The 40,700-nt window shown below is 67.7% G+C and carries 37 protein-coding genes and 1 pseudogene; 13 read left to right on the plus strand and 25 right to left on the minus strand.

Annotated features, from left to right (window positions below; genetic code table 11):
• Nucleotides 1-612, minus strand: a pseudogene (locus AC6LJ5_RS18630) (hypothetical protein); the annotation flags it as partial.
• 261 nt (nt 613-873) lie between these two features.
• Between AC6LJ5_RS18630 and AC6LJ5_RS18635 the strand changes: the two are divergent.
• The 4 genes from AC6LJ5_RS18635 (at nt 874) to AC6LJ5_RS18650 (ending at nt 6,154) form a co-directional block, all read left to right on the plus strand.
• On the plus strand, nt 874-2,928 hold the full coding sequence (locus tag AC6LJ5_RS18635) for a tail fiber domain-containing protein (RefSeq protein ID WP_498141256.1): 2,055 nt from the start codon (nt 874-876) through the stop codon (nt 2,926-2,928).
• Between the two features lie 182 nt (nt 2,929-3,110).
• Nucleotides 3,111-4,703, plus strand: a complete 1,593-nt coding sequence (locus AC6LJ5_RS18640) for a phage tail protein (RefSeq protein WP_498141257.1) — start codon at nt 3,111-3,113, stop codon at nt 4,701-4,703.
• Between the two features lie 69 nt (nt 4,704-4,772).
• The gene (locus tag AC6LJ5_RS18645; RefSeq protein WP_498141258.1) at nt 4,773-5,960 is read left to right on the plus strand and encodes a hypothetical protein; all 1,188 of its coding nucleotides are present in this window, start codon (nt 4,773-4,775) and stop codon (nt 5,958-5,960) included.
• Nucleotides 5,960-6,154, plus strand: coding sequence for a hypothetical protein (locus AC6LJ5_RS18650; RefSeq protein ID WP_103276055.1), 195 nt, complete (start codon nt 5,960-5,962; stop codon nt 6,152-6,154). The genes AC6LJ5_RS18645 and AC6LJ5_RS18650 overlap by 1 nt, the downstream gene beginning before the upstream one ends.
• Nucleotides 6,155-6,170: 16 nt before the next feature.
• On the opposite strand, the gene AC6LJ5_RS18655 is transcribed toward AC6LJ5_RS18650, so the two are convergent.
• The 3 genes from AC6LJ5_RS18655 to AC6LJ5_RS18665 are packed head-to-tail and all read right to left on the minus strand — an operon-like array spanning nt 6,171 to nt 8,917.
• Nucleotides 6,171-6,998 carry a metallophosphoesterase gene (locus AC6LJ5_RS18655; RefSeq protein WP_498141259.1) on the minus strand — a complete coding sequence of 276 codons (828 nt, stop codon included), beginning with the start codon at nt 6,996-6,998 and terminating at the stop codon, nt 6,171-6,173.
• Nucleotides 6,999-7,028: 30 nt separating this feature from the next.
• Nucleotides 7,029-7,967 (minus strand): alpha/beta hydrolase family protein, encoded by a 939-nt coding sequence (locus AC6LJ5_RS18660; protein ID WP_498141260.1) that lies wholly within the window; start codon nt 7,965-7,967, stop codon nt 7,029-7,031.
• Nucleotides 7,964-8,917, minus strand: coding sequence for a LysR family transcriptional regulator (locus tag AC6LJ5_RS18665; RefSeq protein WP_498141261.1), 954 nt, complete (start codon nt 8,915-8,917; stop codon nt 7,964-7,966). The genes AC6LJ5_RS18660 and AC6LJ5_RS18665 overlap by 4 nt, the downstream gene beginning before the upstream one ends.
• 162 nt (nt 8,918-9,079) lie before the next feature.
• Here AC6LJ5_RS18665 and AC6LJ5_RS18670 point away from each other — a divergent pair, with 162 nt between their 5' ends.
• A complete protein-coding gene (locus AC6LJ5_RS18670) occupies nt 9,080-9,667 on the plus strand; it encodes a chorismate--pyruvate lyase family protein (protein ID WP_103276051.1) in 588 nt (195 codons plus the stop codon).
• Here AC6LJ5_RS18670 and AC6LJ5_RS18675 read toward each other — a convergent pair.
• The 4 genes from AC6LJ5_RS18675 to AC6LJ5_RS18690 form a co-directional block, all read right to left on the minus strand.
• Nucleotides 9,661-10,311, minus strand: a complete 651-nt coding sequence (locus tag AC6LJ5_RS18675) for a response regulator (protein ID WP_103276050.1) — start codon at nt 10,309-10,311, stop codon at nt 9,661-9,663. The two genes, AC6LJ5_RS18670 and AC6LJ5_RS18675, sit on opposite strands and share 7 nt — an antisense overlap.
• A gap of 61 nt (nt 10,312-10,372) precedes the next feature.
• Nucleotides 10,373-13,696 carry a hybrid sensor histidine kinase/response regulator gene (locus tag AC6LJ5_RS18680; protein WP_498141262.1) on the minus strand — a complete coding sequence of 1,108 codons (3,324 nt, stop codon included), beginning with the start codon at nt 13,694-13,696 and terminating at the stop codon, nt 10,373-10,375.
• Nucleotides 13,697-13,712: 16 nt separating this feature from the next.
• Nucleotides 13,713-14,927 (minus strand): EAL domain-containing response regulator, encoded by a 1,215-nt coding sequence (locus AC6LJ5_RS18685; protein WP_392410997.1) that lies wholly within the window; start codon nt 14,925-14,927, stop codon nt 13,713-13,715.
• 1 nt (nt 14,928) lies between these two features.
• Nucleotides 14,929-17,670, minus strand: coding sequence for an ATP-binding protein (locus AC6LJ5_RS18690; RefSeq protein WP_498141263.1), 2,742 nt, complete (start codon nt 17,668-17,670; stop codon nt 14,929-14,931).
• A gap of 535 nt (nt 17,671-18,205) precedes the next feature.
• Here AC6LJ5_RS18690 and AC6LJ5_RS18695 point away from each other — a divergent pair.
• Nucleotides 18,206-19,021, plus strand: a complete 816-nt coding sequence (locus AC6LJ5_RS18695) for a hypothetical protein (protein WP_103276047.1) — start codon at nt 18,206-18,208, stop codon at nt 19,019-19,021.
• A 55-nt stretch (nt 19,022-19,076) separates the two neighbouring features.
• On the opposite strand, the gene gvpU is transcribed toward AC6LJ5_RS18695, so the two are convergent.
• Nucleotides 19,077-19,529: a gas vesicle accessory protein GvpU gene (gene gvpU / locus AC6LJ5_RS18700; protein WP_392410993.1), complete on the minus strand. Its 453-nt coding sequence runs from the start codon at nt 19,527-19,529 to the stop codon at nt 19,077-19,079.
• 82 nt (nt 19,530-19,611) lie between these two features.
• On the opposite strand from gvpU, the gene AC6LJ5_RS18705 reads away from it, so the two are divergent.
• Nucleotides 19,612-20,154 (plus strand): hypothetical protein, encoded by a 543-nt coding sequence (locus tag AC6LJ5_RS18705; protein ID WP_498141264.1) that lies wholly within the window; start codon nt 19,612-19,614, stop codon nt 20,152-20,154.
• Between the two features lie 5 nt (nt 20,155-20,159).
• Here the strand turns inward: AC6LJ5_RS18705 and AC6LJ5_RS18710 are convergent, their stop codons facing one another.
• A complete protein-coding gene (locus AC6LJ5_RS18710) occupies nt 20,160-21,125 on the minus strand; it encodes a helix-turn-helix transcriptional regulator (RefSeq protein ID WP_498141265.1) in 966 nt (321 codons plus the stop codon).
• Nucleotides 21,126-21,275: 150 nt separating this feature from the next.
• On the opposite strand from AC6LJ5_RS18710, the gene AC6LJ5_RS18715 reads away from it, so the two are divergent.
• Nucleotides 21,276-21,890: a glutathione S-transferase family protein gene (locus AC6LJ5_RS18715; protein ID WP_498141266.1), complete on the plus strand. Its 615-nt coding sequence runs from the start codon at nt 21,276-21,278 to the stop codon at nt 21,888-21,890.
• An 87-nt stretch (nt 21,891-21,977) separates the two neighbouring features.
• Here the strand turns inward: AC6LJ5_RS18715 and AC6LJ5_RS18720 are convergent, their stop codons facing one another.
• The 3 genes from AC6LJ5_RS18720 to AC6LJ5_RS18730 form a co-directional block, all read right to left on the minus strand.
• The gene (locus AC6LJ5_RS18720; protein WP_103276643.1) at nt 21,978-22,991 is read right to left on the minus strand and encodes a cyclase family protein; all 1,014 of its coding nucleotides are present in this window, start codon (nt 22,989-22,991) and stop codon (nt 21,978-21,980) included.
• 87 nt (nt 22,992-23,078) lie between these two features.
• Nucleotides 23,079-23,732 carry a DsbA family oxidoreductase gene (locus AC6LJ5_RS18725; protein ID WP_498141267.1) on the minus strand — a complete coding sequence of 218 codons (654 nt, stop codon included), beginning with the start codon at nt 23,730-23,732 and terminating at the stop codon, nt 23,079-23,081.
• Between the two features lie 92 nt (nt 23,733-23,824).
• Nucleotides 23,825-24,727, minus strand: a complete 903-nt coding sequence (locus AC6LJ5_RS18730) for a LysR family transcriptional regulator (protein WP_103276042.1) — start codon at nt 24,725-24,727, stop codon at nt 23,825-23,827.
• 145 nt (nt 24,728-24,872) lie between these two features.
• Here AC6LJ5_RS18730 and AC6LJ5_RS18735 point away from each other — a divergent pair, with 145 nt between their 5' ends.
• Nucleotides 24,873-25,547 (plus strand): ankyrin repeat domain-containing protein, encoded by a 675-nt coding sequence (locus AC6LJ5_RS18735; RefSeq protein ID WP_103276642.1) that lies wholly within the window; start codon nt 24,873-24,875, stop codon nt 25,545-25,547.
• Nucleotides 25,548-25,618: 71 nt separating this feature from the next.
• On the opposite strand, the gene AC6LJ5_RS18740 is transcribed toward AC6LJ5_RS18735, so the two are convergent.
• Complete coding sequence (locus tag AC6LJ5_RS18740) at nt 25,619-26,794, minus strand: MFS transporter (RefSeq protein ID WP_498141268.1); 1,176 nt, start codon at nt 26,792-26,794, stop codon at nt 25,619-25,621.
• Nucleotides 26,795-26,881: 87 nt separating this feature from the next.
• On the opposite strand from AC6LJ5_RS18740, the gene AC6LJ5_RS18745 reads away from it, so the two are divergent.
• A complete protein-coding gene (locus tag AC6LJ5_RS18745) occupies nt 26,882-27,727 on the plus strand; it encodes an AraC family transcriptional regulator (protein ID WP_392410982.1) in 846 nt (281 codons plus the stop codon).
• Between the two features lie 24 nt (nt 27,728-27,751).
• Here the strand turns inward: AC6LJ5_RS18745 and AC6LJ5_RS18750 are convergent, their stop codons facing one another.
• The 5 genes from AC6LJ5_RS18750 to cyoA all read right to left on the minus strand — a co-directional run bounded on the left by AC6LJ5_RS18750 (nt 27,752) and on the right by cyoA (nt 32,661).
• Nucleotides 27,752-28,528, minus strand: coding sequence for an SURF1 family protein (locus AC6LJ5_RS18750; RefSeq protein ID WP_103276039.1), 777 nt, complete (start codon nt 28,526-28,528; stop codon nt 27,752-27,754).
• A gap of 16 nt (nt 28,529-28,544) precedes the next feature.
• A complete protein-coding gene (gene cyoD / locus AC6LJ5_RS18755) occupies nt 28,545-28,940 on the minus strand; it encodes a cytochrome o ubiquinol oxidase subunit IV (protein ID WP_103276038.1) in 396 nt (131 codons plus the stop codon).
• Nucleotides 28,937-29,587 (minus strand): cytochrome o ubiquinol oxidase subunit III, encoded by a 651-nt coding sequence (gene cyoC, locus AC6LJ5_RS18760; protein WP_103276037.1) that lies wholly within the window; start codon nt 29,585-29,587, stop codon nt 28,937-28,939. The genes cyoD and cyoC overlap by 4 nt, the downstream gene beginning before the upstream one ends.
• Nucleotides 29,580-31,583 carry a cytochrome o ubiquinol oxidase subunit I gene (cyoB, locus tag AC6LJ5_RS18765; protein ID WP_498141269.1) on the minus strand — a complete coding sequence of 668 codons (2,004 nt, stop codon included), beginning with the start codon at nt 31,581-31,583 and terminating at the stop codon, nt 29,580-29,582. The genes cyoC and cyoB overlap by 8 nt, the downstream gene beginning before the upstream one ends.
• 67 nt (nt 31,584-31,650) lie before the next feature.
• Nucleotides 31,651-32,661, minus strand: coding sequence for a ubiquinol oxidase subunit II (cyoA, locus tag AC6LJ5_RS18770; protein ID WP_369869718.1), 1,011 nt, complete (start codon nt 32,659-32,661; stop codon nt 31,651-31,653).
• Between the two features lie 253 nt (nt 32,662-32,914).
• Between cyoA and AC6LJ5_RS18775 the strand changes: the two genes are divergently transcribed.
• A complete protein-coding gene (locus AC6LJ5_RS18775) occupies nt 32,915-34,249 on the plus strand; it encodes an MFS transporter (RefSeq protein WP_498141270.1) in 1,335 nt (444 codons plus the stop codon).
• A gap of 41 nt (nt 34,250-34,290) precedes the next feature.
• Here AC6LJ5_RS18775 and AC6LJ5_RS18780 read toward each other — a convergent pair whose 3' ends face one another.
• The 3 genes from AC6LJ5_RS18780 to AC6LJ5_RS18790 are packed head-to-tail and all read right to left on the minus strand — an operon-like array spanning nt 34,291 to nt 36,818.
• On the minus strand, nt 34,291-35,334 hold the full coding sequence (locus AC6LJ5_RS18780; protein ID WP_498141271.1) for a histone deacetylase family protein: 1,044 nt from the start codon (nt 35,332-35,334) through the stop codon (nt 34,291-34,293).
• Between the two features lie 31 nt (nt 35,335-35,365).
• Nucleotides 35,366-35,941 carry a YdcF family protein gene (locus AC6LJ5_RS18785; protein ID WP_498141272.1) on the minus strand — a complete coding sequence of 192 codons (576 nt, stop codon included), beginning with the start codon at nt 35,939-35,941 and terminating at the stop codon, nt 35,366-35,368.
• A gap of 1 nt (nt 35,942) precedes the next feature.
• On the minus strand, nt 35,943-36,818 hold the full coding sequence (locus tag AC6LJ5_RS18790; protein ID WP_498141273.1) for a hypothetical protein: 876 nt from the start codon (nt 36,816-36,818) through the stop codon (nt 35,943-35,945).
• Between the two features lie 145 nt (nt 36,819-36,963).
• Here AC6LJ5_RS18790 and AC6LJ5_RS18795 point away from each other — a divergent pair, with 145 nt between their 5' ends.
• Nucleotides 36,964-37,365 carry a hypothetical protein gene (locus AC6LJ5_RS18795; protein ID WP_498141274.1) on the plus strand — a complete coding sequence of 134 codons (402 nt, stop codon included), beginning with the start codon at nt 36,964-36,966 and terminating at the stop codon, nt 37,363-37,365.
• Between the two features lie 10 nt (nt 37,366-37,375).
• Here the strand turns inward: AC6LJ5_RS18795 and AC6LJ5_RS18800 are convergent, their stop codons facing one another.
• From AC6LJ5_RS18800 to AC6LJ5_RS18810, 3 genes are all read right to left on the minus strand, one after another.
• The gene (locus AC6LJ5_RS18800; RefSeq protein WP_498141275.1) at nt 37,376-37,981 is read right to left on the minus strand and encodes a hypothetical protein; all 606 of its coding nucleotides are present in this window, start codon (nt 37,979-37,981) and stop codon (nt 37,376-37,378) included.
• Between the two features lie 183 nt (nt 37,982-38,164).
• Entirely contained in the window at nt 38,165-38,569 is a 405-nt protein-coding gene (locus tag AC6LJ5_RS18805; protein WP_103276030.1) for a hypothetical protein, read from the minus strand.
• An 83-nt stretch (nt 38,570-38,652) separates the two neighbouring features.
• Complete coding sequence (locus tag AC6LJ5_RS18810; protein WP_103276029.1) at nt 38,653-39,546, minus strand: LysR substrate-binding domain-containing protein; 894 nt, start codon at nt 39,544-39,546, stop codon at nt 38,653-38,655.
• A gap of 135 nt (nt 39,547-39,681) precedes the next feature.
• Between AC6LJ5_RS18810 and AC6LJ5_RS18815 the strand changes: the two genes are divergently transcribed.
• Entirely contained in the window at nt 39,682-40,668 is a 987-nt protein-coding gene (locus AC6LJ5_RS18815) for a TerC family protein (RefSeq protein ID WP_498141276.1), read from the plus strand.
• The last annotated feature ends 32 nt before the right edge of the window (nt 40,669-40,700 follow it).

Below are 40,700 nucleotides of genomic sequence, written 5' to 3' on the forward strand. Positions count from 1 at the left end.
GCCGGGCGGCGTCATCAGGAAGGCGGTGTCGCCGTCGATGTCGAGCAGCATGCCCGCGCCCAGGCGCACGACCCGCAGGGACTCATGGTGAATCAGCGCGGTCTCGGTCCAGTCGGTCTGCACCCGGCTCCAGCCCGGCATGCGCGCATCCAGCAGCTTGCGGGTCTCGACCGTGTCGCGCGCCTCGTCCTCGGACAGCCGCAGGCGCTCGACGCGCAGGCGGCCTCCACGCGCCGTCAGGCCGGCGAGAAAGGTCTCGTTCGAATCGCGGAAGAACATCAGCACGCTGTCCGGGCCGACGGGCAGGACGGGGCTCAGGCAGTAATAGGGGCGCGTGGCGAGCCTGGCGTTATCCGGATGCAGGTAGCGTCCGAGCGTCCCGCCGGGGCCGCACAGCGCTTCGCCCTGGAACGAGGCGGCGGTGATGCGGAATGTCTGGCTCTGGCCGGTGTTCACGTCGCGCTGGCTCTGCTGCGCGGCGTCGATGCGCAGGCCGCCCGCGTCGAACACGGCGGCGGCCTGGGCCGTGGCGGCGAGCATCAATGGCGCGGCGGCCAGGCTGGCACTGCGCAGGAAACGGGACAGGCGGGCATGGCGGAGCAGGGTGCGCAATGGCGTTCCTTCCTGTTGGGTCGGGCGTTCAAACATAGCACGCGGGGATGCTGCGCCGCATGGCGGTCGGGCTGGCGGCGCACTTGCGCTGGCGTGTCGCACAAGCCTTGTATGGGCGCGGGAGCGCGCCTATAGTCGATCCGTCGAGGGGAAGTCGCGTCCCGCGCATTCATCCTCACCGAAAGCCCGCCTGCCCATGCAGCGGGCTTTTTTCGTTTCCGAACCCCATCCCAGCGATTCCTTTCCTGAATACGGATCCCTATGCAACGACTCATACCCATCAACGTGGGCCAGCAGGCCAATGACCGCAGCGGTGATCCGCTGCGCGACGGCATGGCCAAGGTGAACGAGAACTTCGCCAAGGTGCAGACCGGCGTGGAGGCGGTGGAGGCCGCTGCCGGCCGGGCGCAACAGCGGGCGGACGCCGCGCATGACGTGGGGTTGGCGGCCGGTCGCGCGGCAACGCAGGCACAGGCGTCGGCGGATGCCGCCGCGCAGGCGGCCACGGACGCCAACGCTTCCGCGCTCGCCGGCGGCGCCGCCGCCGCAAATGCGCAGTCCACCGCCGACCGCGCCCGGATCGAGGCCTCGGCGGCACAGACCGGCGCGGACGGCGCGCAGCGCGCGGCGAACGAGGCGAACGCCGGGGTCAAGGACGTCAGCCTGGCCGTGGCCGGTCTGGATGCACGGGTGCGCGGCGACTATGTCGAAAAGGCATCCGTCGGCAAACCCTCGGGCGTGGCGCCTCTGGGAGCGGACGGCCTGGTGCCGAACGCGTTCCTGCCAAGCTTCGATTCGGTGCCCGTGGGCTTTCTGGCCTGGTGCCCCAGTCGCAGCAAGATCTGGGACGGTTGGCTGCCCGCCGACGGCGATGCGCACCTGCAGCAGACCTTTCCCGCGATGGCGAAGATGATCAAGGATGGGAACGTTCCGCTGATCGACAACGCGGAGTGGTGGAACAAGCCGCACATGCGTGGCAAGTGGTCGTTGTTCACGCAGGACGGGAAGGATTATTTCCGGATCCCGGATCTGAACGGCAAGCAGCCCGGCGGGCTGGGGCGCGTGTTTCTCTCGGGAGACGGCGCCCATTCGGCGGAGGAAGCGGGGGCGATACAGATGGATGCCATGCAGCCCATCATCGGCATGCAACCCATGGCCTATGGCACAACGACTGGAAGGGGCTCCGGCCCGTTCTACGGGTCCGCGATGGACGATGGTGGCACTCGATCGTCGCCGACCTATCCGGTGACGGCGGCAGGAGCAAACATCCGCTTCGACAGCTCGCTGGTAACGCAGACGTCGGATGAAACCCGGCCCAGGAACGTCACGGGTTGCTGGGTGGTCAAGGCCTACGGCGTGACGATCAATGCGGACGGCGTGGATCTTGGCGGGCTGGTCAATCAGGTCACGGCTACCCAGGCTCGGATAGAACAGGTGAACACGGCGCTGCTCAGGCAGGTGAATCCGGCCCTGGCGGAGCCGGGCAAGCTCAATCTGGCACAGAACGGTCTCATCACCGGGAAGCTGACTGGCGCGCTGGCGCCCGACAGCCTGCGCTTCAAGTCGGACGGGACCGGCGCCGACAAGTCCACCTTTGTTTCCGCGGTCCCGTCTGCGGCAGGGACAGTCGCCGGCTTCATCGCCCGTTCGCGCGACCAGGCGGACTCGCAATATCTGTCCATGCAGTTCAACAGCGCGAACAACTGGGGCGCGCTGGTATTTGATCGGCTGGGAAGCAGTGGCGCGCCCATGGGCCTGCAGTTCGTCGGACCTTACGGGATCTGCGGCCAGATCGAGAGCGGGATCAGGTGGACGTTCGGCCCGTTTCCTGTCAAGACCGCTGCGAACACGAGGACGATCGTTTCCTACGTAGGCGCTGGCAATCAGTGGGGCACCCTGTATGCGCCGCAGAACAACGGTGGCGCGGCCTGCGTCTTCCAGAACCAGGACGGGGTGATTGTCGGCGACATCAGCCTGTCCGCCACCAGCACGGCCTACAACTCAGCCTCCGATTACCGGCTCAAGAGCGATCGCCGTGACATGCCGCCGGATGGAGCCCTTGCCAGCATCCTGGCGCTGAGGCCGGTCACATTCACATGGAAGTCCACCGGCCAGGCCGACGAGGGATTCATCGCCCACGAGTTGCAGGCCGAGGTGCCCGGCGCGGTGACGGGCAGCAAGGACGATCCCGACACTTTCCAGCGGGTGAACATGCCCTATCTGATGCCGCGCGTGGTCGCCGCGCTGCAAGGGGCGGTGCGGCGCATCGAGCAGCTGGAGGCGAAAGTCGCCGAGCTGCTTGTGCGTGCGGGGTAGACGCCGCGGACGTTACAGCCGTCGCAGGCGTTCGCTCGCCCCTTGCCGTGCGACACGGCACACGCATATTTTTTTGTTCTCCTGGCCCGTTCGCACTTGCAGCGGGCCTTTTCCATTTCCGAACCTTGTTTCGGACAGATCCCTCGAATCAGGATTCCATGCAACGACTCATACCCATCAACGTGGGCCAGCAGGCCAATGACCGCAGCGGCGATCCGCTGCGCGACGGCATGGCCAAGGTGAACGAGAACTTCGCCAAGGTGACGACGGCCATGGATGCCGTGGAGACCGCCGTGGCGCAGACCAGCGCGCTCGCGGGCTCCGCGCGCGATATCGCCGCCGCGGCGCTGCCCGCCGTGCAGAAGAACCGGCCCGGCGGCGTGGCGCCGCTGGATGCGGACGGCAAGGTGCCCGCCGGCAACCTGCCCGATTCCGTGCCCATGTCGCAAAAGGGCGCGGCCGGTGGCGTGGCGCCGCTGGACGCGGCGGGCAAGGTGCCGGCCGGTCATCTGCCGGATTCCATACCCCTGTCGCAGAAGGGCGCGGCGGACGGCGTGACGCCGTTGGACGCCGCCGGCAAGGTGCCGGTCGCCCACCTGCCGAAGTTGGACTATCTGCCGGTGATCCAGCGTGGCGCGCCCGACGGCGTGGCGCCGCTGGATGCGCAGGGCAAGGTGCCGGCGGCCAACCTGCCGGCGGTGGAGGATGCCATTCCGCTGGCGCAGAAGGGCCAGCCCAATGGCGTCGCGGCGCTGGCCGCCGACGGCAAGGTGCCGGCAGCGCAGTTGCCGTTGATCGAGTCGATTCCCACGGGCTTCGTGGCCTGGGCGCCGAAGCGGGGCGCGATCTGGGCGGGTTGGATTCCCGGCGATGGACAGCTCGTGTCGCGGGCGACGTTTCCGGATCTGGCGGCGGCCGTCGCCGACGGCGCTGTTCCGGTCGTGTCCGAGGCCGAGTGGCTGGCGGATCCGCTTAAGCGGGGGGCTTACACGCTTGGCGATGGGACTACCAGCATTCGCGTGCCGGACTACAACGGCAAGTCCGCAGGCGCGATTGGCGCGGCTTTTCTCCGGGGGGATGGCACGTTGTCCGTGGCGAATGGCGTGATCAAGGCCAGCCAGAACAAGGCTCATGGTCACACGTTTCAATCTCCCCAGTATCTGTATGTGGAAACGGATGGCTCCGGCTCCTTCCTGGGTGCTCCCTCGACGAGTACGCCTGTGTTTCTCCGATATACGTCCGTCGAAGGGGGGCCGGAAGCGCATCCGAGCTTCATTTCCGGTTGCTTCGTCATCAAGGCTTTCGGCGCCGTGTCGCGCCCCGGCAGCGTCGACGCCGCGCAACTGGCCAGCAGGCTCGCCGTTCTTGAGGCGGCGCTTCAGACCGACATCGACTTCAAACTGCTCTACCCCGGCGGTTCGGCGACGACTCCCGGGATCATCTATCAGAACACCGCACAGACGATAGATAACCCGTTCCCCGGATCTCCGGTCCAGGTCGTGGTCGAGCACGAGTTGAACGGACAGTGGTTCGAACCCGGCTGGTTCTGCTCGACGGACCGCACGGGGGCCCCCAATGATCCCTACTCCGGGTGGGGCATCAAGGCCGCGCACAGCCTGGTGACCGACAAGATCATCGTGCGGGCAGGCAAGAACGGCACCGCCACGGATCCCGCCATTGCGGGTGGCTCCTGGGTCGGCGCCTGGTCGCAGAACCAGGTCAACGCGCGCTTTCGCGTCAAGGTGTGGAAGCTCAAGGGCAGGATCGCGGGGTAGCGAGCGCGCGCTGCCCTTGCGGCAGCCCGCTACCTCATCTCCCATGCAACCTCTTCAAATCAAATCATCATGCAAAGACTCCAACCCATCAATGTGGGCCAGCAGGCCAATGACCGCAGCGGCGATCCGCTGCGCGACGGCATGGTCAAGGTGAACGAGAACTTCACCCAGGTCGAGACCGCGGTCGACAAGGTCGAAGCGGCAGCCGCGGGCGCGCAACAGCGGGCCGATGCGGCGCACGACAAGGCCGTCGGCGCTGGCGCGGCCGCCGCGACGGTGGACGGAAAGGCGGTGGCAGCGGCGCAGTCGGCGGCCGCTGGCCTGGCCGCTGCGGCGGCGGCCGACGGCAAGGCCGTCGCGGCCCAGGCCGTGGCCGACGAAGCCAACAGGAAGGCGGTCGCCGCCAATGCGGCGGCGGCAACGGCGGCGCAGTCCGCCGCTTCCGGTCTGGCGGCGGCCAGCGAGGCCGACAGGAAGGCGCTGGCCGCCAATGCGGCCGCCGTGGTCGCGGACGGCAAGGCTGTCGCGGCCGCGCAAGCCGCCGCCGTGGCCCAGGCCGCCGCCGATGAGGCCGATAAAAAGGCGCAAACGAAGATTCCGCTTTCCTACGCGGGCATACAGTCGGGTGTGGCCACGCTGGAAGGCCGCCTGGCGACGCTGGCCGACGCGCAGATTCCGCATGTCACGACGGCTACCGTGTGGGACGACGCCAACTGGAACGAACTGCCCAAGCATGCCCGCAATGACGGACTCGTCATGCGCTTGATACGCAGTGGCGGCAGTTCGCAGAACGGGCCTCCGGCCGGGCAGTACTACTACGTCCGGCATCACTGGTTCAGCGATCGGGATACGCTGACGCAGATTGCGATCCCGTATTACAACTCGGAAGAAATCACGCCGGGGTTCCAATATCGAATGAAGTACGAGGGCGTCTGGACACGCTGGTACAGCGCGGATCCGCAGACCAAGGCCAAGGCATTTGGGGTCGATCAGACACTGGTCAATCTGGCCGGGCAGCGACTGCCGGGAATTACTTACGTGAACTCGACGCGCAAGCCGATATCGGTCTATCTGTACGGTGGCTCAACAGCCGCCGGCGGCTACATCAATATCTTGATGGCGAGCATTCCAGTTGCCGTATTTCAGGCCCAGGCTCCGGAGAACGGCATCGCGGTGAATGCCATCATTCCGCCGGGAACAACCTATTTCGCCAGTGCGGTCAATGCAAAGATCGAATACTGGTTGGAGTATCGCTGATGCAAACCTTCAAAGACACCCAGACCAACCAGGTATGGCAATTCGAGGACGAGGTGCTGATCAAGGAGGTCGGCAACCATCGGCTGTTCTACGCGCCACACCAGCTTGAAAAACCGCTGGACGTTCCCGCGACGCTCGAACCGTTCGACATCGACGAATTCCGCCCGGCGCAGGTCGATCCTCTGGCGCGATAGGCGCCCGCCCGGAACATCAGCCGTCCGCCACTTCCCCCGTCCTCACATCCCAGGTCCGCGCCGGCGCGAAGTTCTCGCGCTCGCCCTTCTTTTCGTATCCCAGCGGATTGGCGATAACACGGCAGCCGTCTTTCATATAGTCCAGCGCGCAATGCAGGTGGCCGTGCAGCCAGTAGTCGGCGCGCGGCAGCAGCGCGTCCAGCGCATTGCAGAAGCCGGCGGTGCCGGGCGTGACGCCGTAGCGCGGATCGGCGCTGGCCAGCGTGGGGGCGAAGTGCGTGATGACGAGGGTGACGCCGTCGAAGGGCTGGCGCAGCGCTTCGTCCAGCCATTGCTGGCAGGCGATGCCCTGTTCGCGCATCTGTTCCGCCATGAAGGGTTCGCCATGCCGGCGCATGCCGGCCTTGGCCAGGTAGAAGTCGGCGGCGCGGAACGCCTTGGCGCGCTTCTTCAGCACCGAGCCCAGTTCTTCGTCTGGTTGCGCCAGCGCGTCGAAGTCGGTCCACAGCGTGGTGCCGACCAGCCGCACGCCCTGCATCACCCGCGTTTCGCGTTCCAGCCAGTGGATGTCCAGTGCGTGGCACAGCTCGCGCAGGCGATCGTGCGTCTCGTCGAAGTCCAGGTTGTCGTACTCGTGGTTGCCGGGCACGTAGACCACCGGCGCGGGCCAGCCCCGGGCGGGAGAGAAGCGCCCCAGGCCGAAGTCCGTTTCCATCAGGCGCGAGCGGTCCTGGTACGAGCCGATGTCGCCCGCGAGCACCAGCAGGTCCGCGCCGGGGGCGGGGCGGGCCTGGAAATCCGGATCGGACTCGAGATGCAGGTCGGAGAGCAGCTGAATTTTCATGGCTGAAGTATAGGCGCGGGCGAGCGCGGCTCAGGGCGCGAGCGTTCGGCGCAGCCAGGCGGCCATGTCGTCGACCACCTCGGGCATGCGGCTGATGCCGTCGGGACCGGTCATGGCGTGATCCAGGCCGGGATACGCGCGGTAGTCGATGTTTCGGCTGCCCGCCAGCCGCAGGCGCGCCACCATGGACAGCGTTTCCTGCGGCGACACGGAGGCATCGGCGCCGCCCTGCAGGATGAGCACGGGCCCGGCGACCTGTCGCAGCGTCGCGAGTTGGTCCAGTTCCAGCACGCTGCGCCACCAGCTGTGGCCATGGCCGCTCATGTTCATCGCCTGCGGCGGCGAGGCAAGCACATGTCGCGCGAAGCTGCGCAGTCCCTGTTCGGCGGCGCGGCGCTGCGCCGCGGGCACGGGCTCGCTGGCGAGGCTGTGCAGCATGTCGTTCAGGAACCATTGTCCGCCGCCATTGAAGGCGATGGTGGCGTCCACATTGCGCGAGCGCGACGCCAGCAGGTTCGCGACCACCGCGCCTTCGCTGCCGCCCAGCGCCACGACCTGACGGTAGCCCAGGGTGCGCCGCAGCTCCGTCAGCACGGCGTCCAGGTCGCTGGCGCGCTGCTGCAAGTTGTCGCGCTCCAGATAGGCGGCGGGACAATCGGGACGCTCGGGATCCCCGTCGTAGGGCAGGGTATCGTCGATGCCGTACTTTTCCACGGTCAGCAGGTCGGCTTGCGGCCAGGCGCGGACCAGGTCGCTCTGGATGATTCGGACCCGGGTCACGCTGTTGCAGTCAGAGCCCTGGATGACCAGCAGCAGCCGGTCCGACCTGCGCGCGGGATCGCGCGGCTCCAGGTAGTAGCGGATGCGCGAGCCGTCGTCGCGGGCTAGCTCGCGGGCGGCCGGCTGGGCATGGGCGCAGGCGGCGAAGAGGACGCCGGCCAGGCCGAAAATGAGGTGGATTCGCTTCATGTTTTCGCGGTCCCCGCGCGGCGGCGCGTCTCGCGTGGCGGCTCCAGCAACGCGCCGCAGTCGCGCACGCTGGCCACGACCTGTCCGCGCAGCCAGTCTATGCCTTCGTCGCGCCAGTTGCCGGCCGACCAATGCATGCGGATGGACATGCCGGGCAGCTTGAAGGGCAGTTCCTCGATGCGCAGTCCATCGCGCCGGCTGGCCCACAGCCGCGCCAGATGGCCGGGCACCACGGCGGTCAGCGAGGTGCCAGCCAGTAGCTCGGACAGCATGAAGAAATTGGACGAGGTCACGACGGGCTCCAGCGCCCGCAGCCGGAAGCGCTCGGCGACGATCTGGTGGGCCGAGCGCGGCACGTCTGCCACCGCATAGCGAGCCGGGCCTGCCGCCGGCCGGCCGCGCGGCGGCGCTTCGCGCACGCCGACATAGCGGTCCTTGAACAGCAGCGTGCTGGTCTTGCGCGCCTTGAGCTGCGGGATCCAGCCCACCGCCAGGTCCAGCGCGCCATCGTCGAGCCGCTCGGCCAGCGCGCCTTCCCAGGCCGTCACCATCCGCAGGCGCACTCCAGGCGCTGCGGCGGCGATGCGGGAGACCAGGCGGTTCAGGATCAGCGTCTGGCCCACGTCGGTCATGTACACGATGAAGCTGCGTCGGGACGCGGCGGGATCGAAGCCCGAGGGCGGATTCAACGCCTGCTCCAGCGCGGCCAGCGCGCCGGCCACGGGCGTGGCCCATTCGCGCGCCAGCGGCGTGGGCTGCATGCCTTGCGCGTTGCGCACGAACAGCGGATCGCCGGCGATGCCGCGCAGCCTGGCCAGCTGCGTGGACACGGCGGGTTGGGACATGCCCAGCGCGTCGGCCGCGCGGCCGACGTGCCGCTCGCGCAGCATGGCGATGAAGACCTTCAGCAGCCGGAAGTCCAGCTGCTCCAGCTTGATGTTCCTACCCACGTTTCCTGTTCCGTCGTAAGGTCGCCAGACCCGCCGGATGCCGGGTCGACGCGGGGATTATAGGAAGTTGCGAATAATGGAAATCGCCCGATCGCGATTGCCGCGCTGTTGCCGCCTCGACTAAGTTTGCAGCCGTGTTCAACAGATGCGGTGTGGTTCAGGATGCAATGGAACCCTTATGGACCTGAAGCGATTCAGGCGGTCTTGTCCCCCGGGCAATGGCAGGGCTTGGGATTGCCCGGTTCGCTGACCGATCGGTTGCGGCGGCTGGGCGAGTTTCGATTGTGCGTGCGGGAGGAACGCACGGATGCCGCCAGCGATGACGAGGCGCGCGCCATGGGCCTGGCGCCGGGCGCGCCCTGCTGGCTGCGTGAAGTGGAAATGTCGGTCGATGGCTTGAAATGCGTGGCGGCGCGCAGCCTGACGCCGCTGGCGGCTTCGTGGGATGCATGGCGCGGCATGCGCGGCCTGAGCGAGCGACCGCTGGGCAGCATGCTGTATGACGATCCCGACGTGTGGAGATCGCCCTTCGAGGTGACGCGGTTGACGGCCGGCTCGGCGCTGTTTCTGATGGCCGACGCGGTGGCGCGGGATGCCGGCGCAACGTCGCCCGGGCTGTGGGCGCGCCGTTCCCTGTTCTGGCGGCGGGATCAGCCGCTGCTGGTGGCGGAATGTTTCCTGCCGGGTTTCTGGGTCCTGTCCGCCCGCGCGTCGCGCAGCGACGGCGCGGGAGACGGACCGGGCTACTGAAACAGTTCGCTCTCGACGCAAAATGCGACCAATTCCTGGTCGGTCTGCACGTCCAGCTTGCGCATGGCCGATATCTTCTGGCCGCTGACGGTCTTGACGCTGCGCTTCAAGGTCTCCGCCACCTGCATCATCGATTCTCCCCGGATGAAGTGGCGCAGCACTTCGAATTCCTTGGGCGACAGGCTGTTGATGCGTTCGCCGATGAATTTGCTGCGCGCGTCCACGGCGCCATCGCGCAGGAAACCGGGCGGGTAGTACCTGCGGCCGCTTTGCAGTGTGCGCAGCGCGGTCACGATCTCGGCGAGGTTGTCGCGCTTGAGCACCACGGCGGCGACGCCGGCGTCATAGAGCGCCGAGATGATCATGGGGTTGGACACCATGGTCAGCACCAGGACCTGGACCTTGGGGTAGTGCCTCACCAGGTACTTGACCAGGCGCATGCCGTCGCCGTAGGTATCGTCGCCCGGCATCGAATAGTCGGTGACGACGACGTGCGGCGGGTCTTGCGTCAGGTGCCGGACCAGGTCGGTCGGGCTGGACAGGGCGCCGACGACGTCGAAACTCAGGTCCTTTTCCAGGAGGTCGCGCATGCCCATCAGAACGAGCGGGTGGTCGTCCGCCAGGACAATTCGAAGTCTATCCATGTGGAAAAAAGGGGTCAGATAGTGCGGGGCTGAGTTATTACCGCGCATTCTGCATCAACCGTCAAACTTGGACCAGGAACTTTCGAAGCTCCTGCATCAGCCTGGCCGCTTCCTGGAGGGCTTTCCGGTTCGCGCTGTCTCGCTTGAGCTGGGCCTCGACGGCCTCGAAGCCCGCCGACAGGCTGTTCATCTTGACCATCACCAGCGCGCCGCGCATCCGGTGCATGGTCTGCAGCACCGCCAGCACGTCCTGCCGCCCGAGCGCGGCGTCGATCTTGGCCAGGTCGGCGTTCATGGTGTCGAGGAACAACTCACGGTACTTGGCGGGAACCTGTGGCGCCTCGGTGGCAGGAGCACTGGCCTGGACCTGTCTGGAAGCGGAAGCGGGAGCGGGGGGCGAGGCAAGCAGGAGCGTCGTCATGGCGGGCTTGGGTTCGGGACTGGCGGGGGGCGTGCGGCCCTTGGCCACGCCGCGCAGGAGTTGGCGCAGCGTGCGCAACTCGATGGGCTTGACCATCCACGAGCTCATGCCGGCCGCCATGCAGCGTTCCTCTTCGTCGCGCATGGCATTGGCGGTCACGCCGATGATCGGTATGACGGCGCCCTGGGCGCGCAGCGCGCTGGCCAGTTCGTAGCCGTTGAGCTTGGGCATGTTCACGTCGGTGAGCAGGGCGTCATACTGCGTCAGGGGCCAGAGCGACAAGGCATCCGCGCCATCGGATGCGACGGTGACGGTGCAGCCCAGCTGTTCCAGCTGGTTGCGCAGGGTGGCCTGGTTGATCGGATTGTCCTCGGCCACCAGCACGCGCAGGCCCAGGGCCTGGAACTCCGGTTCCGCCGGCTCGGCGGATGGCGTGGCCCTATCGCCGCGTAGCAGCGCCTGGATGCCGAAGCCGATGCTGTCCAGGCGATGTCCGTCCAGCGCGTCCGGGCCGTACTCGCCCCGGACGCCGGGCTCGCGCGCGCTCAGGTAGCGGCCGCCCCAATCGGATGGCGGGCCGTCTTCGGCGCGCAGCACATCCAGCAGCACCTCGTCGGACTCGGTCGCCGGCGGCGGCACATGCGGCGCTGGCGTGGCGTGGGCGCCCCACATCGTCAGCCACAGGCAGACCTGTTCACTCAGTTCGCGGTGCGGGCTGCGCACGTGCACGCGCGCGCCGGCCAGGTCGGGCGTGGTCGGAGCGGGACCCGCCGCGGGCTTGAGCGAGAGCGCCATGGAAAAGCTGCTACCCAGGCCCAGCTCGCTGGTGACGCGTATCCAGCTGTTCATCAGCTTGGCCAGCCGGGCGCAGATGGACAGGCCCAGACCCGTGCCGCGCACCGTATGGCTGGCGCTGTCGATCTGGTAGAACGGCAGGAACAGCTGCGATTGCTCTTGCGCGCCGATGCCGATGCCTGTGTCCACCACCTGCAGGGTCAGCAGTTGGTTGCCGTTGGGCTGGTCCACCGCGCGCAGGCGCACGATGACGTGGCCCGCCTCGGTGAATTTGATGGCGTTGCTGACCAGGTTGGCGAGGATCTGGCGGATGCGACCGGCGTCGCCCGTCACCCAGGGCGCCACGCCGGTATCGACGCAGGAGAACAGCAGCAGGCCCTTTTGGTGCGCCAGGGCGGCATAAGAGCTGGTACAGCTTTCGATCAGTTCGCGCGGATCGAAGACGGTGGATTCCAGCGCCAGCTGGCCGGATTCGATCTTGGTGATGTCCAGGATGTCGCTGATCAGCTGCAGCAGGATGGAGGACGAATTCTGGATGCGTTCGAGATGCTGGCGCTGTTCTGCGTCAAGGTCGGTCATGCCCAGCAGTTCCAGCGTGCCCAGCACGCCGTACAGCGGCGTGCGGATCTCGTGGCTCATTGTCGCCAGGAAGGTCGACTTGGCTTCGCTGGCCTTGTCCGCGTCGCGCTTGGCCTGGGCCAGTGTGCGTTCGATTTCCGCGCGCGCGCTGATGTCGGCAAAGGCGCACAGGATGACATCCTGCTTCTTGTAGCGCGTCGGTGCATAGGCGACGAACAGTGGCCTGCCGTCCTGGGCCAGGAAGGTTTCAAAGGTGCCGGGCTCGACCGCGGCCAGCGCCTTGTCCAGCAGCGTGCGCACCGAGGCGGACGGGGCCAGCGGCTGGCCTGACTGCGCGCCCAGCCATTGCTGGGCGAGGGCGTTGCTGAACAGCACCTCGCCCTTGAAGCGGGTCAGCAGGCACAGCGCGATCGGCGCGGTCTCGATCAGGGTGCGGCTGAAGGTTTCGCTTTCGAGGATGTCGCGCTGCGCGCTCTGCGCGGGCAGCAGCACGCGGCGGTTGTACCAGCGGCCATAGCCGAGGCCGCCGACGATGCTCAGCAGCAGCAGCAGCGCGACGCTGACCGGCAGCCACAGATTGTCCTGGAAGAAGCCGCGGTAGCCGACGCGGTAGTAGGCGGTCCATGCGCCCGAGTCGTCGATGACCTTGAACACCAGGCCGTCCGCCGTGTAGTGCAGCCCGGGCTCCTGCGCGTCGGGTAGCGGACCTTCGCCCAGCAAGAGGCCGGCATCGTTGCGGGTCAGCCAGAATTCGTCGTACAGGCCGGAGGGCAGGATGCGGTCGAAGATGTTGATGCGGTCCCGGTGGAGCAAGGTGGCGATGTAGACATCGGGCGGGGAGCCGGCTTCGGCCCGCCAGACGCCGGACGGCAGGCCGGCCGGCAGCAGGCCGATGATGCGGTTCGGGCTGGCCGGCGCGGTGAACCACTGGACCTGCGTGCGTTCGTGCAGGTCGGCGGGCGCATGCAGGTCGATCAGGCGCTGTTCGACGATGTGGTTCAGTTCGATCTGCTCGCGGATGGCGTCGACCGAGGTCAGGTAGGTGCTCTGGCTGAGCGGGCGGAAGCTGGATGGCATGTCGAGCGCCGGCACGCTGATGCTGACGCTGTCGCTGGCATTGACCAGGAAGGCCGCCGCCGCGGGATAGTAGGTGGTCGGCCAATAGGTGGAGTAGTAGGCCGACAGGTAGCTGCCCATGGCTGACAATTGCGCCTGGTCGCGCGTGCAGTCGGCTGACAGGCACGATACGGTGAAGGGCGTTGAAAACAGCGGCCGGCGGCCCTCGTAGAATGCCGTGCCCTGGCGCTCGGACGGCGGGGTCTCGTGCCACGAGACGTCCGGGCTGGATGGCGGACCCTGCAGCAGCGCGTTCTGGGTGCGAAAGCCCTGCAGGAAGCGCTCTTCGGCCTCGATGTAGCCCATGAACACCGTGAAGTCCAGCAGCAGCTTTTCTTCTTCCTGCTTGATCAGCCGCTGCCAGCTCCAGAGGATGGCGCTTATCAGGACCAGCGCTATCGGCAACACGCCGAACAGCGCCAGGTTGAGCCGGCGCGATGTGCGGGTAATTCTGCTGAAGGGCGAGTCCTGCATACCGGGTTGGGCGTTCCTATAGGTCCATGTCTGCGTAGAGGCGGGGTTCGTCCGCCAGCAGCGTCGTGAAGTCCATGACGTTTACGGCGGCCGATATGAGAAATCCCTGCGCGCAATCACAGCCTATCTTGCGCAGGTATTCCAGGTCGCTTGAGGTTTCGACGCCCTCGGCGGTGACTTGCAGGCCCAGTTGCCGTCCCAGCTGCACGGAAGACAGCAGCGCGGCGGCGCGAACGCTGTCGTGGGCCGCGCCGCTGACGAAAGCCCGGTCGATCTTGAGTTCGGTGAACGGCGTGGATATCAGGGTGTACATGGAGCTATAGCCTTTGCCGAAATCGTCCTGAGCCAATCCGAAGCCTTTCAGGCGCAGCCGGCTGGCTCCCATGTAGTACTGCCCCGGCACGGAAGTGGTTTCGTCTTCGAGCAGTTCGAAGGTCACGTCCTCGGCCGGCACGCCGCTAGCGGCGACGGTATTGTAAAGCTCATCCGGCAGCAGGGGATTGTCGAGCAGTCGGGTGGGCAGATTGACCGACACCGGCACCTTGAAACCCAGCTTGCGCCAGCGTCGGTAGGCGGACAGCGCGTCTTCGAGCATGCGGGTCAGCAGGGCCTGGTTCAGGCCGTGCCTGTGCACCGCGCCCAGGAATGACGCCGGCAGCATGAAGCCGAATTCCGCATGGTGCCAGCGCGCGAGCGCTTCGGCGCCAACGATGTTGCCGGTGGTCAGGGCCTTCTTGGGCTGGAACCAGGCCTGGATCTGGCCGGTGCGCAATGCCCGCTCCAGGGTCTTGCGATCGAACAGCGCGTCCTGTTCATGGCCGGTGACGGGCTCGGACGCCGGATGCCGGTCCAGCCGCAGATGTTGCGCCAGTCCTTGAGCATGTTCCCGGGTCAGCGGCTTGGTGTAGGCGCCGATCACCGCCAGGCCTTTTTCCTTGGCCATGAGGCTGACGCTGTTCATGATGCGGCGCGAGCAGGCGGTCGTGATGGCAAGCATGGGGTTCAGGCGCAGTTGCGCCAGTTCGCTGATGAGCTGCACGCCGTCCATGCCCGGCATGCTGAGATCCATGAGGATGAGGTGGTACGCATGATGGCGGGCCAGCGTCAACGCCTGTTCGGCGGTATGGGCCGTATCCACCTGGGTGAAACCGGCTTCTTCCAGCAGGCCGGACATCTGGGCGCATTGGAATTCATGGTCGTCCAGTACCAGGACCTTGTATTCGGATAGCATTTCAACTCCGAGGGACTTTCACCGCTTGCAGTGTCTGGCGCAAGACATTCAGAGGTAGGGGTTTCACCAGCAGGCTGGTCATGCCCGCGTTCATGCCCCGGCGTTGTTCGTCGGGGAAGGCATTCGCCGTGATGCCCAGGATAGGCTGCTGATAGCCGCGCTCGCGCAGGATCCGCGTAAGCTCGTAGCCGTCGACCAGGGGCATGTTCAGGTCGGTCAGCACGGAATCGAACGACAGGGCGTCCGGCAGCGCCAGCGCTTCCTGGCCGTTGTTGGCCGTGACGACGGTGCAGCCCAGGTGCTCCAGCTGCTCGCGCAGGATCAGCTGGCTGATGGGGTTGTCTTCGACCACCAGCACGCGCAGGTCGACAAGTTCGTGCTTGGCCGGCTGACCGTAGCTCGTGACGTGCGCGGAACGGCCCAGGGCCAGCCGCAGGGCATGCGCGATGTTGGACAGGCTGTAGCAGCTGGCGAACCAGGTCCGCCTGCCATCCTCCACGCGCGGCTTCATGCCGGGCGGATGCGTGATTACGGTGGGGCCTGTCCAGTGAGCGGGTTCCGGCGCGTACGGCCATGCCCGCAGCAGAACGGCGGCGTCGACGCGCGGGCTGCCTGCGGGAGGATAGGGCACCGCCGCCGCGCCCCAGCGCCGGAGCCAGCCGCACAGGTTCGAGACGATCTCGGGCACCGAGCTTTGCACGTAGATCATGGCGTTTCCGGACAAAGATACCGGCGCTTCGGCGGGGTCTTCCGCGGTCGGCAGCGTGATTTCGAAGGTGATGCTGGTGCCCAGCCCGAGCTCGCTGACCGCGGTGAGCGAGCCGCCCATCATGTCGGAAAGCCGGCTGCAGATGGACAGCCCCAGGCCGGTGCCGGGCAGGCGCACGTTTTTGTCCGTGTCGACCTGGTAGTAGGGTTCGAACAGGCGGGCCTGGTGCTGCGGCGCGATGCCGGAGCCGGTGTCGGCGACCTGGAAGGCCAGGGTCGACAGGCCGCGTTCGCGCCGTATCAGGCGCAGCCTCAGCACGATCTGGCCGGCTTCCGTGAACTTGATGGCGTTGCTCATCAGGTTGTCCAGGATCTGGCGGATGCGCGTGCTGTCGCCATGCAGCGCGGCGGGCGTCGCCGGGTCGGAGATGGCGTAGGTGCGCAAGCCCTTGCCATGGGCGCGCGCGGCATAGCTTGCCGCGACGTTGTTGAGCAGTTCCACGGCCGAGAACGGCGCTTCCTCGAGCGCGACGTGGCCGGCTTCGATGCGGGAAAGGTCCAGCGTATCGTTGACCGTGCGCAGCAGCGTCGACGAGGACTGCTGGATGGTCTCCAGGTATTGCTCCTGCTGTCCGTTCACCTTGGTCAGTGAAAACAGTTCAAGCGTGCCGAGAATGCCGTACAGCGGCGTGCGGATCTCGTGGCTCATGGTGGTGAGGAAGACGGTCTTGGCGTGATTGGCGGCCTCGGCATCGTACTTGGCCTGGAGCAGCGATCTTTCGAATTTCTTCAGCTCGGAAATGTCGCTGATGCCGCAGAGCACCACGTCCTCGCCCTGATAGGTTGTGGCAGCGAATGTCAGGTACGCGCTGCGGCCATCGTCCAGCGTGTATTCGCGGCCGGCCTTTTCGCCTTGGTGGGCGAGGATTTCCGCGCGCCAGCCCGGGGTGTCCTGGAACCAGTGGCGCGCCATTTCATTGGACATGACCAGCGTGCCGTCGCTGCGTCGCAGCAGGCACAGGCCCACGGGCGCGACCTCGATCAGCTTGCGGTTCAGCGACACGCTGTCGGTCAGCGCTTCGTACTGGCGCAGCGCTGGCTGGACCATGTGCCGGCGGATGTAGCGGATCCGCAGCAGCACCAGGGCCAGGATAAACGTCGTGACGACCGCCGCCGTCTTGAGGGTGGCGGCGTGGTCGCGCAGCACTTGCCGCAGCGATGTGTAGTAGACCAGTCGCCAGCCGTCTTCGCCGACCTGCTTGCTCAGGGCCAGGTGCGTCGGCGGCCAGCCGTCGCCCAGCAGACGGAAGGAGTCTTCGCGCTGGTCCGTGACCTCGCCTTCGAACATGGGGGCGCCGGGGCTGTGCATCACGGGACGGTTGCGCTCGTCGAACAGCGAGTACGTGCTGCCGCCGAGATTCGCGGGGTTGACCGCCGCGTCCACGCCGGCGACTTCCAGGCCGATCCAGCCCGACTGCGGATCGCCGATATCAAGCGGCGTGTACAGGAAGAGGCGCTGCGCGGTATCCATCGGCGGATGCAGCCAGATGATGGGCGGATGCCCGTCCTGTCGCGGCGGGATGTCAGTGTGGCGCAGCAGCGTCTGTGTCAGCCATTCCTGGATGCGGGGAGACATGCCGGGCGCCGCGCGCGTGCCGTGCGAGTCGATGCGCATGGTGGCGTTGCGCCGCAGGGACGTGTGGACCATGGTGGCGTTGGCCAGGCCGACGTTCAGCAGGTCGCGCGGCGTCAGCACCAGCGCCCAGTCGTATTGGCCGGGTTCCTCGGGCAGGGGCAGGACTTCGATCTGGCGGGTGTTGCCGAAGTAGCTGGGGGTATCGGAGATGGGGGCCTTGTCGGTGTTGCGCACCGCCGAGGCGAGGATCGAGCGCAGCAGCGATTCGCGCTGGTCGAAGAACAGTTGCGCGTCATAGGCCGCCGCATTCATCTGGCGGCGGTATCCGGAGACGGCGCTGCTGAAGGTCCAGTGCAGGTACAGGGTGGCGCCCACCACGACGCAAAAGAGCGCGGCCACGGCGAAAAATTGCAGCAGTACGGACGCCGCTCGGGGTGCGTCTTCGGGGGCGGTGGCGGGGGGGCTCAGATCTTTTACCGGCATTTCCTGCATGGTAGGAAGCCGGGCCCAGTCCGGATATGAGAAGAATCTTAAAAACCGGCGAGGCTTTTGAGGGGGATCGTCCTTGGCCGTCGGTGGGCGGGGGCTTTCCGCCGTGGGCGAGGTCTTATGACCATGGTGGCGTGGTCTCTAGGAAAGTTCAGAAAACAACAGTGATTCAGAATTTTCTTGTTCAAGGGGCAGTGCCTGTTGGGCACCATCGGCACGATATCCAGCCACGGCAGAGGCTGGCGGCAGTTCGCCGCGGTTTCCTGGCGCGGCAGCTCAGGCGGGCTGGGGCCACGGCAGGCCCCGCCATTATCGGTATTCGAGGCCAGCATGATCTTCTCACCGGGCTGTCGGCCCGCCCCAATCGAGCGCATCCTTTCCCCATTTCGCACGTGGCGAGTTCCGCTGTCCGGCATGCGCCGCTTTCTCGCAGTCCGGAGTCGCCATGCATGACGAGTCGCGCGCCTGGGCGCTCTATGAAGACTCGGTGCTGTTGAGATTCCAGCCCGTGTTCACCGCGCAGGGCCAGGTCCATGAGTACGCCGTGCAGGGACGCAGCCGCGCTTCGCCCTGGCAGGGCCTGGCGCCGTCGGGCATGGGCGCCAGCCTGTTGGCCGGCGTGGCGTTCTTCAACAAATACGAGCTGCCCATAGACCTGTCCGTCGAGCACGCCATGGACATGGACGCGGAAGGTGATCCGGCCATGCGCCTGTGCGGCGATCTGGGCATCGCCCTGACCGGCGACGCGCTGTGGGTGAACAGGCTGGTCGACCATGATCAAGACGGGCCGCTTTCCGTTCCCGCCCGCCGCGTGACGTTCCTGTTGCCCATGAATATCCGGCTCTGCCGGCAGGCCGAGCTGTTTCTTTGCTATCCCGAATTCAATGCGAAATTGCGCGCGCGCCTTTTGCCCACGGCCATCGGCGGCGTGCCGTCCACGCATGGTGTGTTGCGGGCGCTGGGCGTGCGCGTCGACATTCCCGACGGCTTTTCCGAGAACCAGGCCTTGCAGTGGCGCTTCTTCAGCCTGATGGAGCGCGCCTGGAGCGCCAATCTGCAGCTGGCCGTGCATCGCCTGGACGCGATGCGCGACTTCGCCTGGCTGCGCCGGCATGGCGACCTGCTGTTCCAGGGCTCGGCCCTGTCCTCGGCGCTCAGCCCGGAATGCCTGGACGCCTGGCTGCGCGCCGATGGCAATGCATGGCGCAGCTTCAGTGCCGCCACCACGCGCTGGAGCCAGCCCTGCAGCCTGGCGGCCTGAGACGCCACGCCATCCCTTGGTTGTCACCGTTCGGGCGCGCCGCCTTGCGGCGCGTTCAGGCGTTGACGTCGGATTGCAGGCGTCCCAGGATGAAGCCGTCCACGGCGGCGATCCGGCCGCGCCACAGGGTGGGCTGGCCCGCGATGGGCGTGCCGTCGGCGCTAAAGAACAGGGCGTCGGCCAGATGGATGTAGTTGGGCAGCGGTTCGGCTGGCTGGGGCTGGCGGAAGACGTCGCCCAGTTCCGCCAGCGAGGCGCGCACCGCCTGGCGAGTATCGTTCGCCTGGCCGTCCAGCGCGTCAGCGAAGCCCGAGGCAAAGGTGTCGAAATACTCGGCGCCCGACACGATCGAGCCCGACACCAGCATGCCGCCCATTTGCAGCGTGACGCCGATGCTCTTGAGCTGTCCGCCGTTGTTCACCAGATTCACGAGGAACTGCAGGAACGCGTCGGCCTGGGGGACTGGGGCGGAAACGGGGGCGTCGTCGGGGAGGATGTCTGAGCTCATCGGGATTCTGGAGACTGGTGTGGGCGCGCGGATCAGCCGCGTGCGGGACTCACAAGATACCCGAAGGCCGGCGCAAAAATCCATGAGACATCTCCAAATCAGGGATCAAGGCGACAGAAGCGCCGCAGCTTCGCGCTTTCGCTTGCCGGCCGGTGGATTATCTTGCCAAGCTGCGGGTTCTTTCGCCCGTGGTCTGGGGCCCGCCGCAACGGCATCGGGCCTCGTCTTTTCCGAATTCTGCTCAGGGATCATCATGACTCGCATGGATGGATTGGGAATGTCGGCCGACGCGGGGATCGCGTCCTCGGCCGTGCGTGGCGGCGTTGCGGGCGGAGCGTTCCGCTCGGCGTTCCAGGATGCGCAGCTGCGCGCGGCGCCGGCATTCGCGGGCGGCGTGTCGGGCGCGGTCCGGGCCGCGCCTTCGGACGCAGAACGGGAATTCATGGAATTCGCCGGCATGTCCCTGCAAGACAAGATGCTCTATTCGGCCTTGGCTTCGCTGGGCATTTCCAAGCAGAAGTTCGACGCCATGTCGCCGGCCGAGAAGCAGGAAGTGCTGAAGAAGGTCGCGCTGCTCATGGAGCAGATGACGCGCGCCGAAACCGAAGGCCGGAAGTCGGTCTAGCCTGTTCAGGCGCTGCGCGCCAGGCCGCGAGCCAGCCGTTCGCCGGCGACCCGTAGTCGCTCGATGAGCGCGGCGGGCTCCAGGACCTGGAATTCCACGTCCAGCGCCATCAACCAGTACGTCAGGCTGTCCAGAGACGCCGCGCTGCAACGCAGCAGGCAGCGGGCGTCGTCGACCTCATCGATCTCGCCGGCGGCGGACGGGATGCGGGCGGCCATGGCCGCCCGTGGCGCATGCAGCACGATGCGCGCGTGCGCCGGATAGGCGCCGAGTCGCAGCGTGCGCGATACGTACTCGCGCAGGTCTCCCCCGCCAGGCGAGGGACGCGGCGCGAAGTGCGCGCCCGTGGTCGCCGGCCCGGCAATGCGGTCCAGGCGGAAGATGCGCCAGTCATCGCGCGCCGGATCCCAGGCCACCAGGTACCAGCGCTGGCTGGCGTGCGCCACACCTTGCGGTTCCACCATGCGCGAGCTGGCCTGGCCGCGCCCATCCCGATAATCAAACGCCACCCGCAATTGATCGCGGCAGGCCGTCGCCAGCGTGGCCAGCAGCGCCGCGTCCACCGTGGGGCCATGCGGCTCCAGCGGCACGACGGCGGCGCGCAGCGCGTCGGTGCGCCGGCGCAGGCGCGCCGGCATGACCTGTTCCAGCTTGATCAGCGCGCGCAGCGCGGTTTCCTCGATGCCGCCCACCGAGCCGGCGGCCGCCGTGCGCAGCGTGATGGCAACCGCCAGCGCTTCCTCGTCGTCCAGCAACAGCGGCGGCAGGGCCTTGCCGGGACGCAAGGCATAGCCGCCGGCGATGCCGCTGCTGGCGTGGACGGGGTAGCCCAGCTCGCGCAGCTTGTCGATATCCCGCCGCAGCGTGCGCGGATGCACCTCCAGCGTCGTGGCCAGCTCCGGGCCGCTCCAGTGGCTGCGGGTTTGCAGCAGCGACAGCAGGCGCAGCAGGCGGTGGGTGGCGGTGAGCATGGCGCGCGTGGCGAATGAAGAGGGGAGCGGATTGCGAGATGCAGAATGCCGGATGATATTGAGGACAGAATTTGTCCGCAATGGATTCTACAGTGCTCAGAGTTGGCCCGGGCGTCTCTTGTCCCGGTCCCGTTCAACGGAGCATTGTCCATGTCCATCGTCTTGTATTGGCACCCCATGTCCAGCGCCTCTCCCATCGCCAGCGCCCTGGCCGAGCTGGAAGTGGCGCACGAGCGCGTCCTGATCGACCTCAAGGCCGGCGAGCAGCGCCGCCCGGAGTTCCTGGCTCTCAATCCCAACGGCGCGGTGCCGACGCTGACGGTGGACGGCGCGCCGATGTTCGAGGCGCTGGCGATCCATTTGTGGCTGGGCGAGCGCTACGGCGTGGAGCGCGGGCTGTGGCCGGCGGCCGATACGCCCGAACGGCTGCAGGCCATGTCGTGGTGCGCCTGGTCCTACGTTACCTACGGCGCGGCGGTGTGGAGCCTGAGCACGGCCCTTCATCCCCGCGGCGGGGAACAACGCGACGAGCAGCAGGCCAAGCGCGCGCTGGCGCAGCTGGACCGGCTGCTGGCCGTGCTGGATGGCCATTTGGCCAAGCAGGCCTGGATCGTGGGCGCCTCGTATTCGCTGGCGGATCTGGTGGTTGGCTCGGTGCTCGGCTACACCGCCTTTCTGGGCGCTCCGATTGCCTCGCATCGGCATGTCCAGGCCTGGCTGGACAAGGTGCAGGCGCGGCCAGCGATGCGGTTGGAACAGGGCTGAGCGCCACCGGCGCGGCGCAAGCCTCGACGCCGGCCCTGTCCGATTTCGGGGAAGCGCGGCGGCTTCCCCCGCGCGGTGGCCGTGTCCTCAGCGCAGCGGCATCGCCACCGGCCGCAGCGGCGCCGCGTCGCCGCCGCGGATCTTCAGCGGGCCGCCGATGAAGGCGAACTCGTAGACCTGGTCGCGCGACAGCTCATCCAGCGCGGCCAGCTCAATGATGGGCACGCCCTGCTGCGCCAGCAGATAGGTGTGCAGCGGCACGTAGTCGTCGGCCACCTCTGACGGGAAGGTCTCGAAGCTGAGGTTGTCGGCGCCCAGGATCATGGCGCCGCCTTCCTCGACCAGGTAGCGGGCGGCGTCCAGGCCCATGCCGGGCGGCTTGGCCATGTAGGCGGCCGGGTCGTTGTACAGCTTCATGCGGCCGGTGCGGATCAGCACGATGTCGCCCTGCCGCAGCTCGGTCTTCTGCCGCGCCAGCGCGGCCTTCAGGTCCTGGCGGGTGATGCGGTACTGGTCCGGCAGCATGTCCACGCCCTTGAGCGCGGCCACGTCGATCAGCACGCCGCGCGCCACCAGCGGCGGGAATTTCTCGATGCCGGTGCGCTTCCAGCCGCGATCGCCCAGATGTTCGTCGGCGCGAAAGCCGTTCCAGATCTTGCCGTGGATGCCGAAGTGGTTGAGCGCGTCGATGTGCGTGCCGGTGTGGCTGTACATGGAAAAGGCCGTGCCGGTGTAGCTGCGCACCGCGTTCATGTCCTTGCCCACGCCCATGGGATCGTCGACCTCGGTGCCGCGCGGCGTGTGGGTCATCCAGAATTGATAGCGGGGATCGCCGGCGTCCTGCCAGCTGGGCATGCCCATGTAGTACTCGGTGGCCAGGTCATAGACCTTGCCGCCGGTCACGCGCGACATGACGGCGGCGCGCGATTCGGGCGTGATCAGGTTCAGCCGGCCAATTTCGTCATCCGGGCCCCAGGGGCTGATGCCGACCTCCTGGCCGGGAGCGGGCGCGCGCGACGGCGCGCCGTGCGCATGGGCGTTCAGGCTGAGGGCGGCGCCGAGCGCCAGGCCGAGCAGATTGCGGGTAAAGCGTGCGTTCATGATGTACCTGTGCAGGTGATGGTCCGCGTGCGCGGACAACGATTAAAAAGGAAGCTGCCCGGTGGTTCCGAGGCGGGAGGATCGGGCTCAGGCCTGGGCCGAGGCCAGCGCTTGCAGGCGCTGGCGCAGCGCGGCCAGCGGCGTGGTCTGCAGCCGGGCCAGGTCGGCGCCGACGATCAGCGTCGGAATGGAACGGATGCCCAGGCGCATGGCGGCGTCGCGGTCGGCCTGCACGCGCTGGCGCACTTCCGGGCCCCGCATGCGTTCGGCGAAGGCGGCGCGGTCATGGCCCAGGGCCACCGCGATGTCCAGCAGCACGTCGAGATCGCCGATGTTGCGGTGCTGGCTCAGGTGCGCATCCTGGATCGCGTCGAACATGTCCCAGTGGCCGGCGTCGCCCGCGACCAGATGGGCGGCCTGGCAGGCCAGCGCGCCGGCCAGGCCGCTGGGGTATTCGAAATTCTCGGCGCGCATGCCTTCGACATCGATGCGGGGCTGGTCCTCATGGCCGAGGCAGGTTTCCCAATGGCCCAGGATCACGCTCTTGGCGCGCGCCATCGAGCCGAAGACCTGCACCATCTGTTCGCGGTTGTCCTGCAGCACGAAGCTGCGCTGGCGCACCTGGATGCCCAGTTCGGCGGCCGCCTGGCGCAGCCGGGGAGACATCACATAGCACCAGCTGCAGACCACGTCGTGGAAGAAGTCCACGGTCAGCGGGGCGGAAGCGGGGGAGGGATTCATGTTGGCGTCCTTGCGGTTTCAATGGACGCCAGCTTACGGACCGCCAGGCGCGGCAGTAAGCCCATGACGGTTGCGACTCTATTCGCTGGGCGTCAAGAATCGCCGGACAGGGTGGCGGGCAGATGCTCGGCCAGGAAGTCCACGAAGGCCTTGACCTTGGGTTGCAGGTGGCGGCTGGTGGGATAGACCGCGTAGACGTGCCGGGGCGCGGCTGGCAGGTCCGGCAGCACGCGCGCCAGGCGGCCATCGGCGATGGCCGGGTCGGCCAGGAACGAGGGCAGCGCGCCGATGCCCAGGCCGGCGACCAGCAGGTCGCGCAGCATCAGGCTGTTGTTGACCTGGACGAGGTCCTGGCCGGCCGCCGCGTCCGAGGCCTGTCCGGATTCCTCGACCGAGGCGGCGCCATCCGCCAGGCTGTAGCTCAGGATCGCATGCCCGCGCAGCGCGTCCGCGTCGCGAGGATGGCCGTGCGCTTGCAGATAGGACGGCGCGGCGCACAGCACCTGCGTCAGCGATACCAGCCGGCGCGCGATTAGGGTGGAATCTTCCAGCTGCGCGCGCAGCCGGATCGATACGTCGAAGCCCTGGCCCACCGCGTCCACCAGGCGGTCTTCCATGGACAGGTCCAGGCGCAGCTCCGGGTACTGCCGCAGGAAGCGCGCCAGCAGCGGCGACAGCACGCTCAGCGCGAAGGACAGCGGCGCGTTCACGCGCAGCCTGCCCGAGACGCGCTGGGATTGCTGGCGCACGGATTTTTCCAGCGCGTCCAGCTCGTCCAGCAGCCGGCAGCACTCGGCGTAGTAGGCCGTGCCGGTGTCGGTCAGGCTCATCTTGCGCGTGGTGCGCTGGATCAGCACCGCGCCCAGATGGGACTCCAGGGCCCGCAGCTGCTTGCTCAGGCCAGCGGATGACATGTCCAGGACCTCGGCCGCCTTGGCGAGGCTGCCCAGTTCCACGATGCGCCGGAAGGCGCGCATGTAGTTGAAGGTGTCCATGTCGGGTGCGGAGGAAAACGAATCCCGCGATTCTGCAGCGATCCGCGCCATTCGCCAAACGCGGCGCGGGCGGCCCGGCGCGGCCGTCGTCGTCATGCACGGCATAATCGTGGGACAACGCAACACCAGAAAGGAGGTTTCGCGCATGTCCATCATTCGTTCCTGGCGCACATTCCTGGCCGCCGCGCTGCTCGTGGTCGCCGAAGGCGCCGCCGCCGCGCAGGGCGACGCCGGCACCGAACTGTTGAAGGCCGCCGGCGATGGCGACGTGTTGCGGATCAAGGCCTTGCTGGCCGACGGCGCGCCGCTGGAAGCGCGCGACGAGGATGGCAATACGCCCCTGCTGCGCGCCACGCTGGGCAACCACGAAGTGGCGGCCTCGGTCCTGATGAAGGCGGGCGCCGACGTCAACGCCAAGAACCGCATCGAGGACAGCGCCTACCTGTATGCCGGCGCGCGGGGCTACAACGAGATCCTGACGCTGACGCTGCGCCATGGCGCGGATATCCGAAGCACCAATCGCTACGGCGGCACCGCGCTGATTCCGGCCTGCGAGCGCGGCCTGGCGGAAACCGCGCGCCTGCTGCTGCGCGCCGGGGTCAATCCCAATCACGTCAACAAGCTGGGCTGGACCGCGCTGCTGGAGGCCATCATCCTGGGTGATGGCGGGCCGAAGTACCAGGCGACCGTGCTGGAACTGCTGTCCTTCGGGACCAACCCGGACGTGGCGGACAAGGACGGGCGCAGCCCCCTGTGGCATGCCCGCGAGCGCGGCCAGGACGCCATCGTCGACATGCTGCGCGCCGTTGGCGCGCGCTGACGGCGCTCATCAATGGGGCGGCGGAACGCGCCGCAGAACATAGCGGCGCGCATGCCGGCGTGGCGCGAAACTCAGGTCAGCCTGCCGCGCAGCCGATGCAGGCCCGCGAGGGCCAGCGTCACCCCCGCCCAGGCCAGCGCCAGCGGCACGGGCGAGCCGAAAGGCAGCCACGACGTCGCCGCCAGCAGCAGCCCCAGCAGGCTGTAATAGCCCAGGCTGAACAGCGCGCCGGCCCGGCCCAGGCAGTCGCCGTAGCGTCGCAGCGCCGGCCCCAGCAGGTTGGGGATGGCCATGCCGTAGCCGGCGAAGATGGGCAGCGCGGCCACGGCCCACCAGAGGCCGGGCATGGGCGCGAGCCAGATCGCCAATCCCTGCGCCGCCACGCCGACCGCCACGCAGCACAGGCCCAGCGCCACCCGCCGCGCGGGGCCTTGCGAGGCCGGCAGGCGCCGGTTCCATAGCGCGCCGAGGGTGCCGGCCAGCGCCACGGCCATGCCGATCCAGCCGAACCCCAGCCACGGCAGCGGCCCTGTCATGAAGGGGCCGGCAGCATAGAACGAGAAGGCCAGCAGGTTCAGGCCGGCCACCAGCATGGCCGTGCACAGCAGCTCGGGGTCGCGCAGCATGCGGCGCGCCAGCCGGAGCATGGGCTGGCGCGCTGCCGGGGCCGTCCGCGTTTCGCCGACCTGCGCCCATCCGGCCGCCAGCAGCAGGCCGGCCAGCGCCGCGATGCCGCCCAGCACGCCGCGAAAACCCGCCTGGTCCGCCAGCAGCTGGCCCGCCAGCGGCCCCAGCGCCGGCGACCAGGACAGCACGGCGCCCAGCATGATGAAGCAGCGGGTCAGCGCCTCGCCCTGCAGGCGGTCGCGCAGCATGGTCTGCGTGGTGATGGAGCAGGTGGCCAGCCCCAGCGCCTGGACGAAGCGCCCGGCCAGCAGCGCCTCGAATCCTGGCGCCCAGGCGGCGCACAGGGTGCCCGCCAGTCCCGTGCACAGGCCTGCCAGCAGCGCCGGCCGCCGGCCCCAGGCGTCGCACAGCCAGCCCCACAGCAGCACGCCGGCGGCGAAGCCCAGGAAGTAGATGCCCATGACGGACTGCGTCAGGGCCGCGTCCAGCCGCCAGTGGCGGGCCAGGTCGGGCAGCGCGGGCGCGAGGATGGTTTCCGCCGCTTGCGGCAGGGCCAGCAGGGCGATGAGCAGGGCCGCCGGCGGCAGGCCGTCGCGGCGGGGGGAAAGAGGGGCCTTCATGATGCGCAACTCAAAAAGTCCCTAGCGTAGCCAGCGCGTCGCACGCAAAATCACGATGTTGAGTCAAAAAACATAGGGAATCGGACAATGCCGATTTACGCCTACGATGCCGTGATCGATCCCGACCAGGCCGCCTGCCCGGTGGTCGGGCTGGGCGTGGACGGCCGCGCGCATGCCTCGGGCTGGCACAGTCACCGGCGCGGACAGTTGTTGTTCCAGGCGCAGGGCAGCATGACGTTGTTCCTGGCCGACCGCGTCGGCGAGCTGGCGCCGTTGCAGGCGGCCTGGCTGCCAGGCGGCTGTGAGCACCGCGTGACGATGCCGGGCGGCTACGCGTTTCGCAGCCTGTTCTTCGATCCGAACGTCTATCCGGGCCTGCCGGCGCAGCCCTGCGTGCTGGACGTCAATCCGCTGCTGCGCGAGCTGATCCTGCGCATCGTCGCCTGGCCCGCCGACGCGCCGCTGGACGCCGCCCGGGCGCGTATCGTAGACACCCTGCTTGACGAGTTCGCGGCGGCGCCGTCTCGGCCCATGCCCCTGCCGATGCCGTCCGACCGCAGGCTGCGCCCCATCGCGGCCGAACTGCTGAAGAATCCGGCCTGCGGCCTGTCGATAGAGGAATGGGGCGGCCGGGTCGGCGCCAGCGGACGGACGCTGGCGCGCCTGTTCATCGCCGAAACCGGCCTGTCGTTCACGCGCTGGCGCACGCAATGCCGACTGTTGCTGGCCCGCGCCCGGCTGGCCGAAGGGGAATCGGTGACCACGGTGGCGCATGCGATGGGCTATGCCAGCGACAGCGCCTTCATTGCCATGCACAGGCGGGTCTACGGCGAATCGCCGGCGCGGTTGTGGCGCCAGTCGGCGGAGCAGGCCGAGGCCGTCGCGGCCAGCGCGCCGCGCCGGCCGCAGCCGGCGCAGCCCTATTGCCCCTGAGGAGTGCGCGGGAAAAGGCGGGGATCAGCGCCGCTGGCGCGCCCGCCGCTCTTCGCGCACGACCAGGGCCACGCCCACCAGCAGCATCAGCGCCAGCCCGTACCAGGTGATGGCATAGACCAGGTGATTGTTGGGGAAGCTGAGCACCGTCAGCCCGCCCACCGGCGCGGTCTTGGGATCGCGCGCGGCGCCGTCCGAATCGGCGTCGATGAAGTAGGGCGCGACCGGGTCCAGGCCGCGCGCGGCGGCGATGGCCGGCAGGTCGCGGCCGTACCAGAGGTTGGCGGCCGGGTCGTTGTTGCGCAGGAAGCCCTTTCCGGACTCGCCCATGCGCAGCAGGCCGGTCACGCTCGCCGTGGCCGGAGCGGGCGGCGTCAACGCCGCCTGGGTCTTGCGCCACTCTGGCAGCACGAAGCCCCGATTGACCAGCACGATGTCGCCGCTGTCGAGCCGCAGCGGGGTCATGACCCAGTAGCCGCTGCCCAGTTCCGTGGCGGCCTGCACCAGCGTCTGCTTGTCGTACAGGTAGCTGCCGGACGCCGACACGCGCCGGTACTCGGCGTTGTCCGGGGTCAGGGCCGGCCATTCGGCCGCTCGCGGCGCGGGCACGGGCGCGGCATGGGCGCGCGCGTCGACCTTGGAGATCAGGTCGCGCTTCCAGGCCAGGCGCTCGACCTGCCAGGTGCCCAGGCGCAACAGGCCCAGGAACAGGGCGAGCGCGACCAGGCCCAGGATGACCAGGGTGGTCGCGCTGCGGGGATTTCGGGGGGTATCGCCGGTGGGATCTTTTACTGCCGCCATCAACTTCTAGCCGCCATCAGGGCATATTCCGCATGTCGTGGGTCGACACGGGCATCATGTTGGAATTCAGGTGGTACATGATCCAGATGGATCCGCTGAGGGTGATCACCACCAGGACCAGCGTGAATATTAACGCCAACATGTTCCAGCCGCTTTCCGAGCGGGCGTCCAGGTGCAGGAAGTAAACGATGTGGACCACGATCTGCACCGCCGCGAAGGCCAGTATCACCAGCGCCGTCGTGCGCGAGCTGGGGAACACCTTGCCCATGACCAGCCAGAACGGGATCGCGGTGAGGATGGCCGCCAGCACGAAGCCGGTGACGTAGCCCTTCAAGGTGCCGTGGCCGCCTTCGTCCTCGTCGTGATGGCCGTGGTCGTGATCGTGGCCGGCGTGGCCGCTGTGCGCATTCATGGCAGCACTCCCATCAGGTACACGAAGGTGAACACGCCCACCCAGATCAGGTCCAGGAAGTGCCAGAACATCGACAGGCACATCAGCCGGCGGCGATTCTCGGGGATCAGGCCGTGCCGGCGCACTTGCAGCATCAGCGTCACCAGCCAGACGATGCCGAAGGTGACGTGCAGCCCGTGGGTGCCGACCAGCGTGAAGAAGGACGACAGGAAGGCGCTGCGCTGCGGCCCGGCGCCGATGTGGATCAGGTGGGCGAACTCGTAGATTTCCAGCGACAGGAAGCCCAGGCCCAGCAAGCCCGTGACGGCCAGCCAGCCCTGGGTGGCGCCGACCCGGTCGCGGCGCATCTCCAGCATGGCGAAGCCGTAGGTGATGGACGAGAGCAGCAGCAGCGCGGTGTTCACCGCCACCAGCGGCAGGTCGAACAGGTCGGCGCCGGACGGGCCCGCCGCATAGTTGCGGCCCAGCACCCCGTAGGTGGCGAACAGGCAGGCGAAGATGAGGCAGTCGCTCATCAGGTACACCCAGAAGCCCAGCAGCGTGCCGTTCTTCGGGTGGTGCTCGCCGGGCACGTGGAAGCTCAGCTTCTCCGGCTGCGGGGGCGGCACATGATGGCCGGGCAGGGGCGGGGACAGGGTTTCAGCCATGGTTGCTCAGCAGTCGGGTGCGGGCGTCTTCGCTGCGCACGACCTCATCGGCCGGCACGTAGTAGTCGCGCTTGTAGTTGAAGGTATGGACGATGGCCACGATGATCAGCGCGGCGAAGCTCAGCACCGTCAGCGGCCACATGTGCCAGATCAGCGCGAAGCCCATCACCACGCTCAACCCCGCCAGCACGATGCCGGCCCAGGTGTTTTTAGGCATGTGGATCGGAATGAAGCCGGACGTCGGCCGCTGGTAGCCGTGCTGCTTCATCTGCCACCATGCGTCCTGGTCGTGCACGCGTGGCGTGAAGGCGAAGTTGTAGACGGGCGGCGGCGAGGACGTGGACCATTCCAGCGTGCGGCCGTCCCAGGGATCGCCGGTGTCGTCGCGCAGCGCGTCGCGGCGGCGGTAGCTGACCACCAGCTGGATCAGGAAGCTGGCGATGCCCAGCGCGATCAGCAGCGCGCCGAAGGCGGCGACCTGGAACCAGATCTGCAGCGAGGCGTCCTCGAAGTGGCTGACGCGCCGCGTCACGCCCATCAGCCCCAGCACGTACAGCGGCATGAAGGCGAAGTAGAAGCCCACCAGCCAGAACCAGAACGAGCACTTGCCCCAGAACGGATCGAGCTTGTAGCCGAAGGCCTTGGGGAACCAGTAGGTGATGCCGGCCATCAGGCCGAACAGCACGCCGCCGATGATGACGTTGTGGAAGTGCGCGATCAGGAACAGGCTGTTGTGCAGCACGAAGTCGGCTGGCGGCACCGCCAGCAGCACGCCGGTCATGCCGCCGATCACGAAGGTGACGATGAAGCCCATGGTCCACAGCATCGGCACCTCGAAGCGGATGCGGCCGCGGTACATGGTGAACAGCCAGTTGAAGATCTTGGCGCCCGTCGGGATCGAGATGATCATGGTGGTGATCCCGAAGAACGAGTTCACGCTCGCCCCGGACCCCATGGTGAAGAAGTGGTGCAGCCAGACCAGGTAGGACAGCACCGTGATCACGACCGTGGCGTACACCATGGACGCGTAGCCGAACAGGCGCTTGCCGCAGTAGGTGGACACGACCTCGGAAAAGATGCCGAAGGCCGGCAGGATCAGGATGTAGACCTCGGGGTGGCCCCAGATCCAGATCAGGTTCACGTACATCATCGGGTTGCCGCCGAAGTCCGCCGTGAAGAAGTTGGTGCCCACGTAGCGGTCCATCGACAGCAGTGCAAGCACCGCGGTCAGCACGGGGAAGGCCGCCACGATCAGCACGTTGGTGCACAGCGACGTCCAGGTGAACACCGGCATGCGCATCATGGACATGCCGGGCGCGCGCATCTTGACGATGGTCACCAGCAGGTTCACGCCGGACAGCAAGGTGCCCACCCCCGCGATCTGCAAGGCCCAGATGTAGTAGTCCACCCCCGCGTCCGGACTGTGCAGGATGCCGGACAGCGGCGGATACGCCAGCCAGCCGGTGCGCGCGAACTCGCCCACGAACAGCGACATCATCACCAGCGCGGCGCCGCCCGTGGTCATCCAGAAACTGAAATTGTTCAGGAACGGAAAGGCCACGTCGCGCGCGCCGATCTGCAGCGGCACGATGTAGTTCATCAGGCCCGTGACCAGCGGCATGGCCACGAAGAAGATCATGATCACGCCATGGGCGGTGAAGATCTGGTCGTAGTGGTGCGGCGGCAGGTAGCCGGTGGAGTCACCGAAGGCGATGGCCTGCTGCAGCCGCATCATGATGGCGTCGGCGAAGCCGCGCAGCAGCATGACGATGCCCAGGATCATGTACATGATCCCGATCTTCTTGTGGTCGATGCTGGTGAACCATTCGTGCCACAGGTAGCCCCACTTGCCGTAGTAGGTGATCGCGCCCAGCAGCGCGATGCCGCCCAGCGCCACCATGGCGAAGGTGGCGATCAGGATGGGCTCGTGCAGGGGAATGGCATCCCAGGTCAGGCGGCCGAATATCAGCTTGGCGAGGTCTGTTTGATCCGTCATCTTGATTCCTGGATAGAAGACCGGGGTTGCGCCGCGCCGCCGTGCTCGGCGGCCGGGGCGCGGGCGGCTACATGGCCAGTTCCGAGGCCGAGGTGCACATGGCGCCCACGTACTGCCTGGGCGGCCCGTCCAGCCCGATGCGCTCGCGCGTGGCGGCGTCCAGGCTGGCCAGGTTGCGCGCGCCGGGCAGGCCCATGCCGCCGCGGGCGTCGATGGCCATGGCGTCCTTCATGCACATGCGGTTGGTTTCCACGCAGCGGTTGACGATGGCGTCGAACAGGCCGGACGCGACGCTGGCGTATTGCTGGACGGGGTTGCGCTCGCTGGGCTGTTCGAGCTTCAGGTAGGCCGCGCGGTCCAGCGTGGCGCCCGATGCGCGCGCGCCGGCGATCCAGCGGTCGAAGCCGGCCTGGTCCACGCCGTGGAAGCGAAAGCGCATGCCGGAGAAGCCCGCGCCGCTGTAGTTGGCCGACAGGCCTTCGTATTCGCCGGGGTGGTTGATGACCGCGTGCAGCGTGGTCTGCATGCCGGGCATGGCGTAGATCTGGCCGGCCAGCGCCGGCACGAAGAAGGAGTTCATCACCGATGACGAGGTGATCTTGAACTGGATCGGGCGGTCCACCGGCGCGGCCATTTCATTGACGGCCGCGACGCCCTGCTCGGGATAGAGGAACAGCCATTTCCAGTCCAGCGCCACCACTTCCACCACCAGCGGCTTGGTGCCGGGCGGCACCTCGCGGCCTTCGGACAGACGCGCCAGCGGACGGTAGGGATCGAGCTGGTGGGTGCTGACCCAGGTCAGCGCGCCCAGCGCGATGATGATGAGCAGCGGTGCCGCCCAGATCAGCAGCTCCAGCACGGTGGAGTGGTTCCATTCGGGATCGTAGTGGGCGGCCGTGTTGTTGGCGCGGTAGCGCCACGCGAACAGGAAGGTGAGCAGGATCACCGGCACGATGATCAGCAGCATCAGCACGGTGGAGATGATGATCAGGTTGCGCTGCTGCAGGGCCACGTCGCCGGAAGGCGAGAGCAGGACCGCATTGCATCCGGAGAGCAATGGCAGGGCGGCAATCAACATCCATCCGCAAAGCCTTGGGAGAGACAGCATGGCCATACCCCGAAACGTAACCGTGGGAGCTAAACCGAACACTACGCTGGAAGCCGCCAAAAATCTAGGGTAAAAAGAGCAAAAGTATGCGGGATCCAACATGCCGCGCCGCGCCCAGGCCCTTTGCGGGCGGGGCTTGCCGGGCATCGGGGGGTACGCATGCGGATGTGTTGCAAGAGCGTAGGCCAGGCGTATTACAACCCTCCTTTCAGCGAGCAATCACATGGCGACCACCACGCGATATCCCGGTCATGCCCCCGTCGTTCCAGAGCCGGGCGCGGCCGGACACGGCGGCCACGCCAAGGTGGCGCCAGGCGAGATCGCGGTGGGGGTCATCGTCGGGCGGACCTCCGAATACTTCGACTTCTTCGTCTTCGGCATCGCCTGCGTGCTGGTCTTTCCGCGCGTGTTCTTCCCGTTCGAGCCGGCGCTCGAGGGCACGCTCTGGTCCTTCGTCATATTCAGCTTCGCCTTCATCGCGCGGCCCATCGGCACCGCGCTGTCCATGGCCATCCAGCGCCGCTGGGGGCGCGCCACCAAGCTCACCGCCGCGCTGTTCCTGCTGGGCACGGCCACCGTGGGCATGGCCTTCCTGCCGGGCTATGACGTGATCGGCATGCACGCCATCACGCTGCTGGCGGTGTTCCGATGCCTGCAAGGCCTGGCGCTGGGCGGCTCCTGGGACGGCCTTCCGTCGCTGCTGGCGTTGAACGCGCCGCCGCAGCGTCGTGGCTGGTACGCGATGCTGGGCCAGCTGGGCGCGCCCATCGGCTTCATGGTCGCCAGCGCGCTGTTCCTGTTCCTGCATCTGACGCTTACCCAGGCCGATTTCCTGGAATGGGGCTGGCGTTATCCCTTCTTCGTGGCCTTCGCCATCAACGTGGTGGCGCTGTTCGCGCGGCTGCGGCTGGTGGTGACCGAGGAATATACGCAGCTGCTCGAAGAGGGCGAGCTCGAACCCATCGCCATCGTCGAGATCGTGCGCGACCAGGGTTACAACCTGTTCCTGGGCGCCTTCGCGGCCCTGGCCAGCTACGCGCTGTTTCATCTGGTGACGGTGTTCCCGCTGTCGTGGATCGCGGTCAGCGGCACGCAGCAGATATCCGATGTGCTGATCGTGCAGATCGTGGGCGCGGCCGTGGGCATCCTGGGCACGATGGTCTCCGGCTGGATCGCCGACCGCATCGGCCGGCGCACCACGCTGGGCCTGTTCGCCGCGGCCATCGGCGTGTTCGCGCTGGTTTCGCCCTGGCTGCTGGGCGGCGGTCCGAAGTCGCAGGACGCCTTCATCCTGATCGGTTTCGCGCTGCTGGGCCTGTCCTATGGGCAGGCCTCGGGCACGGTCACGGCGAACTTCTCGCGCCGCTTCCGCTACACCGGCGCGGCGCTGACGTCAGACATGGCCTGGCTATTCGGCGCGGCCTTCGCGCCGCTGGTCGCGCTGGGCCTGTCGGCGCGCTTCGGGCTGGTGGCGGTCAGCGTGTATCTGCTGTCCGGCGTGGCCTGCACCCTGCTGGCGCTGCGCGTCAACAAGGCGCTGGAAGACACGCGCGACTGAGTGGCTGTCACATTCGGCGGCCCGCGGCGCTACGGGGGAAGCTACCCCCCGTAGCCTTCCAGGACGTTGGCGACGTTGGTGCCGACTTCTTCCACCGCATAGCCGCCCTCCATCGTGAAGACGGCCGGCAGCCTCAGGGTCGCCAGATCGCGGCCGACTTGCCGGTAGTCGGCGCTGGCCAGCTTGAACTTCGAGATCGGATCGCCTTCGAAGGTGTCCACGCCCAGCGCGATCACCAGCGCGTCGGCGCGAAAGTCCTGCACCGCGCGCATGCCGGCGCGCAGCGCCTCGCGCCAGCCGGCGTAGCCGGTGCCGGCGGCCAGCGGCAGGTTCAGGTTGCAGCCGTCGCCGGCGCCCGCGCCGCGCTCGTCGGCGTGGCCCAGGAAGAACGGGTATTCGGTGAGCGGATCGCCGTGCACCGACACCGTCAGCACGTCGCCGCGCTCATAGAAGATGGTCTGGGTGCCGTTGCCGTGGTGGTAATCGATGTCCAGCACGGCGACGCGCGCGGCGCCGGCCTCGCGCAGCGCCTGCGCGGCCAGGGCCGCGTTGTTCAGGAAGCAGTAGCCGCCGAAGAAATCCGGGCCGGCGTGATGGCCGGGCGGACGGGTCAGCGCCATGGCCGCGCGCGGGCCGCCCGCGCCGCCCACGGCGCGCGCCGCGTCGATGGCGCAGGCCGCGCCGGCCAGCGCGGCGTCCCAGGTGCCGGCCGTCAGCGGCGAGCCGCTGTCGAACGAATACAGGCCGACGCGCGCGGCGAAGTTGGCGGGCGTCACGTCATGGCGGAAACCCCGCACCGGCCAGACGGACGGCAGCACGTCGAGTTCGGCGTTGGCCGGATCCAGCGCGATCCACTCCCGCCACGCGCCTTGCAGGAAATCCAGGTAGCGCGGGCTGTGCACGCGACCCAGCAGCGCCATGTCGGCGGGCGATGGCGCGCGCAGTTCGCCGATGCCGCGCTGGCGCAGGGCCTGCAGCACGAATTCCAGCCGCGCGGGCGATTCGTGGCAGGGCACCAGTTTGCCGCGAAACATTTCCTGGCGGCCGGCGTGCAGGTGATGGATGGGGTTGTGGAAGATCAGCACGGTAACGCTCTGTCGTTGAGGGGATGCGTCACTATAGCGGCCGAGCGGCATAGAAGGCGACGGCGACCAGCTCGCGCAGCAGCGAATACAGGTCGCGCGGCTCGGCATAGGCCGGATGCGCGCCGCCCACGTGCATGACGCCGTGGCGCCTGAGCGCCAGCATGGTGCGCGGCACATGGAAATACTGCGTCACGGCCAGCGCGCGGGCATAGCCATGCTCGCGCATGTAGGCGCTGGCGTGGCGGGCCGTGGCCCAGGTATCGACGCCCGCGCTGTCCGCCACGATGCGGTCGGCGGGCACGCCGCGGCCGATCAGGTAGTCGCGCATCACGGCGGCTTCGTCGGCGCCGGCCGCGTCCACGCCGCCACTGACGAACAGGATGCGGCATTGCGCGGTGGCGTAGCAGTCATAGGCGCGGTCCAGGCGCGCGGCCAGGCGTGGCGAGGGCTGGCCGTCGGGCGCGACCGTATTGCCCAGCACCACGGCCACGTCGGCGGGACCGGCGGGCGCCAGCAGGCCGACTGCGGCCAGGATCAGGGCGGCCAGCGCGACGAACGCGGCCAGGGCGGCCAGGCCGCGCGCGAGGCGTCTTCGGAAGGATTTCAATTCAGCGGGCCTGCCGGTCCGACGCCGGAGCGTCTCCCTGCGCGGACGGCGCGAGACCATGCCTGTCGATCACCAGATCGACATAGCGCAGCCACTTGAGCGCCGCGGCGTCTTTCTGCCCGGGCAGGCGCACTTGCAGCCAGCCCGCCGGCCGCAGCGCCACCACGTCATACCGGTCGCCGGCGCGCAGCTGCGTCGATGGGCCGCTCGTGATGTCGGGCGCGTCATAGAGATCGACGCGGTCGAAGGGCGCCACGTTGTCGCCGCCGTCGAACGGCGAGCCTTCGCCGTCCAGCAGGATTCGGGCCACCGTGCCGTCGCCGTGGAACTCGTACCGGGCCTCGACCTTCGCGCTTGCCTGCGGGAACCAGATCTGCGTGATCCAGGACACGGGAACGGCCGTGCCGTCTGGGCGCACGGCGTAGCTTTCCTCTCCCTGGCTGTCGGCGCTGTATCGGCAACCCGTTGAGAAGGCGGGCTTGCCGGCGTCGAAGACCGGGTTGACGAAGCCGTGGCAGGGGCTGGCCTCGGGAGCGGGATGGCGGATCTCCTGGTAGCGTCCCTCGTTCGGGCGATACAGGAACAGGCGCATGCGTGCCTGCGTGCCGCCGCCGGATTGGCCGATGGCCAGGTCGGCGTAACCATCGTGGTCGATGTCGGGCGTTTCGAACACATCCACTGCTTCGTCGTCCATGACGGCCAGTTGCTGGACGGGGCCCTTGCCCACGCGCGCCGAGACTGTGTGCCGGTTCTGTCCCGACACGGTGACGACCGCCGTCAGGCCGGGCTTGATCTGGTACGTGTGATCGCGCGCGCCGGCGTATGCGCCGGGCAGGAGCAGGACGAGGATGGCGGTGGCCAGAAGGGTGCGCTTCAAGGTCTTGCTCCCGTGTCGGTCGGATGGCCTGCATTATGCAGCAGCGGCGCGCCGGCCTTACGGGTATTACCGGGGCCGCGCCGCCGGGCCGACGCGACGATCGTGAGTAGAATGGCCGATACCGGCCAGACCGCCCGCGCCCGCCATGAATCTCCCGTTTCCGATCCGCCAAGAATGCCCGCCGGGCGCCTGTGTGTGCGACCGCGACAGGCTATTGGCCGATCCCGCCGCCGACATCCGCGTGCTGCGGCTCACCAAGGAAGAGGAAAAGCGCCTGATCGCGCGGCTGGAAAACCTGGCCAGCCTGGACGACCTGCGCCGCATGCAGGAGCGCTTGCAGGCGCAGCTGGGCATCGTGGTCCGGATTCTGCCCAGCGACAACGAGGTGCGCACCACGCGCGGCATCTTCATCCAGCTGGACGAGCAACCCGGCCTGTGCCGCAAGACCCGTTCGGCGATTCCGGCGGCGATCCGCCGCAGCTTCGATAACCGCCCTGAAATCGTCTATGCGCTGCTGAACGAGCGCGACCTGCTGGCCGGCGCCTGAGCGGGCCGATTCAACGACGGCGCGGTCCCGGGCAGGGATTCAGCGGCTCCACGCGGGTCGGCGTGCGCCCCGCCTGCGGGCTGGCTTCCATCTTCTTGCCGCTGCGCGCGGGGTAGGCCAGTAGCACGGCGGCGCCGGTTTTCAGCGCCGGCGGTTGCGCGGTGCCGTAGGCGACCGTCCAGCCGCGCGTCGCCAGCGGCGCCAGCGTGTATTGCAGCGCCGATCCGGGCGACACGTGCGCGACCTTGCCGGCGTACAGCTCTTCTTCGCGGACCAGCTGGTCGTTGATCGATTGGTAGGTGGCGATGCTGACCAGCGCGGCCGATTCGCCGTGGCGGGCCAGGACGGCGGTTTCATATTTCCCGGGAGCGATGTCGGTAAGGCTGACCCCGATCTCGCCGGCCGCATGCCCGCCGGCGTCCAGGCGCACGCCAGTCACGTCGGCGCGCGCCAGCGGCACGGCGCCGGTATTTTGCACGCGCACGCTGTATTGGCCGGAGGTGCCGGCCACGGTGCAGACGATGACGCCATAGGCGGGGGCGATGCTCAGGGCCGACGCGGGACCGGCGGCCAGCGCCGTGGCCAGCAGGCATAGGCGGGCGGGTGTCGTGTTCACGGGTTCCTCCTCAGGCGACTTGGGTGATGGTCAGCACTGCGCCCAGATCGATCCTGCCTTCGACAAAATCCCTGACCGCATCTTCCGCATCCATGATCCGTTCCCCGTGTGGCTGGATTCAGCGCTTGCGGTCCGCTGCCAGCGCGTGCCCGCGCCGGCGGCGGGCGACCGCAAGCCAGGGCATTATCCCACCACCTGGCCGCCGGCCTGTTCGGCCTGCTGGCGCTTGCCGGCCAGCCAGTGCAGGATCAGCGCCAGCACCAGCAGCGCGGCCATGATGAAACCCCAGAAGATCCAGCCCAGCACCGAGATCCAGGTGCCCAGGCCGCCGGCCGCGGGCAGGATCTGGTTCAAGCCCTGCACGGCCCACACCAGCGATTCCTGCAGGCCCTTCAGCCAGGACGGATCGACCCAGGGCGCGGCCCAGGCCGGTGGATTCCATTGCGCGGTGCCCAGCGCGGCGGCGCCCGGCACCTGCGAGCCGGCGATCAGCGACAGCACCCAGTTGGCCAGCTGCAGGGTCAGGGCGACGAATCCGGTCCACAGCGCGGCCAGCGCGGCGAACGCGATCCAGATGATTTTCTTCATGAAAGCGGTACTCCAGAGTGCGGAAAAGCCACCAGGATAGAGCTGATTCTATTTCTGAAAAACCAGCGACAATGTGACAAACATTAAGAAAAAACCGAAGTCTTGGCCTGCTCCAGGATGCGTCGCACCAGGGGATGGTTCTGTCCCCGGCGATTGCGGATGGCGTGGATCTCCTCGTGGACCGCGTCGCAGCGCGCCAGCGGCCGCAGGCCGCGCAGCAGGCCGATATCGTCGCCGCCCAGCCGGCTGAGCGGAAACACGCCCAGGCCGCGCGCGGCGAACACCGACATCAGCGCGCTGTCCTCGAATTCCCCGACCACGTTGGGATGGATGCCCTGCTCGCGGAACCAGCGGTCCAGGGTCTGGCGCAGCACCGAGTGGCCGGTGGGCAGCAGCACGGGCAGGCGCTCCAGCGACTGCGGAAAGGCCTGCACGTCGGCGCGCCGCAGCAGGCGCGACGGGCCATACCAGTCCACCGGCGAGGACACCAGCCGGTCGCTGGTCAGGCGCAGGTTGGGATTGGCCGGCGCGCCCTGGCCGGCCAGCACCAGATCCAGGTGATGCTGCGCCAGTTCGCCCAGCAGTTCCTCGAACTCGCCTTCGTGGCAGGTCAGCCGCAGGTCCGGCGTGTCCAGCACCGGGCCGAGCAGCGCGTGCGCGGCCAGCTTGGAAATGCCGTCGGACAGGCCCACGGACAGCCGGATCACCGGCTTGGTGGCGGCGGTGCGCACTTCCTGCGCCAGGCCCTGGCCGATCTGGAAAATTTCCTCGGCGCGGGCGAAGGCCGCCTGGCCAGCATCGGTCAGGGCCACGCCGCGTCCGGCCGGCTTGAGCAGCTGATGCCCCAGGTTGCGCTCCAGTTCGCGCACCTGGGCGCTGATGGTCTGGATGGCCATGTCCAGCCGTTCGGCGGCGCGGGAAAAGCCGCCTTCCTTGGCGACCATCCAGAAATAGTACAGGTGGCGGTAATTCAACATGGGGACGGATCCGGTATGTCCAATACTTCGGTTTTTCCGAACCTTAACTCAATTTACGGCTGATTTCTCAAGCAGGCCCGGATCCGGATCATGAACGTCTTCGGATCTTAGATTTCAGACCCAAGCGGAACACACATGGAAACCCTGCTGACCTTCTTCAATGCCGACCTCCTCGGCACGCCAGCCTGGAGCTGGCTGCTCTTCCTGGGCATCGTCGTGACGCTGCTGGCTTTTGACCTGGGCGTGCTGCATCGTGACGAACGCGAGATCGGCGTGCGCGAAAGCCTGCTGCTCTCGGCCGGCTACATCACCGCCGCGCTGATCTTCGGCGCCTGGGTGTGGTGGCAGATGGGCGCGGCCAGCGGCATGGCCTACTACACCGGCTTCATGATCGAGAAGTCGCTGTCCATGGACAACGTCTTCGTCATCGCGCTGATCTTCAGCTTCTTCGCGATCCCGCGCCAGTACCAGCACCGCGTGCTGTTCTGGGGCATCCTGGGCGTGATCGTGCTGCGCGCCATCATGATCGGCCTGGGCGCGGCCCTGGTCAGCAACTTCGGCTGGCTGCTGTACCTGTTCGGCGCGTTCCTGGTGTTTACCGGCATCAAGATGTGGCTGATCGCCGACCAGGAGCCGGACATCGCCAGCAACCCGATCCTGAAGTTCCTCAAGCGCCGCATGCGCGTGACGGACGGCCTGCGCGGCAACGCGTTCTGGGTCTACGAGAACGATCCGGCCACGTCGCGCAAGGTGCGCTGGGCCACGCCGCTGTTGCTGGCCCTGGTGCTGATCGAGTTCGTGGATCTGTTGTTCGCGGTGGATTCGGTGCCGGCGATCTTCGCCATCACCACCGACCCGTTCATCGTGTACACCAGCAACATCTTCGCGATCCTGGGCCTGCGCGCGCTGTACTTCGCGCTGGCGGCGATGATCCACCGCTTCCACTACCTGAAGTACGCGCTGGCCCTGGTGCTGGTGTTCATCGGCGGCAAGATCTTCCTGGTCGGCTTCATTGGCAAGGTGCCGGCGGCCCTGTCGCTGAGCGTGACCTTCGGCCTGATCCTGGGCGGCGTGCTGTTCTCGCTGTGGAAGACGCGCAAGGCGGCCCTGCAGGCGGGCTGATTCCGCGAGGACCGGCGGCCCCTCATGGGGCC

This window comes from Achromobacter sp. 1011791174 (assembly GCF_059760925.1).

What these genes read in the sequence shown, in the direction of transcription:
- AC6LJ5_RS18635 (WP_498141256.1), top strand. Translation starts at nt 874, where the DNA reads ATGCAACGACTCATACCCATCAACGTGGGCCAGCAGGCCAATGACCGC.
- AC6LJ5_RS18650 (WP_103276055.1), top strand. Translation starts at nt 5,960, where the DNA reads ATGCAAACCTTCAAAGACACCCAGACCAACCAGGTATGGCAATTCGAG.
- AC6LJ5_RS18710 (WP_498141265.1), bottom strand. Translation starts at nt 21,125, where the DNA reads ATGCTCACCGCCACCCACCGCCTGCTGCGCCTGCTGTCGCTGCTGCAA.
- cyoA (WP_369869718.1), bottom strand. Translation starts at nt 32,661, where the DNA reads ATGTTGATTGCCGCCCTGCCATTGCTCTCCGGATGCAATGCGGTCCTG.
- AC6LJ5_RS18715 (WP_498141266.1), top strand. Translation starts at nt 21,276, where the DNA reads ATGTCCATCGTCTTGTATTGGCACCCCATGTCCAGCGCCTCTCCCATC.
- AC6LJ5_RS18730 (WP_103276042.1), bottom strand. Translation starts at nt 24,727, where the DNA reads ATGGACACCTTCAACTACATGCGCGCCTTCCGGCGCATCGTGGAACTG.
- AC6LJ5_RS18680 (WP_498141262.1), bottom strand. Translation starts at nt 13,696, where the DNA reads ATGCAGGACTCGCCCTTCAGCAGAATTACCCGCACATCGCGCCGGCTC.
- AC6LJ5_RS18745 (WP_392410982.1), top strand. Translation starts at nt 26,882, where the DNA reads ATGCCGATTTACGCCTACGATGCCGTGATCGATCCCGACCAGGCCGCC.
- AC6LJ5_RS18725 (WP_498141267.1), bottom strand. Translation starts at nt 23,732, where the DNA reads ATGAATCCCTCCCCCGCTTCCGCCCCGCTGACCGTGGACTTCTTCCAC.
- AC6LJ5_RS18670 (WP_103276051.1), top strand. Translation starts at nt 9,080, where the DNA reads ATGCAATGGAACCCTTATGGACCTGAAGCGATTCAGGCGGTCTTGTCC.
- AC6LJ5_RS18750 (WP_103276039.1), bottom strand. Translation starts at nt 28,528, where the DNA reads ATGGCGGCAGTAAAAGATCCCACCGGCGATACCCCCCGAAATCCCCGC.
- gvpU (WP_392410993.1), bottom strand. Translation starts at nt 19,529, where the DNA reads ATGAGCTCAGACATCCTCCCCGACGACGCCCCCGTTTCCGCCCCAGTC.
- AC6LJ5_RS18810 (WP_103276029.1), bottom strand. Translation starts at nt 39,546, where the DNA reads ATGTTGAATTACCGCCACCTGTACTATTTCTGGATGGTCGCCAAGGAA.
- AC6LJ5_RS18815 (WP_498141276.1), top strand. Translation starts at nt 39,682, where the DNA reads ATGGAAACCCTGCTGACCTTCTTCAATGCCGACCTCCTCGGCACGCCA.
- AC6LJ5_RS18645 (WP_498141258.1), top strand. Translation starts at nt 4,773, where the DNA reads ATGCAAAGACTCCAACCCATCAATGTGGGCCAGCAGGCCAATGACCGC.
- AC6LJ5_RS18705 (WP_498141264.1), top strand. Translation starts at nt 19,612, where the DNA reads ATGAGACATCTCCAAATCAGGGATCAAGGCGACAGAAGCGCCGCAGCT.
- AC6LJ5_RS18660 (WP_498141260.1), bottom strand. Translation starts at nt 7,967, where the DNA reads ATGAAGCGAATCCACCTCATTTTCGGCCTGGCCGGCGTCCTCTTCGCC.
- AC6LJ5_RS18805 (WP_103276030.1), bottom strand. Translation starts at nt 38,569, where the DNA reads ATGAAGAAAATCATCTGGATCGCGTTCGCCGCGCTGGCCGCGCTGTGG.
- AC6LJ5_RS18675 (WP_103276050.1), bottom strand. Translation starts at nt 10,311, where the DNA reads ATGGATAGACTTCGAATTGTCCTGGCGGACGACCACCCGCTCGTTCTG.
- AC6LJ5_RS18720 (WP_103276643.1), bottom strand. Translation starts at nt 22,991, where the DNA reads ATGAACGCACGCTTTACCCGCAATCTGCTCGGCCTGGCGCTCGGCGCC.
- AC6LJ5_RS18735 (WP_103276642.1), top strand. Translation starts at nt 24,873, where the DNA reads ATGTCCATCATTCGTTCCTGGCGCACATTCCTGGCCGCCGCGCTGCTC.
- AC6LJ5_RS18655 (WP_498141259.1), bottom strand. Translation starts at nt 6,998, where the DNA reads ATGAAAATTCAGCTGCTCTCCGACCTGCATCTCGAGTCCGATCCGGAT.
- AC6LJ5_RS18775 (WP_498141270.1), top strand. Translation starts at nt 32,915, where the DNA reads ATGGCGACCACCACGCGATATCCCGGTCATGCCCCCGTCGTTCCAGAG.
- cyoD (WP_103276038.1), bottom strand. Translation starts at nt 28,940, where the DNA reads ATGAATGCGCACAGCGGCCACGCCGGCCACGATCACGACCACGGCCAT.
- AC6LJ5_RS18795 (WP_498141274.1), top strand. Translation starts at nt 36,964, where the DNA reads ATGAATCTCCCGTTTCCGATCCGCCAAGAATGCCCGCCGGGCGCCTGT.
- AC6LJ5_RS18695 (WP_103276047.1), top strand. Translation starts at nt 18,206, where the DNA reads ATGCATGACGAGTCGCGCGCCTGGGCGCTCTATGAAGACTCGGTGCTG.
- AC6LJ5_RS18685 (WP_392410997.1), bottom strand. Translation starts at nt 14,927, where the DNA reads ATGCTATCCGAATACAAGGTCCTGGTACTGGACGACCATGAATTCCAA.
- cyoB (WP_498141269.1), bottom strand. Translation starts at nt 31,583, where the DNA reads ATGACGGATCAAACAGACCTCGCCAAGCTGATATTCGGCCGCCTGACC.
- AC6LJ5_RS18740 (WP_498141268.1), bottom strand. Translation starts at nt 26,794, where the DNA reads ATGAAGGCCCCTCTTTCCCCCCGCCGCGACGGCCTGCCGCCGGCGGCC.
- cyoC (WP_103276037.1), bottom strand. Translation starts at nt 29,587, where the DNA reads ATGGCTGAAACCCTGTCCCCGCCCCTGCCCGGCCATCATGTGCCGCCC.